Below are 57671 nucleotides of genomic sequence, written 5' to 3' on the forward strand. Positions count from 1 at the left end.
GACCTTAACTATTGCTGTGAGCTATGGCGGGATGTGGGATATTGCAAATGCAGCAAAACAAGTTGCTGAAGCGGTTTCCCGTGGTGAATTTGGTGCTGATCAAATAAATGTTGATTTGTTCGAAAAATATGTCAGTCTAAACGATCTGCCAGCTGTGGACTTATTGATCCGTACAGGTGGAGATTATCGCATATCTAATTTCTTGTTATGGCAAGCAGCATATGCTGAACTGTATTTTACTGATACTTTATGGCCAGAATTTACAGTACAAGAATTCGATCATGCATTGAATGTTTTTTCAGGGCGTGAGCGTCGTTTTGGCAAAACATCTGAACAAATTCAGCAAGAGAAAATAGAGAACTTATAATGTTAGAGCGGATTGTTACCGCATTGGTACTTGTCGCAGTTGTTTTAGGCTGTATGTTTGCTACGCAATCACATTATCCAATGTTGGTTCTTATGATTGTAGCAGCAGGGGTTGCGGGGTATGAATGGTATAAATTAATGCCCCATGAAACTGTAAATGCTGTAAAGCCAAAAGCTTGGTGCTACGGTCTGCTTGTTGCATTCGTTTCGGGCGTTGCTCTATTTTTCCATGATATTGCATTACTTTTGTGGTCAGCTTCAATTTTGACTTGGCTTGTAAGCGTTTATTGGGTCAAATCTTTTCCTGAATTTGATGGGTGGTATAACGCTACTCTATATGTAATTGGCATTATTTTAGTTTGTGCTGCGGTAACTTCAATTTTTGTTGTTTGGCAAAGTTCGCCATGGTGGTTAATGTATCTGTTCTTACTCGTGTGGGGTGCAGATAGTGGTGCTTACTTTGTTGGTCGTAAATTTGGTAAAAGAAAATTAGCTCCAACCGTTAGTCCGAACAAATCAGTAGAAGGCTTGTATGGTGGTATTGTCACGACCATACTGGTAATGTTGGTTGTGCAATATCAGTATCTAAATTTAACTTTAATTCAGCAAATTCTGTTTCTTATCTTGTCACTGATTACAGTATTCGGTTCAGTGTTGGGTGATTTATTTGAGTCAATGATTAAACGTCGTGCTGGTATTAAAGATTCTGGACGTGTACTACCTGGTCATGGTGGTGTTTTAGATCGTATTGATTCTTTACTTGCTGCAGCCCCGATCTTTGCAACGGGAATGTATATATTAAAACTTATTGGTGTAGATTTATAAATGACACAATCTGTTTGCATATTGGGTGTAACCGGTTCCATTGGGCAAAGTACCTTAAAAATTTTAAATCAACATCCTGATAAGTATTCAGTATTTGCAATTTCAGCTCATAGTCGAATTTCTGAATTGGTTGACATATGTAAACAATTCCAACCAAAAGTTGTAGTTGTTCCAAAGCAAAAAGTTGACGAATTAGCAGCTTTATTTGTAAAGAGTGAATTACAAAATATTGAAATTTTGACTGATCAGGAAGGACTGGTAAGTATCGCATCTCATCCAGATGTTGATGTAGTTATGGCTGCAATTGTTGGAGCAGCTGGTTTATTACCAACATTAGCGGCTGTAAAAGCTGGTAAACGCGTATTGCTTGCTAATAAAGAAGCTTTGGTCATGTCTGGTGAAATCATGATGCAAGCAGCACTTGATCATCAGGCATTATTATTACCGGTAGATTCAGAACACAACGCTATTTTTCAGTCATTACCTCATAATTATTTAGAGGCTGAAAGAAATGGACAACCGCAACAGGGCGTATCAAGAATCTTATTGACCGCTTCAGGTGGACCATTTTTAAACCATTCGTTAGAACAGTTAGAAAAAGTTACTCCTGCGCAGGCTTGTAAGCATCCCAACTGGTCTATGGGACAGAAAATCTCAGTTGACTCAGCTACTCTTATGAATAAAGGGTTAGAGTTGATCGAGGCGTGTCATTTGTTTTCAATATCTGAACATTTTGTTACAGTTGTTGTTCATCCACAAAGTATTATTCATTCTATGGTGCAATATGTTGACGGTTCAACATTGGCTCAAATGGGTAATCCAGACATGTGTACACCGATTGCCCATGCATTAGCATGGCCAGAACGTTTACAGACTAATGTTCCTGCTTTAGATTTATTTGAGTATTCTCAGCTTAATTTTCAAGCACCGGATATCCAGAAATTTCCAGCACTGGATTTAGCCCGTCAGGCAATGCGTTCAGGAGGGCTGGCACCTACTATTTTAAATGCTGCAAATGAGGTTGCCGTTGCTGCATTTTTAAACCAACAGATTGGATTTACAAATATCCCACAAGTGGTAGAGCATACTTTGCAAAAATTGGAAAACTCAGTTGCTGATAATATCGAGTCTATTTTGAATAAAGATGAAGTAGCACGACATGTAGCACAGCAGTATATATCAAGTATAGGAGGCTGAAATGAGCGCATTATTTATGATTGCAGCAGCAGCTCTCTTGCTCGGTCCATTAATTGCAATTCATGAGTTCGGTCACTATTGGGTGGCACGAAAACTTGGTGTTAAGGTTCTAGTTTATTCTATTGGTTTTGGTCCGACATTACTTAAATGGACCTCAAAAAAATCTGGAATTAAGTACCAACTTTCAGCTTTGCCTCTAGGCGGTTATGTAAAAATGCTCGATGAGCGCGAAGGTAATGTTGCAGAGCAAGATTTACCTTATGCATTTAACCGTCAAAAACCATGGAAGCGTATAGCAATTGTTGCGGCTGGGCCTTTAATTAACTTGATTTTTGCTGTTTTACTTTTTTGGATTTTATTTTTACCAGCACAGGAACAACTAAATACAAGAGTGGGTAAGGTTGTACCCAACTCGCCAGCTGCTACAGCTCAACTACAAGTAGGTGACAAGATTATTGCTGTTGATGGAAAGGAAACGCAAACTTGGGAAAAACTTAACTTTGCTTTGATTGATCGTGTAGGTGAAACTGGTAGCTTGAATATCGATGTAGATCGTGCAGGTACTGAGAAAAATATTGTTTTACCCATTAAAGATTTTTTAAAAAACCAAAATGAATCAGCTTTAGATGTATTAGGCTTTTCACCTTATCGTCCTGTTATTCCCGCTGTTGTAACTGAGTTGACTGCAGATGGAGCAGCAATTCGACAAGGAATAAAAGTCGGTGATCGTATTGTATCCATTAATGGTCAAGCGATGAAAGACTGGTTTGATGTTGTGGAAGTTGTGCAACATTCACCAGAAAAATTGCTCAGTATTGATGTGTTGCGTAATGGTCAACTCGTTCATTTGCAAGTCATGCCTCAAGGAAAGCGTGACAATATGGGGCAAGTGAGTGGGGTTTTAGGCGTAAAAAGCGATGCAGGAAAAATTACAATTCCTGACGAATATAAGCAAACAATTCAATATACTCCATTACAAGCTTTCCAGATGTCGCTAGATAAGACTGGCCAAATCTCCAGCATGATATTGAGTTCGATAGTAAAAATGGTTAAGGGTTTAATTGGCTTAGAGAATCTTTCTGGACCAATTACAATCGCGAAGGTAGCGGGACAAAGTGCAGAAATGGGATGGCAGACTTTTATCTCATTTATGGCTTTAATGAGTGTAAGTCTTGGAATTTTAAATTTATTGCCAATTCCAATGCTTGATGGTGGACACCTCGTTTATTACATTATTGAAGCTATTCGTGGGAAGCCTGTTTCTGAACAAATACAAATGTTTGGTGTAAAAATTGGTATGGTACTGCTCGGTAGTATGATGCTTTTAGCTTTATTTAACGATTTTATGCGTTTGTAAACGTATATGGATTTATAACTTACTGGAAAAACTGGCATGCGGCACACACATTTTTTAATGCCTTTGGCACTTGTTAGCGCTATGGCAGCGGTACAACAAGCATATGCAGCTGATGATTTCGTTGTTCGAGATATTCGTATAGATGGTTTGGTCCGTCTTACTCCTGCAAATGTTTCTACCATGTTGCCAATCAACAGTGGCGATCGCGTTAATGAACCGATGATCGCAGAAGCAATTCGAACATTGTATGCCACTGGACTTTTTGACGATATTAAAGCATCAAGAGATAACGATACTTTAGTTTTTAATGTCGTAGAGCGCCCAATTATTTCAAAGCTTGAATTTAAGGGTAATAAACTTATTCCTAAAGAGGCTTTAGAGCAAGGCCTCAAAAAAATGGGCATTGCTGAAGGCGAAGTTTTTAAGAAGTCAGCTTTACAAACAATTGAAACTGAATTAGAGCAGCAATATACTCAGCAAGGCCGTTATGATGCTGATGTAACTGTTGATACTATAGCTCGCCCAAATAACCGTGTTGAACTTAAATTAAATTTTAATGAAGGTACGGCAGCTAAAGTTTTTAATATCAATATTATTGGTAATACTGTTTTTAAAGACAGTGAAATTAAACAAGCTTTCGCAGTTAAGGAAAGTGGTTGGGCTTCAGTTGTAACTCGTAATGACCGTTATGCTAGAGAGAAAATGGCAGCGAGCCTTGAAGCTTTGCGCGCGATGTATCTGAATAAAGGTTATATCAATTTTCATATCAATAACTCACAGCTCAATATTAGTGAAGATAAAAAGAATATCTTTATTGAAGTTGCTGTTGAGGAAGGTAGCCAGTTCAAATTTGGTCAAACCAAGTTTTTAGGTGACGCACTTTATAAACCTGAAGAACTGCAAGCTTTGAAAATTTATAAAGATGGCGATACCTATTCTCAAGAAAAAGTAAATGCTGTTAAGCAATTGTTATTGCGTAAATATGGTAATGCTGGTTATTACTTTGCAGATGTAAATGTCGTTCCGCAAATTAATAATGAAACGGGTGTTGTTGACTTGAACTATTATGTAAACCCAGGTCAGCAAGTAACCGTACGTCGTATTAACTTTACAGGTAATAGTAAAACTGCCGATGAAGTATTGCGTCGTGAAATGCGTCAAATGGAAGGCGCTTTAGCGAGTAATGAAAAAATTGATTTGTCCAAGGTTCGTTTAGAGCGTACTGGATTCTTCAAAACAGTTGATATTAAACCGGCTCGTATTCCAAATTCACCAGATCAGGTGGATTTAAACGTAAATGTTGAAGAGCAACACTCGGGAACTACAACATTAGCGGTAGGTTACTCACAAAGTGGTGGTATCACATTCCAGGCAGGTTTGAGTCAAACTAACTTTATGGGAACGGGTAATCGTGTTTCGATCGATTTATCTCGCTCTGAAACTCAAGACTACTATAACTTAAGTGTTACTGACCCTTACTTCACTATTGATGGTGTAAGCCGCGGTTATAATGTTTATTACCGTAAAACAAAGTTAAATGATGACTATAACGTTAATAATTACGTTACCGATAGTTTCGGTGGTAGTTTAAGTTTTGGTTACCCAATTGATGAAAACCAAAGCCTAAGTGCCTCTTTAGGTATTGATAATACTAAAGTAACGACTGGTCCTTATGTCTCTACTTATGTGCGTGATTATTTGTTAGCAAATGGTGGTAAAGCAACAAGTAAGGGTTCATATTGTCCAACCTTAAATGGTGAGTCGCAGTATGATACTGAGAAGGGGGAATGTAAGGTCCCAGAAGAACAATATGATAATGCGTTTGATGGTGAGTTCTTTACATATAACTTAAATTTAGGTTGGTCATACAATACTTTAAACCGTCCTATTTTCCCTACTTCAGGTATGTCACATCGTGTAGGTCTTGAAATTGGTTTGCCAGGTAGTGATGTTGACTATCAAAAAGCAACTTATGATGCACAGGCATTTTGGCCAATTAGTAATACTGGTTTCGTATTGCGTGGTTACGGTAAACTTGGCTATGGTAATGATTTACCATTCTATAAAAACTTCTATGCAGGTGGTTATGGTTCTGTTCGGGGTTATGATAACAGTACCTTGGGTCCTAAGTATGCAAGTGTAAACTTACAAGAAACCAAGCAAAATGACGGTTCTCCAGAAGAGGTTGGGGGTAATGCTTTAGTACAATTTGGTACTGAATTAGCTTTACCGTTACCTTTCAAAGGGGACTGGACTCGCCAAGTACGACCAGTCATTTTTGCTGAAGGTGGTCAAGTATTTGATACTAAGTGTGATGTTGGCTCTTATTCTATGATTATGAATGGGCAGCAAATAGCAGATGCTAAAAAATACTGTGAAGATAACTACGGTTTTGATTTAGGTAATATGCGTTATAGCGTAGGTGTTGGTTTTACATGGATCACTATGATTGGGCCATTATCTCTTAGCTATGCATTCCCGTTAAATGATAAGCCTGGTGACGAAACTAAAGAGATTCAGTTTGAAATCGGTCGTACTTTCTAAGTACGACTTGACTAAACAATGAAATAAGGACACAAATTAAGATGAAAAAATTAAATATATTAATGTTAGGGTTAGGCCTTACAATTTCTGCTATGACTAATGCTGCTGGTTATGGTGTTATTGATCTTGCTAAAGTTGTTGAAAGTAGTACTTATTTAAAACAACAAAATGCAAGTTTAAATCAATCTGTTAAACCAACAACAACTCGTCTTGAGCAGTTGGGTAAAGAGTTAGAAGGCCTTCAGCGTCAAGCCCAAACTCAAGGGCAAAAAATGAAAGAAGATGATATTAAGAAGCTTCAAACTCAATATCAGTCAAAATTAAATGAATTTAATTCGACTCAACAAGGTTTGCAGTCTAAAGTTCAAACTAGTTTGCAAGGAATGAACTCAACTTTTGAGACTCGTGTGAAGCAAGCAGCTGAACAATTACGAAAAGAAAATAATCTTGACTTCATTTTGAATAAAAATTCGACCGTTGCCTATGACGCTAAATATGATTTAACTGATAAAATGATACAAAAGGTTAATTCAATGAAATAAATTAATGAAAGTGCAACATTATCGTTTAGATGAACTAGCTCACCTAGTTAATGGTGAGTTAGTCGGTGCGGGTAGTCTTCAATTTATAAATCTGGCAAGTTTAGAAAATGCTGAACCTTCTCATATTACTTTCGTAAATGGCGAAAAGTATATCGATCAAGCAAAGACTAGCCGTGCGGGTGCGTACATTGTTACAAGCTCTATTAAAGAACAGCTTACTGATAAACAAAATTTTATTATTGTTGATAATCCATATTTGGCTTTTGCCATCCTTACCCATGCTTTTGATAAAAAGATCACATCAATAGGTATTGAAAGTACTGCTCAAATTCATCCTTCTGCAATTATTTCTGAAAAAGCATATATTGGCCATTACGTTGTAATTGGTGAAAATTGTGTAGTAGGTGAGAACACGATTATTCAGTCTCATACTCGTCTGGATGATAATGTAGAAATTGGCAAGGATTGTTTTATCGATTCTCATGTCACTATTACTGGCGGTTCTAAATTACTTGATCGTGTTCGAGTTCATGCAAGTACTGTGATTGGTAGTGAAGGCTTTGGATTTGCACCATATCAAGGTAAATGGCATCGTATCGCACAATTAGGTTCAGTTATTATTGGTAATGATGTCCGTATTGGATCAAATTGTAGTATTGATCGAGGGGCACTAGATAATACGATTTTGGAAGATGGGGTAATTATTGATAATCTTGTGCAAATCGCACATAACGTTCATATTGGTTCCAATACAGCTATTGCTGCTAAATGTGGAATTGCTGGAAGCACTAAAATTGGCAAAAACTGTATTCTTGCAGGAGCCTGTGGTGTGTCTGGTCACCTTTCAATCACTGATAATGTGACTTTAACTGGAATGTCAATGGTCACAAAAAATATTTCTGAAGCTGGTACCTATTCTTCAGGAATTGGATTATTTGAAAATAGTCATTGGAAAAAGACAATTGTACGCTTGCGACAATTAGCAGATGTGCCATTGACCCAAATCACTAAACGACTTGATCATATACAAGCTCAAATAGAGTCTCTTGAATCAACTTTTAATTTGCGTAAATAGAATATTATGACCGAGTCAACTACACCTAAATTTGCCATCCCTGAATTACCAATGCAGATTCAAACGATTCGTCAATATTTGCCGCATCGTTATCCTTTCTTATTGGTTGATCGTGTGACTGAAGTTACTGACAATAGTATTGTTGGTTATAAAAATGTTTCTATCAATGAAGAGTTCCTACAAGGACATTTCCCAGAATATCCAATTATGCCGGGTGTTCTAATTGTAGAAGCATTAGCTCAAGTTTCGGGCGTTCTAGGTTTTATTATGAACAATGAGACGCCAAAACCAGGTTCTTTATTCCTCTTTGCTGGTGCAGAAAAGGTAAGATTTAAAAAACAAGTAGTTGCTGGCGACCAACTTGTATTAAAATCTGAATTAGTAATGCAAAAACGCGGTATCTACAAATATAACTGTACGGCTACCGTTGACGGTATTGTAGCAACAACCGCTGAAATTATGATTTCACACCAAAAAACAGAGCAGGCATGAGCAATCACGATTTAATTCATTCTACGGCCATTATTGATCCATCTGCAGTGATTGCCCCGGATGTCCAGATAGGACCTTATTGTATTATTGGTCCAAATGTGACAATTGGCGCTGGTACTAAATTACATTCACATGTTGTAGTTGGTGGTTTTACCAAAATTGGTCAAAATAATGAGATTTTCCAGTTTGCAAGTGTTGGTGAAATTTGCCAAGACTTGAAATATCAAGGTGAAGAAACTTGGTTAGAGATTGGAGATCATAATTTAATTCGTGAGCATTGCAGTTTACATAGAGGAACTGTACAAGATAATGCTTTAACTAAAATAGGTAGTCATAACTTATTGATGGTTAATACGCATATTGCACATGACTGTATTGTTGGTGATCATAATATTTTCGCAAATAATGTTGGTGTTGCTGGACACGTCCATATTGGTGATCATGTCATTATTGGTGGTAATTCGGGAATTCATCAATTCTGTAAAATCGATTCTTACAGTATGGTTGGTGGAGCATCTTTAATTTTAAAAGATGTGCCAGCGTATGTTATGGCATCTGGTAATCCAGCACATGCGTTTGGTATTAATATAGAAGGTATGCGCCGAAAGGGTTGGTCTAAGGATACAATTCAAGGCCTTAGAGAAGCTTATAAATTGATTTTTAAATCAGGCCTGACTTCTGTTCAAGCTGTTGAGCAGATTAAAAATGATATTCTTCCGAATGTTCCAGAAGCTCAATTATTAATTGACTCTGTTGAGCAATCAGAACGTGGTATTGTGCGTTAAGCCGAGATATTCAAAAAAAGACACCGCAATCTGCGGTGTCTTTTTTTCTTAAAAACTTTTATTTGTTAAAAAATTTGGCTTCTTCAGATTTTGGATACTGACTTAAAATTTTAGCTTTATATTGGTTTGCTGATACAGTGTTTTTATCAACATCTTTGGCAATACTGTAGAGTTGATAAAGCGCGCGAGGAGCTTTACTAGAATTTGGGTATTGCGTAGCGACTACATTATAGTTCTTTTTAGCTTCATTATAATTTACCGGATCAGTTGCTAAATTAAACTCGGCTAACCAAAAATAGGCATTGCCTGTATAAACGCTATTAGGATGATTTTTGATAAAGTTTTGCATTGGAGCAATCGCTTTTTTCGCTCCACCTTGTTTGTAGGCATCTAAAGCGACAGTATAAGCTGCTTTTTCAAGTTCTACAGGGTTCGATTGATTTTGCGTAGCAGGCGATGAAGCTGGTTGTGTTACTTGCGTTTGTGAAGGGGAAGTAACTTGACTTGCAGCAGTTGTAGTAGTACTAGCTGCTTTATTGTCGGTAGGAGGAGCTTCTGAGCTTCCGGTAGCTGTAGCATCACTATTTGCTGTATTGTCTGGTGCTGCACTTTCTGGATCTACTTTTTGATTTAGTAATTCCAAACGCTGGTCTAAATCAGTATAGCGATTAGATAAATCTTTTTTCAGTTGTTCAATATCATTCGATTGTTCTTCTAACTGTCCGCGTAAGGTACGTATATCATTTTCTAATTGTTGGTTTTTTTGCATCAATTCCCAATTTAAATTACTAGGGACTGAAGCGTTATTCGATGAAGTGTTAGTTGAACTACCACCACTTTGACTTAAACCGCGCGATTCAATTGGAATATTGGCATAGAGAGAAGTAGTGCTCATTAAGGCAATAAATAATAAAGAATGCTTCATCAATCGCATGAGTATAGGTCCATAATTTTATGTAAAAGCTAACTTGAGAAGGGAATATGTAAACTATTCACATTAGCTATCTAAGGTTTTAATTGATCATTGCAATTAAAACAGCTAACAATATAAATGCAAGAATAGTTTACAATCTTCAAGCATATTTTATTCAAAATAAGTATCAAGAAAGAATATAAGATAAGAGATTCTAGGAATTTATATGTTTTTGACGATGAATTAATCAATTGAAACATAAACTTGCTTAAAATTGAGAAGAAGGCTTGCAACTCTTTTAAAAATCTCTATACTCTGTTTTGCAATGGTAGCCCCGCTGGTGGCTTCGCAATTGTACTCTGTGAACCCCGCCAGGACCGGAAGGTAGCAACGGTAGCAGATCTATGATGTGCCGAAGTTTTGCTAGTGGGGTTGCCACCATCTTCTAATCCGATCTCCGTTGGATTGCCTTCATAATTACATCTAAATCAAATCCTCTATATTGTAAAAACCTCATCTGTTTTGCTTTAAGTTTAGGATCTTTTTCTACTTCTTCACCAAACTTTTTCACTTTAAGTTGATAAGCCTGTTCCACCCAATCAATATTATGAATTTCATCTGCAATTAAATCATTTTCGATTTGTTTAGTTTTTAAAGCTTGTTTGATGCGTTTTGGCCCTTTGCCTTTACGAATTTGGCTAGCCAATGTTAGTTCTGCAACGCGTTGGTCACTTTGATAATTTTGCTCAGATAACTCTTCAACAAGTTGCTTAACCTCTTCAGGGTTTTGTGCATAACGATTCAATTTCTCGATAAGTTCTGCTTTCGAATAATCTCGACGAGTCAATAACGCAAAAGCATATGAGCGCAAACGTTGACCTGTTAGCAAAGCGCGTTGTTGGGGCTGTTCTTCTGTTCTTTTGAACATATTTAATATTTCCTCGTAAAAAACGCCCCGAAGGGCGTTTTAAGACTTATAAGCGGTAATTAAGACTCTAATAGAAGATCTTCTTCTTCATCTTCCACTTGTACAGCACCATTAGTACCCGTAGTTAGCAGTTGTTCACGGATAATCTTTTCAATTTCTCCAGCCATTTGAGGGTTCTCTTCAAAGTGGCGGATAACATTGTTTTTACCTTGGCCAATTTTATTGCCTTGATATGAATACCAAGCGCCCGCTTTTTGCACGATATCTTGTTGTACAGCTAAATCTACAAGTTCGCCAAGCTGGTTTGTACCTTTACCATATAGGATTTGGAAAATAGCTTCTTTGAAAGGAGGAGCCATTTTGTTTTTAACAACTTTAACTCGAGTTTCAGAGCCGATGATTTCATCACCTTCTTTGACTTGACCAATACGGCGGATATCTAAACGTACAGAAGCATAGAACTTCAATGCGTTACCACCAGTCGTAGTCTCAGGGCTACCAAACATTACACCAATTTTCATACGGATCTGGTTAATGAAAATAACCATACAGTTCGAGCGTTTAGCGTTACCCGTAATTTTACGTAATGCCTGACTCATTAAGCGAGCTTGTAAGCCCATGTGAGAGTCACCCATTTCGCCTTCAATTTCTGCTTTAGGAGTAAGAGCAGCAACTGAGTCGACAACGATTAAATCAATTGCACCAGAACGAACTAGCATGTCTGCAATCTCAAGTGCTTGTTCACCGTTATCAGGTTGCGATACAAGTAGATTATCAATGTCCACGCCCAGCTTACGTGCATATTGTGGATCTAATGCGTGTTCTGCATCGATAAATGCACAAGTACCACCAGCTTTTTGACATTGTGCAATCGCTTGGAGAGTCATTGTGGTTTTACCAGAAGATTCTGGACCATAAATCTCAACGATACGACCTTTCGGTAAACCGCCAATCCCCAATGCAATATCTAAAGTCAAAGAACCTGTAGATACAGCTTCAACTGCTTGAACAGTGTTATCACCGAGACGCATCACCGTATTTTTGCCAAATTGCTTCTCAATTTGACTTAGCGCGGCTTGTAATGCTTTGCTTTTATTCTCATCCATCTCAAAAACCTCAATACTCTAAGTTCATCACGTTTAACCCAAGTGGATGCATTGAATCTCAACTTGTTTCACAGGGCTAATAGTGACAGATTTTTTCTATAGCTTCTATGTGTTGTCTGTGTGTGTGCGACACAACTCGACGTTTTTATTCATCACCATACGACCAGTGTTGATCATTGTCCTGTTTAAACCGATTAATCTGTCTACGATCCTTTTTACTCGGTCTATGATCAGGTCGAGCAAGATTATGCAATTTTCGTTGGGATGCAATCAACTCCCGTCTAGCAATACTTACTTCTGTTTCTTCATAAAGTTGCTGGGCAACTGGTGCTGGACCACGTGTGTTCGAAAGCGCTTTTACGACAACGGTTTTTTTATCAAAACCTTGTTGAATAATAAGTTCCATTCCAACACGAATTTCTTTGGAAACTTTTACACGCTCATTATTGTGATGTACTTTACCTCCTTCGATTGCTGCTTTAGCAATTGAACGAGTTTTAAAAAAACGAGCAGCCCATAACCATTTGTCGATACGCATGGTCTCTACAGCATCGTTTTCAAGCGATTTTGACATCATTATCCTTTCTATCAATTTGATTCAATATAGACAGCAATTCTGTAAGTCGATCTAGTGCTTTATATTCTAAATCTTCATGCTTTCTTACATCCTTTAGACTTGAGGGCTGCAAGATAGTAAACAAGTGCTTGATACCAAATTTTTCAGCTGTTTTTAGTACAGGAGCTGTATCATCAATAAAAATGGTTGCTTCTGGGTCGAAAGGGTGTAATTTTTGGAGCTCTTGCCAAAAATGAATATCTTCTTTTGCATAACCAATTTGTTCACTCGATACGATTACGTCAAAGAAGTGTTCAATTGCAACATTATCGAGCTTTAACCGTAAGCTTGCACGATCGGCATTTGTAACTAACCAACAACTATATCCTTGCTTTTTCAGTTCCTGCAGAAGCTCAATACAACCAAACCGAGCTTGAATTTTTGTCTGAAATTCTTGCTGTAATTTGAGTACATCAACGCCTACAGTTTTGGTCCAATAAGTTGATGAATACCAAACAAGTGTATGTTTATGTGATTGATAAAACTGATATAGTGTTTTTTGGCTTTGGTCGAGTGGAAGTTGATGTATCTCTGCATGTCGCTTGGGAAGACATTCATTCCAGATGAAATCATCAAAAGCGAGATCTAATAGCGTACCATCCATGTCAAACATTACGATTTTAGACATATCTAAATATCTCCAAAATCATTTAAAGCAAATTTTTTAAGACACATCTACCATATATCCTTTTTAAAATCATTAATTAAAGAAACTTCGAGATATAAAATTAATTTAAAACTCCACCCATTAATTCTTTCAAAAGGTGTTTTGATTAATGTGATGGGTAGGGAGGATAAATGATTTGAAAATTATAGCGTGTAATTTTGCAAAACAGGAAACAATAATAAGTGCTTTTTAGTGGATAACTTTTACTGTGTTTGAAGTAAAAATAGACAGGCAAAGTTTATAATTAAGAAATCTTAAAAGGCTATCTATATTTATGGTTAATTTTGCTTACATAGGATACGTATTGACATACATTTTATAAATTGAAGGATACTTGTTTAAAGATATATTTAAAATTAACCCTAATAAGAATTTAGAGAAAGCAATGAAAATTGGATTTATTGGCGGAGCCAATGACGGTATTGTAATCAATGCTGCTGATGGCCTTGATACCTATAAGCTTGAATGGCATTACAAAGCAGAAAAGCATTGTGAATCACAGCCAACATTAGGTCTTAATGGGCCTGAGTATGATTACTACAACCTCTTAATACTAAGAAAAAATAAAGAGGCTAAACTCTTTTATGTACTCACTACAATGGGAAAAGATGATATCGCAAGTAAAATCCATGAGTATTGGGATTGCTCTACATCTGTTGGCTATGATTTCGATGATTAAGAAAATTTTTATTAATAATTTAAAATTTTGACTTTAATCAAAAAATAAATGAAGAGCTCGTAATTTCATATAACACATGTGCTTTTAGTTGGTGATGGAGAGGAACCTTGGGATGATCAAAGTTTTTAACTTTGTGCATTCCAAGTCTTTCCATGACGGCTTGAGAGGGTATATTTATGTTAGCGGTAAATGAAACGATCTTATCTAAATTCAGTACATTAAAACCATAGTCTAAAGCCGCTTTTGCTCCTTCAGTTGCATAACCTTGTTTCCAGAATTCTTTTGCAAGTCGCCACCCGATTTCCACACAAGGAGAAAAGTCAAATTGTTCAGGTTGGCTATGTAAACCAATAAACCCGATAAATTGATGGGTTTCTTTTAATTCTACTGCCCAGAAGCCCCAACCATTTTCATTAATTAGAGATGAAATTTTTTGGATTAAATTAAGGCTTTCTTGGGGTGTTAATAGAGTTGGGAAAAATTGCATAACATCTTGATCCAAGCCCATTGTTATAAAAGGCTCAACATCACTTTCTTTCCATTGTCTTAAAATTAAACGTTTTGTTTCGATCATGAGATGTCTCTTTAATAAAAATAAGGGATTAAAGTGGTTTTTGCACAATCTTTTGTAAAATGATCTTGGAATTGATGCTCACTACACCTTTTATTTTATTTAAGGTATTAATGACGAAATGAGAAAAAGAACTCAAATCTTTGGTCGCAACGTGTAAAACATAATTAGATTCGCCAGTAATAATATATGCATTAATGACTTCATCAAAATTTTTGATCTGACTTAAAAAGAAGTTGTGATCATTTTCTGTGAGTTGGGCAAGCTTTATTTCGACAATTGCCTCAATTTTTATACCTAGTTTTTCATAATTAACTTTCGCTTGATATTTTTCAATTACACCATTGCTTTCTAAAATTTTAACTCGCCGATGACAAGCTGAAGCCGAAAGGTTAACGAGATCGGCCAGTTCTTGGTTACTTAACCGAGCATTATCTTGTAAATATTTTAAAATTTTAAGATCAATTGCATCTACATTCATTTTCGAATTTCATCCATGTTTTTTAATTTTAATTCGAATTTTATACGAAAATAGCAAATTTTAATCAAATATTATCGAATAAATCGAAAGAATTGGCGTGATAAAATTCAAATACAAAGGAAATGTTGAAAATAGGTGAAATAACAAATGATTACTCACGAACAATGCTGCTATTGGGATCAGGAAGATGAACTCAAAAAGTTTAAAGATGAATTTGCACTGCCAGAAAATATCATTTATTTAGACGGGAATTCTTTAGGCGCAAGACCAAAAAAATCATTAGAGGTTGCTCAGCATATTATTGCAAAAGAGTGGGGTGAGGACCTCATTAATAGTTGGAATAAAGCCGATTGGTGGGGACTACCGACTAGACTCGGAGATAAAGTCGCGCAGCTTATCGGTGCTGAAAAAGGTGAAGTGGTTATTTCAGACTCAACGACCCTAAATCTATTCAAAGTTTTATCAGCAGCGGTAAAAATTCAAGCTGAAAAATTTCCGGAACGTAAAATTATTGTTGCAGAAAAAGATGCCTTTCCAACCGATATTTATATTATTGAAGGCTTTATCGATTTGATTCATCAGGGTTATCAAGTTGAATTGATTGATGGCACCGAAGATTTATCTCGTGTTTTAGCAAAAGATGTGGCGGTTGTTGTTCTTTCTCATGTGAATTATCGGACTGGATATTTCTATGATATGGAATCTATTAATCAACAAATTCACGCTAAAGATGCTTTGATTATTTGGGATTTATGTCACTCGGTTGGTGCGGTGCCTATGGATCTTAATCAGAGCAATAGTGATTTTGCGATTGGTTGTACTTATAAATATTTAAATGGTGGCCCAGGTTCTCCAGCGTTGTTATGGGTAAATCGAAAGCATCGTGATCAGTTCTGGCAACCTCTCTCAGGCTGGTGGAGCCACAAGAAACCTTTTGATATGGCTCAGCACTATGAACCAGCTAACAGTATTCGCCGTTACTTGTGCGGAACTCAACCTATCATTTCTATGAGTCTAATCGAATGTGGTGTCGATATTTTCTTGCAAGCTGATATGCAACAAATACGCGAGAAATCACTCAAATTAACTGATTTGTTTATTCAACTTGTTCAACAAGAGTGTGCCCAGTTTGGTTTTGAGCTGATTACACCTTTAAATCATAAATATCGTGGCAGTCATGTCAGTTATAGGCATGAGTTCGGTTATGAAATTATTCAAGCTCTCATTGCTCGTGGGGTAATTGGGGATTATCGAGAGCCGGAAGTATTACGTTTTGGAATTACACCTTTATATCTAGGATTTGAAGATATTTGGAATGCCGTACAACAACTTAAGCAGATCATGCTGAATAGTGAATGGAAAAATGAGCGTTATCTGGTGCGTAGTGAAGTGACCTGATCGTTAAAGATCAATATTAGAAAATGGCTAGGAGGGCCTATGAGCAGTTTTGATGAAATACAAAATCGAGAAGCGGGTTTACATAAAAAATTATCTGCAAAACAGATGGGAATGATTGCAATTGGTGGAGCGATTGGTACAGGGCTGTTCATGGGAAGCAAGTTCGCAATTAGCTTTGCTGGCCCAGCCGTCATTGTGAGCTATGCCATTGGAGGCTTAATCGCATTTGCTATTATGGCTTGTTTGGCTGAGATGACGGTTCAGCATCCTACGTCAGGCTCATTTGGGGCATATGCTGAGCATTATGTAAGTCCGCTTGCTGGGTTTTTAGTCCGTTATTGTTATTGGGCATGTATTGTATTAGCTGTTGGTACAGAAATTACAGCGGTGGCTGACTATATGAAACTATGGTTTCCTCATGTAGGTTCTTGGGTCTGGATTGCGTTTTTTTCGCTGACGTTACTTGTGGTTAATGCATATAGTGTTAAAGCTTTTGGATTGGTTGAATATTGGTTTTCGACCATAAAAGTCTTTGCAATTATTGTATTTATTCTTTTAGCAATTGGTATTTTGACTCAAGGTCATGGAGGAACAGCTCAGGTTGTCTCTAATCTAACTGATCATGGGGGCTTTTTTCCTCATGGTTTTAGTGGAGTCTGGATTGGAGTAATCATTTCAATATTTAGTTATTTAAGTATTGAAATGATCGCTGTTGCAGCAGGTGAGGCTAAAGATCCAGAAAGAGCTGTTAAGAAAGCTTTTAAAAGTACGGCAATTCGCTTAGTCCTATTTTATTTGCTGTCTTTATTTCTCATTGTGGCCCTTGTTCCTTGGACAACTTTAATTGGAGCCGACGCGACCAGCCCTTTTGTGATGGTGATGAAAATTGTAGGGATTCCATATGCAGGCAGTATTTTAAATTTTATTGTAATTGTCGCGGCCTTATCAGCCATGAATAGTATGTTGTATATCTCAACACGTATGCTATTTAGCTTGTCACGAGCAGGAGATGCACCAAAACTATTTGGCCGTATTAGTCATAATGGCGTACCAATTAACGCGTTGCTATTGTCAGCAGTGGGTATTGGGATCGCGAGTATTGTTTATACGATTAACCCAGCTTCTGCTTTCCCGATCATGATTGCTTTATCTATGTTTGGTGCATTGTTCACTTGGGGCAGTATTTTCGTTACCCATATGTTTTTTAGAAGGAATATGGCGAGGAAAGGACAGAAATTAAAATTTAAGGTTCCAGCGAGTCAGTTAATCTCCCTTTTAGGATTAATCGCAATTTTAAGTATTACGATCACAACGTGGTTTAAAAATGAATTCAAGTCAACTTTACAGTTTGGAGTCCCATTAGTTGTTGTTCTTACATTTTTCTATTATTTAAAACGTTCATCAGCCAAGCTTGCTTTAAATAATCATGAAGAATCTTTGAAGTGAGAGACCTATGCGACTATATGATAATTCTAGAACTGTAGCGAATGAACATGAAATATTGGCAGAATTTAAAAGAACAAGCTTGTTGAGCTATCAAAAATTTACCCATATTGCAGATATCCAATATGGTACGCACTCACGGTCAACTTTAGATTTTTTCCCATTAGAGCAAGCCAAAAAGACTGTTATTTTTATTCATGGTGGTTATTGGCAATGGTGTGATAAATCAGATTTTGCATTCCTCGTACCGTATGTTCTAGCCAAGGGTGCACAGTGTATTCTTTTAGAATATGATCTAGCGCCACAAAGCAAAATTTCAGATATTGCTTCTCAAATTAATCAAGCTCTCGATTTTATTCGAGAGCAAGACTGGAAAACTAATGAGGTAGTTTTGGTTGGGCATTCGGCAGGGGCGCATCTGGCTGCTTTGTCATTAGGCCATCCACTCATATCTGAGATGGTTTTGTTAAGTGGAATTTATGATCTTGAGCCTATACAAAGTACACATTTAAATCATGCTCTCAATCTTTCAAGCGAAGATATCTTAAAATACAGCCCTGTTCATCAGTCAAAACGAATTACTACTCCATGTTCAATTTTCTGTGGTGAACTCGAACTTGACGAGTTGAAATGGCAAAGCCAAAATTTTTTTGAAATGAAGAAAAGGCAAGATCAGGATTTTGTTTCTTTCAAGCTTATTCCTAAAATTAACCATTATTCTATTTTAAATCATTACTTTAATAATATTTTAATTTAAGTGTTTGAAATGAAATGTAATTGAGTAAAGTAAAACAGATTAAACTTATTAGAAGATAAAATGTGAGATAAATCACAACTCAACCTAATTTTTATAAAAATTAAGTATCCTTATTGACCTGACTATAGAACTTAATTAGATTAAAAAGATAGTGCTTTCTCACTAAGCGGCAAAATGTTTAGCTGTTGTTTAGTTGAGTTTCAAGTCCGTAGCTTCCCAAGATGCGGACTTTTTTATTTGATTTTTAAAAACAATAAGATAAATCGAATTTTGTTCTTGGATATGGCGGTAATATCTATTTAATGATTAATATGAGTTAATCACATAGCCCTCTGCCAAATAAGAAACAAACTAGTATTTGCTTTTCATTATTTAACTGGAATTATCATTTAATTAATGGATTATATAAAATATATTTTACCAAACTAACAAAGTGTGAGATTACACTCGGAACTTCATGAATTTGTCATATAGGTGGGATAAATTTAAAACAGAAAAATAAAAGAGAGAAGGCTATAGCACATAATTTAATAATATATAGCAACTTTAAGTAAGTGGTTTAGTCGGCTCTTATGAGTTGGCTTTTTTTATTTTTAAAGGAGTGTTAATGAAAGTACAGTATTTTGAAGGAGGAATGTATAAACATATGTGTCCTGCTTGCGGATATCTTCATTATATTCCTGTACATTATCCTTTCTCTAACGGCAACCAATGGTTTTTTAATGGTAACTTGGAAAAACCGACATTTGATCCCATCATAAGTATAAATGAATATTGTAATTACTTTATTAAAGATGGCTTTATCGAATATAGCGTTAATTGTAGGCATCATTTAGCTGCTTGTAAGGTTGAGCTGCCAGAACTAAAATTAAAAAACTATAGAATATATTGATTTTGGTATTTATTAATTATAACCATTTAAAAAACAGAATATTTATTAATTAACAAATATTTGTGCAATATATCTTTACATATTTGATACTGAACACATATAGTTTAAAAAATTGTAAATCTCTTTTAGTTGAAGGCTATATTATAATTTGCAAGAATTTTCATAACTTACTGTTTTATATTTTTATTTATGGATATCTGGAAATTTTTAAAAAGCTTTAATACAACTGGAACATACCTCATTATTTCTACATTTATATTATTTTTAATGATTATATTTTACATTATACATCCTACCTAAACTAAATTATAAATAAAGTAAGATAATTATTTATTCTAAAATGTTTAATGTATTGGTTTATTTGAATTGGTTCTCAATTTTAAATGAAAAAAGATAATAGCATTGTATAGGTCCAAGTTTTATGAAAACATGATGTGGTTATAATATATGGAGAATATAATAAAAATTCCTTTCTAAAGATGTTAATCCCTAAATATAAAGACTGTACTGATCATAACAATGATGTCTAAAGTAAAAAATATGGAGATTTTCTATGAAGTTTTGCCAAGTTTCGACTTTTCTTTTAGCAATAGCGCTGAGTCATTTAACCTATGCTGCACCTGCTACAACAAATTCTGTATTAGGCTCATCTGAAGCAAAAGGAATTATTAAAAATCAATATATTATTATTCTTAATAAGGATGTGGATTCTTCTAAAGAGTTTGCACAAGGTATTGCTAAACAACATGGTGGGAAGGTATTACAGACCTATGATACTGTACTTAAGGGATTTGCAATTTATTTACCCAATGTTGCCGATCCTGCTTTTGTTGAAGCAATGAAAAAAAATCCGAAAGTCGTTTCTGTTGAAAATGATACAATCATGAAAATTGATGCCACTACACAAAGTAACCCAGATTGGGGACTAGATCGTATTGACCAAAGAAACTTACCTCTAGATTCAGCCTATTCGTACTTACAAACAGGTTCAGGCACAACCGCTTATATTGTTGATACAGGAATATTGTCTACACATCAACAGTTCTCTGGACGGGTATTAAGTGGCTATACCGCGATATCTGATGGAAACGGCACAAGTGACTGTCATGGTCATGGTACACATGTGGCAGGAACAGTTGGTGGCAGTACCTATGGGGTTGCCAAGAATGTAAGCTTAGTACCCATTCGGATTTTAGGATGTGATGGTTCTGGTGCTTCGAGTAATGTGATTGCGGGGTTAGATTGGATATTAAAAAATGGTAAAAAGCCAGCTGTGGTGAATATGTCTTTAGGCGGTGATGCGAACACATCCTTAGATAGCGCAGTAGAAAACTTATTTAATAACGGTTATGTGATTGTTGTCGCTGCAGGAAACTCGAATACAGATGCTTGTAGTACTTCTCCTGCCAGAGTAAGTAAGGCGATTACTGTTGCCGCTACAGATAGTACAGATGCTCGAGCTAGTTATTCTAATTATGGAAGTTGTGTTGATATTTTTGCGCCTGGAAGCCAGATTAACTCTTCTTGGATTGGGAGTAATACAGCAACTAAAGTTTTAAATGGAACTTCAATGGCTACTCCACATGTTGTTGGAGTCGTAGCTGAAATGTTGCAAAGTACACCTACAGCAACACCTCAGACAATCTCGAACAATCTTTTAAACCAAGCAAGTAATAATGTGGTAAAAAATCCTTCAGGTAGCCCAAATCGGTTGCTATATAAATCTGCGCAGTAAAAGTAGTTATTTAAATTAGAAAAGGTCCCGAAGGACCTTTTTTAGATTTTTGCATGAGTACCGTATTTATCAATCATGATTGAGCTGGCTTCATTTAAACCGCGAACCGTTACCTGAATACCGTTCTTTTGAAATTTATTCACAACTGAATCTAACATGGCAACTGAGGTCACATCCCAAATATGAGAATGGGTGAGATCAATAATGACTTCTTTAATTTTTTCTTTAAAGTTAAAACCTTGCATAAATTTTTCAGATGAACTGAAAAATATTTGGCCTCTTAATTCATATAAACGAGCTTGATCTTCGAATGAAGTTTCAATACGAATATCATTTTCAAGTTTATTTGCTAAGAAAAGTGCTGAAAGTAATACCCCAGTTAATACACCTAACGCTAAGTTATGGGTAGCAACCACTACAATAACGGTAGCGATCATAACGACATTACTACTTTTAGGATTATTTTTAAACTGAGTCAGAGAGCTCCACTCAAAAGTACTGATAGATACCATAATCATGACTGCAACCAAAGCAGCCATAGGAATCACTTTTAACCAATCACTTAAAAACACAACTAGAATAAGTAAGAATATACCTGCGCAAAAAGTGGATAAACGTGTACGACCACCAGATTTTACATTAATCATTGATTGACCAATCATGGCACAACCAGCCATGCCGCCCATAAAACCTGAAGCAATATTTGCGATACCTTGACCTTTACATTCTTGAAATTTATCACTAGATGTATCTGTCATTTCATCAACGATTGTTGCAGTCATCATTGATTCAAGTAAGCCAACCGCGGCAAGGGCTAAAGAATATGGAAGAATAATAAGGAGGGTTTCTAAATTAAAAGGAATATTCGGAATCAGAAATATCGGCAAAGTGTCTGGTAATGAACCCATATCACCAACCGTGCGAACATCAAACCCTAAAAAAATAGCGAGTAATGTGACCACTACAATACAAATAAGAGGTGAGGGAAAGAACTTTCCAATTTTTGGAATATAGGGGAAAAGGTAAATAATTCCTAAACCTATTGCTACTAATAAGTAGGCATGCCACGTCACACTTACCAATTCTGGTAATTGAGCCATAAAGATGAGTATCGCGAGGGCATTAACAAATCCAATAACCACCGATTTAGAAACAAAACGCATGAGTTTAGCGAGTTTGAAATATCCTGCCAAAATCTGTATAACGCCAGTTAATACTGTTGCTGCAAATAAGTATTGAAGACCATGATCCTTTACAAGCGTTGTCATAACCAAAGCCATTGCGCCTGTAGCCGCCGAAATCATAGCGGGACGACCGCCTACGAAAGAAATAATAACGGCAATACAAAAGGATGCATATAAACCGACTTTGGGGTCTACACCCGCAATAATTGAAAATGCAATTGCTTCTGGAATTAAAGCAAGACCCACAACAAGACCGGAAAGAATATCTGCGCGGACATTAGAGAACCATTGTTCTCGGACATTCGATAACATGAGAAATAGCCTAAGTTCTAAATTTTGAAAGGCTAGTGATGTGATATACCAACACAAACGACTACACCACATCACTAAACAGTGATGAGTTATTTACAAGGGATAGGGGTAAATAAACTTAAGGTGGCGTAAGTATCATAGGTATAGAGAGTTTGAGGCATTTAAAAGTGCCCGAAGAATAGCATAAGTTTTAGAGGTGGATCAGGAAATTTGAACAACACTTATAAGTGATATTTTGCTCCCCAAATGATGTTATAAACATCAATATATGGAGTATTTTATGGCACGTAGACCAAGAAGAAATCATTCAAATGATTTTAAAGCTAAGGTAGCACTTGCTGCGATTAAAGCAGAAAAAACACTTGCTGAATTGAGTGCTGAATTTGATGTTCATCAAAACCAAATTATCGACTGGAAAAATCAACTGATTTCAGCTTCCTCGCAAGCTTTCGATCAATCAAAAGCTCCAACAGAACCACCCATCGATCTAAAAAAACTACATGCAAAAATCGGTGAGCAGGCATTAGAAATTGATTTTTTAGAAGGTGTGTTGAAGAAACTGGGCCGCTTCAACCACAAAAGTTAATCGATGACTCACTTCAGATTTCAGTATCTAAGCAAGCTCAGCTGCTGAAAGTCTCCCGTGGTTGTTATTACTATCGCCCAAAACCTGTGAGTGCATCAGATCTGAAGCTGATGCGGTGTATGGATGAGTTACATATGCAATACCCTTTTGCAGGTAGCCGTATGATGCGTGATTTGTTGAATCGTCAAGGACATCATATAGGACGACGTCATACACGTACTTTAATGAAGAAAATGGGCATTAATGCGTTATATTGCAAACCAAATTTAAGCCAGGCTAATCAAGCTCACCGCAAATATCCATATCTGCTCAAAGGATTGGCTATTCAGCGCAGTAATCAAGTGTGGTCTACGGATATAACGTATATCCCTATGGCAAAAGGCTTTGTTTATTTATGTGCTGTGATTGATTGGCATAGCCGCAAGGTACTTGCGCATAGAGTATCGATTAGTATGGAGGTTACATTTTGCATAGAAACATTAAATGAAGCTATTGAAAAATATGGTCGACCTGAAATATTTAATACAGACCAAGGCAGTCAGTTTACCAGTGATGCATTTATTGATGTATTGAAATCAAATGACATCCAAATCAGCATGGATGGTAAAGGTCGATGGGTTGATAATGTGATGGTTGAACGATTATGGCGGAGCGTTAAATATGAAGAGGTGTATCTCAAAGCCTACAGCAATGTTTTGGATGCGAAGAAGCAATTAAACGCATATTTTGAATTTTATAATTTGAAACGACCTCATTCGAGTCTGGACAAAATGACTCCAGATGAGTTTTACTATGACCAGCTACCACAACAAAATAAGGTAGCTTAACTAGAGCAGAGTATCACTTATAAATAAGCTTTTAGTTGTTCAAACATGTGGGACCACCTCTTTTTAAGGCTGACTAACCTAAGTCGACTAAACCGATTTAATTATAATTTTTCATTTCAGCTTTTGGCATTGAGGCAAATTCATTCGCAGGCATATCTAAGAAAAAATCTTTGGCTTCAGAATGAGTACAGTTGAGCCAATCATTTCTAAGATTATCAGGTATCACAATAACCGAACGTTTTTCATCATCAGGTTTGTGAAATTGTTTCATGAAAGGGTGATGATCAGCATTAATTGTTAATAGCGACATTGACCTAATTTTCTGTCCATCAATAAGTGTTTCCTCAAAGATCGCAGCAAGGGTAAAAGGTTGCCCATCTTGCCGGAAAATACCATACCAATGTGCTTTTCCATTGACATATTTAGGTTCATAAATGGCTTCAACAGGAATAAGCGCAAATTGATCATTTAACCAAGCATGTTTAAAAGAGCGCTTTTGTTGTACTGTTTCTGTTCTGGCATTATACGTTGCATATTTGAATGCAATTTCTTTGGCATAAGGGGGAAGCATTCCAAATTTAGCTTTTCTCCACTCAAGCTCATTTTCATTCGATAAAATGAGTGGGCAATCATCACTTGGGAAAATATCCATCTTATATTCAAAAGTGGGTTCAAATAACTCTAATTGATTAGCATGTATTTTCTTAATAGGTTTAAAGTTTGCACACATAAGACACCTTCGTTGTAAAAATAGCTCTCAATTACAGCTTCTAACTTTTAGTCTTTAGTGATGTATATTTTTATAATTAGAATTGTCTCTTTGAGTATTAATTTTTAACTATCAATTACTTCGTTAATAAATATTTATTTAACTCATGGACATTTCAAAAAAGTTTCAGATATAAAATTAATAGAATAGATAAATCGTATAGTTAAGTTGCTCATCTTAAAGAGAGTTTATTCAGTTTTAATAGCTACTTTTATGCAACAGAGCCTTTCAGAAATTTAGATTTTAATAGATTCGTTATTCATCATAATACAAATCATATAGAGAACTCGTACAAACCCTTTATTAGAGGTTTAAAAATTCTCGGAAAATTTTGACAATTTATAAGGTGGACACATGAATAAACATTTATTGGCTAAAATTGCTTTATTAAGCGCTGTTCAGCTAGTTACACTCTCAGCATTTGCTGATGTTCCTCTAACTCCATCTCAATTTGCTAAAGCGAAATCAGAGAACTTTGACAAGAAAGTTATTCTATCTAATCTAAATAAGCCGCATGCTTTGTTATGGGGACCAGATAATCAAATTTGGTTAACTGAGCGAGCAACAGGTAAGATTCTAAGAGTTAATCCAGAGTCGGGTAGTGTAAAAACAGTTTTTCAGGTACCAGAGATTGTCAATGATGCTGATGGGCAGAATGGTTTATTAGGTTTTGCCTTCCATCCTGATTTTAAAAATAATCCTTATATCTATATTTCAGGTACATTTAAAAATCCGAAATCTACAGATAAAGAATTACCGAACCAAACGATTATTCGTCGTTATACCTATAATAAATCAACAGATACGCTCGAGAAGCCAGTCGATTTATTAGCAGGATTACCTTCATCAAAAGACCATCAGTCAGGTCGTCTTGTCATTGGGCCAGATCAAAAGATTTATTATACGATTGGTGACCAAGGGCGTAACCAGCTTGCTTATTTGTTCTTGCCAAATCAAGCACAACATACGCCAACTCAACAAGAACTGAATGGTAAAGACTATCACACCTATATGGGTAAAGTACTACGCTTAAATCTTGATGGAAGTATTCCAAAGGATAATCCAAGTTTTAACGGGGTGGTTAGCCATATTTATACACTTGGACATCGTAATCCGCAGGGCTTAGCATTCACTCCAAATGGTAAATTATTGCAGTCTGAACAAGGCCCAAACTCTGACGATGAAATTAACCTCATTGTCAAAGGTGGCAATTATGGTTGGCCGAATGTAGCAGGTTATAAAGATGATAGTGGCTATGCTTATGCAAATTATTCAGCAGCAGCCAATAAGTCAATTAAGGATTTAGCTCAAAATGGAGTAAAAGTAGCCGCAGGGGTCCCTGTGACGAAAGAATCTGAATGGACTGGTAAAAACTTTGTCCCACCATTAAAAACTTTATATACCGTTCAAGATACCTACAACTATAACGATCCAACTTGTGGAGAGATGACCTACATTTGCTGGCCAACAGTTGCACCGTCATCTGCCTATGTCTATAAGGGCGGTAAAAAAGCAATTACTGGTTGGGAAAATACATTATTGGTTCCATCTTTAAAACGTGGTGTCATTTTCCGTATTAAGTTAGATCCAACTTATAGCACTACTTATGATGACGCTGTACCGATGTTTAAGAGCAACAACCGTTATCGTGATGTGATTGCAAGTCCAGATGGGAATGTCTTATATGTATTAACTGATACTGCCGGAAATGTCCAAAAAGATGATGGCTCAGTAACAAATACATTAGAAAACCCAGGATCTCTCATTAAGTTCACCTATAAGGCTAAGTAATACAGTGATGTGTGCTGAGAAAACAGGAGGTTTTAACTTGGTAAACTATAGACACTCATCAGGAGTTTACCATGAGCAAGAAACAGAAGACTTACACCGCAGAATTTAAAGTTGAAGCAATAAAATTGATTGAAGCCAATCAAGGCAATGTATCGGAAACAGCCAGACAACTTGGCATTTCAATGCAAACTCTTTCAAATTGGAATAATAAAGCAAAGACTGGCACCTTAGCAGGCACTAAACAATATTCACCTGATCTAAATGCCTTACTCGAAGAAAATAAAAAGCTCAAACAACAGCTCAAAACAGCTGAAATGGAACGTGAATTTCTAAAAAAGGCAGCAGCGTACTTTGCGAAAGAAAGTCAGTAAGGTACGCCTATATGAAACAGCAAAGATATTTATTCCCGATTAGCTTTATGGCTAGATTACTTCACGTTTCAGTGTCACGATTTTATGATTGGCTAAAACGAGGCATGAATAAAAGATTGGTTCAGCGAAATCAACAGACAATTTTGGTCAAAATAGCTCATGAGGAAACTAAACAAAGCTATGGCTATATTCGATTAACTAAGCATTTACAAGCGCAAGGTATCAAAATCAGTACGTATGCTGTACGTCAAATAAAAAAGCTCAACCAGCTGTATTGTAAGCGTCATAAGCGTTTCAAAAGAACTACGAAGAGTGATCATAATCGAGCGATCTACGCAAATTTACTAGAGCAACAGTTTTCAATGACTAAGCCCAATCTTGCATGGTCAAGCGATATTACATACATTTGGACTGCTGAAGGTTGGTTATACTTGGCAGCAGTAAAAGACCTGTACACGAAACAAGTGGTTGGCTATAGCTTAAATGAGCGTATGACCGCACAACTTGTTTGCAATGCACTGACTATGGCGATTCGTAATCAAAAACCAACGAAAGGCTTAATTATTCATTCGGACAGAGGCAGCCAATATTGCAGCCATGAATATCGAAAGATACTGGAAAAATGTGATTTTCAAGGTTCAATGAGCAAACGTGGGGACTGTTACGATAATGCACCGATTGAAAGTTTCTGGGGCATACTCAAGAATGAATTAGTGCATCATTGCAACTATAAAACCAGAGATGAAGCTAAAGCAGATATTACAGAATACATTGTGTTATTTTATAATCAGCGAAGAATTCAAAAGAGTTTGGATTTTAAAACGCCAAATCAAATAGCAGAGAACTTTTATCGGTTAGCTGCCTAGCATATCCCAAGTGAAAGTCTCCTGCTAATTCAGCACATATCAGAGTGTATTAAAAAACCGATCTATAAAGATCGGTTTTTTTAGTTTTAGAAAACTATTCAGTTACGACTAATACCGGTAAATGAATTTCTCCTAAAAGGGCTTGAGTCACACTTCCTAAGAAGAACTTTTTAAACCCTTTTCGCCCATGTGAGCCAATCACTAATAAATCTGCTTTTAGCTCATTAGCTGCTTTAATAATTTCTGTGTGGATTGTTTGACCCTCAACAATTTTTGTTTCAACAGAAATTCCATGTTGGCTAAATTGTTCTTTAGCTTGGTCTAAAATGCTCTGAATCGATGCTCTAGCTTTATTAAAATAATCCTGTGCTAATTCTGTACTATCAATGAATTCTACAGAAATGAAAGGATCTATGGTAAGTGCATATACTAGAGTCACTTTACTGCCAAAGGCCTTAGCAATTGCTGTTGCATGATTAACGGCAATAAGTGAAGTAGGAGAACCATCGACTGGAACCAAGATATGGTGATAACTCATATATTGCTCCTTATTGTCTTGTGACAATGTATGGTGCGGAAACACCGAAATTATTATCTTTATGCTTATATTATGAACAGTTTTTAAAAAATTATTGTTTATTTTTAGTATGAATAAAAACTAAAAGGTTCATTAAACATCTTATTTTCAAAGATTGTAATGACTTTCTAAGTAAGGCTGATTTTGTTTAAGTATGGAAATAACCTGAGTAGCATCTATAGCAGATTCAAACAAGAACCCCTGGCCTATGCTGTAACCAAATTGTCGAAGTAGTTCTTCTTGTTCAGGAGTTTCAATTCCTTCAGCGATAAGCCCGAGTGATAAATTTGGAGCGAGTAAACCAATTGCTTGGACAATCGCATAAATTGATGGGTCATGTTGCATCTTTTGGATAAAGCTACAATCTACTTTTAAACTGTCAATCGGGTAATCGCGAATATGGGTTAGCGATGAGAAACCTGTCCCAAAGTCGTCAAGTGCAATACGTACCCCATGCTGTTTTAATTTATTAAGTGCACGGATCACATATTCCGAGCCTCGGTCGCCTAGCATGTGCTCAGTGACTTCCACTTCAATATAATGCGTCGGTATTTGAAATTGATTAACCTTTTTCAAAAGTCTCTCAGCATAATTATCTCTTAAGAACTCAACTGGTGCAGCATTTAGTGAAACAGGGAGTGGGGTAATACCAAGATTTATCCATTTAGCGATATCACGTAAAACTTGGTGTTGCATCGTTTCACCGATCTTACTCGCTAAATTATAATCTTTAAAAGCTTCCGCAATTTGTGCTGGGTAGCCTCTTTGAGCTGAGGTTGTATGCCATCTTAATAAAGCTTCAAATCCCACTACACGATGGGTATTTAGGTCTACTTTAGGTTGATAATAGGGTTGGATGGTATGATGGCGAATCAGCTGACGAGCTAAATTAAGCTGAGAAGCGACAGTTTCAGTCATTTGCATCATGCATGGATCATACATGCGAATACCACCACGACCACGCGCTTTTAAATCATGCAATGCCATATCGGCACAACTGAGCAAACCTGACTGGTCTACGGCATCTTGCGGGTAAATTGCGCAGCCAATGCTCATCCCACCATTTAAGACATTACCTAAATAGGTAATCGGCTGATTTAACTGTTGAAGTAAAATGGCTGCTAACTCTCGGACATCATTTTCAGAATTAAGGTTATTAATAATAACCGCAAATTCGTCTCCGCCTAGTCGCGCGACAACGCACTTTTCATCATCTACACAATGACTAAAGCGTTTGGAGAGAACTTTTAATAGATGATCGCCTGCGCTATGCCCTAAAGTATCGTTAATATGTTTAAAGTGGTCGAGGTCAATTAAAAGTAACCCTACACTTGTTTGAGTGTCTTTTGAATATGAGAGAGTACGCTTAAGTTGAAATTTAAATGAACGCCGATTATATAATCCGGTCAGTTCATCTCTCTCACTCATATTCCTAAGCTGGTTTTCTGCCAAATGTTGTTGAGTAACATTACGTGAGACACAAAGGATTTGTCCAATTTCACCATTTTCCCGATGAATCGGGGTAAGCATATTATCCCAATACTCAGGATCCTGATCTGGCAAACAGCTCATTCCTGCAAATCTAGCAACTTTACCTTGAAGAGCTTTTTTCAAAGCGACTCGACCGCGTTTACGAATGTGCGGTGGTAATAGTTCGAGCCATTTCATTCCAAATTCTGTTTCATCAACAGGTAGACCTAAAGCGAGGCACCCTGATTTGTTCATGTGAGAAAGTGTGCCGTCTACATTTAAAACTTTAATGCAATCTACACTGATATCTAACATCTGATTTTGTATTTCAATGTTCTTTTGCAAGTTTTGTTGTTCTTGAATATCGTGATCTATATCTAAAAAGCTAACATACCATTCGCTAGTTTGTGAGGAGCTGCGATACTTAGATGCTTGAATCGATAGTTTGCACCATCTATATTGATTTCCAGCTCGTAAAAGTCGACATTTTAATTCGATTCTTTTTTGTAGGCGAATTGCTTCGAGCCATCTGTTTTTGACTTCATCTAAATCGGTAGGATAAATAAAATCTAGCCATTGCGCTGGCAATGGAGAAAAAGTATCCAACCAATATTCTGTACACTCTATATTGCAATATAATATCAAGCCATTTTCATCACTCACCCAAGTTGGGAGTGGAATTTGCTCAACAATAAAATGCTTTTGGGTGTTGTTCGACATTGAAGTCATAACATGCCTAGAAAGATTGTGTTGATTAATCTATTTATTAGCCATTATTGTAATCTTTCTGTAGTAAGCAAAACAGCAAATAATAAATTTTATGTGTATTTTTTTTGAACTAAAATTGAGTTATTAAAACTAATATATACTAAAGATTTAATTTATGTTTTTGTTATTTATTAATTTTTATTTATCTTTCTTTAAAAAATATTTATGCTTATTTTTGTAAAAAACTTATTAAAACAGCAGCTTATAATTATGCATATATATTTGTCATATTAAAAATAAAACTAAGAAAGTAGAAGGAGTAAAGATAAAAAATAAAGAATTTGATAAATCAAATTTTATTCATAATATAAACAAAGAAGCTCTCAAAAGAGGTTAATTAAATACAATAATCGCTATTAAGTTTACAAAAGTAATATAAAATAATAGCTTGTATTATCGTAAAATTCTTTTTGTCAAAAAGGATATATATTTCCTTTTTGTGCATTTTATAGCCTACATTTTCCCCAAGATGTAGGTTTTTTTTATGCATAATTTTTATAGATTTTAATTATAAAAATAAAAAAAGCCAAAATGGCTTTTTATACAGTTTCTGGCTTGTTCAACTGTTGTTGTATGTACAGATTCATATAGTACTGTTCGATATAATCATCAGCATAGTTGTTTGCTAAGGTTTTTGTTGCCACTTGCTCATGTTTTAAATAGCAGTTTGATTCAAGGTCTTTTTCAAGTACCCACCAGCTACGGTTAATACGACGTACCTGAAATTTGTCACTTTTGTATTTTCTTTTAGCCATTTTCCGAAATTTGCTATTCAGTTATTGAAAGAGAATTTCTACTGGAGTTAAGAGCTCAAGTCAACAGATAGAAGGTTAATTGATTATTTTATGTGGGATGCCATTTCTCTCAATATTAAAGTAGAGACATTAAAATAGTTAAGCTCTCATAATGAGAGCTTAACTATTGGGTATAAATAGATTCTTATTTCATCTTAGCGAGAAAAGAGGTGGATCAGGAAATTTGAACAACACTTATAAGTGATATTTTGCTCCCCAAATGATGTTATAAACATCAATATATGGAGTATTTTATGGCACGTAGACCAAGAAGAAATCATTCAAATGATTTTAAAGCTAAGGTAGCACTTGCTGCGATTAAAGCAGAAAAAACACTTGCTGAATTGAGTGCTGAATTTGATGTTCATCAAAACCAAATTATCGACTGGAAAAATCAACTGATTTCAGCTTCCTCGCAAGCTTTCGATCAATCAAAAGCTCCAACAGAACCACCCATCGATCTAAAAAAACTACATGCAAAAATCGGTGAGCAGGCATTAGAAATTGATTTTTTAGAAGGTGTGTTGAAGAAACTGGGCCGCTTCAACCACAAAAGTTAATCGATGACTCACTTCAGATTTCAGTATCTAAGCAAGCTCAGCTGCTGAAAGTCTCCCGTGGTTGTTATTACTATCGCCCAAAACCTGTGAGTGCATCAGATCTGAAGCTGATGCGGTGTATGGATGAGTTACATATGCAATACCCTTTTGCAGGTAGCCGTATGATGCGTGATTTGTTGAATCGTCAAGGACATCATATAGGACGACGTCATACACGTACTTTAATGAAGAAAATGGGCATTAATGCGTTATATTGCAAACCAAATTTAAGCCAGGCTAATCAAGCTCACCGCAAATATCCATATCTGCTCAAAGGATTGGCTATTCAGCGCAGTAATCAAGTGTGGTCTACGGATATAACGTATATCCCTATGGCAAAAGGCTTTGTTTATTTATGTGCTGTGATTGATTGGCATAGCCGCAAGGTACTTGCGCATAGAGTATCGATTAGTATGGAGGTTACATTTTGCATAGAAACATTAAATGAAGCTATTGAAAAATATGGTCGACCTGAAATATTTAATACAGACCAAGGCAGTCAGTTTACCAGTGATGCATTTATTGATGTATTGAAATCAAATGACATCCAAATCAGCATGGATGGTAAAGGTCGATGGGTTGATAATGTGATGGTTGAACGATTATGGCGGAGCGTTAAATATGAAGAGGTGTATCTCAAAGCCTACAGCAATGTTTTGGATGCGAAGAAGCAATTAAACGCATATTTTGAATTTTATAATTTGAAACGACCTCATTCGAGTCTGGACAAAATGACTCCAGATGAGTTTTACTATGACCAGCTACCACAACAAAATAAGGTAGCTTAACTAGAGCAGAGTATCACTTATAAATAAGCTTTTAGTTGTTCAAACATGTGGGACCACCTCTAAAGGTTTTTTAAAAGTAATTTTAAACTTTCCATCATTTTTTCTAGCTGTAAGGGAGTAATACCTTCAAAAGACTGCTCAAGTACTACACTTGTAAGATCATTGATCTTGTTGATCATTTCAGTCCCTTTTTCTGTAAGTACTACACGAGTGATACGACCATCAGTTTGGCAAGAGTAAGTTTCAACCAAACCTTCATCTTTCAAACGATAAACAATTTTTGTGGTAGTCGACATTTTTGAAATAATCATATCTGAGAGTTCAGAAACACTTGCATGGGGCTTGCTGCTTAAAGCCAACATGATGCGTCGACGTGAGTTATCTAAACCATATTTTTTTAAAGCATTATCAATGTTTTGTACATATTGAGCATGTACTTGAGTAATCCAATAATATGGAAAATCTTCAAGAGTAAAAGATTCTGTTGTAGGTAAAAAACGCGCATACTTCTTTGTCATTGACTTTTCCCCATACCTTGGTGGATCGCATTCCTGGTGAACTATCTTTAATAGTTGAAAAATATAGTTTCATCAAGCAAGTTATAGCAGGACTTTACTTGATGAGCAAAAGTTATATAGCTTCATTTAACAATGACATGGTTTAATTGTCCTTAACTTTATAAAGCGTTCCTATAACTTTACGAACTTTAAATACTCTTCAGCTATAATCAAAGATTATTAAAGGTAAAAACTGTTTAACAAAGCCGTACCTGAAACTCTTTGAGTGGATATGTAAGATTGCATCTAAGCTTGCTTGATCGTTAATTGAACGATATTGCTTGCAAGGGCATCGTAGAAAAAAAATTATGATTTGAACGTGGCATTGAACGAGAAAGTTTTTGTCTCTAAAGTCATAACTATGAAAAATCAAGATATTTAAATAAAAAATATTTATATATATCATGACATTATATTGTTTTGGTGTGAGAGAAATTTACCATACATTTAACATGAAACATCTATTATTTAGTAAAATAAAATTAGATTTCTATATTAAATATCTGATTTTTATTAATAAATTTCAAACATTATTTTAAATACTAAGCTTTTGAAATAGAGGTATTTTTGTCTTTAAATTATAATTTCAATAAATTTTATCCATTAAATTTCAAAAGAGCCAATCTAACCGTAATACTCGCAGAAGAAGTGCCAACACAGATTATGGCAAGAGCTATTCAGATTAAATGATTTAAGTCTCAGAGAAAGAAAATTAAATATTAAATAGTTTTCAGTTTAAATTTTTATGAGATCAGGCACATATAATTTATAAAAAAAGGGAGAATTTATATTCTCCCTTTTTAATTATGAAACAGTCACAGCTTTTTCTTCTATTTTTTTCTTAACAATGGCATAGCTTATCCCTGTAACGATACTACCAGCAGCAATTGCAGCAAGATATAACCAAGCATGATTAATCGCATTGGGAATTAAAAGTACAAATACACCGCCGTGAGGAGTAACCAACTCACAATGGAATAGGGCAACGAGTGCTCCAGTCACAGCTCCACCTAAAATACAAGTTGGAATAACACGCATTGGGTCTTTAGCTGCAAAGGGAATAGCACCCTCAGAAATAAAACATAAACCTAATACGAAAGCTGCTTTTCCGGCATCTTTCTCTCCAGTACTAAATTTATTCCTAGCAATGAAAGTTGCAATAGCCATACCAATAGCAGGGACCATGCCGCCTGCCATCGTGGCTGCCATAGGCATATAAGTATTTGTTGTCAGCAGTCCAACAGTAAAAGCGTAGGCTGCTTTATTGATTGGACCACCCAAATCAATACACATCATGCTTGCTAATATAATGCCCATTAACACGGCATTTGTTGTACCCATATTGTTTAGGAAGTCTTTCATTAGCTCAAAAATATGTGCTACTGGCTGACCCACCACGTAGAACATAATCAGACCAACAAATAAAGTACCTAATAGCGGAATAATTAAAATAGGTTTAAGTGCTTCTAAACTTGTAGGAAGTTTGAGTTTTTTTGCAATAAAAAGCGCGATATAGCCAGCAAGAAAACCTGAGACAATACCTCCTAAAAAACCTGCTTGTAACTGAGAAGCAAGTAGGCCGCCAATTAAACCAGGTGCGAGGCCAGGACGATCAGCAATCGAGTAGGCGATATAACCAGATAACATTGGAACCATAAGCATAAATGCAGCGGCACCAATTTGTTTTAATATAGCCGGTAAGCTGCCTGCTTGTTCAGCTGCATTAAGGCCAAAGCATAAAGACAGAGCAATTAAAAGACCTCCCGCCACCACCATAGGTAACATATAAGAGACACCCGTTAAGAGATGTTTATATACGCCAACTTTTTCGGTTTTATCTTTGTTTTCTGTAGAAGTTTGTTGCTTACCTTGTTCTAAAACTTGCGCATTGCTGATTGCCTCAGCAAAAGCTTTATCTGTTTGCTTTAGAGCAAAACCTGTACTACATCTATAAACACGTTTACCTACAAAACGGTCTGTATTAACTTCAATGTCAGTCGCAAGAATGACGATGTCCGCATCAGCAATAGCTTGAGGTGATAAGATATTTTTTGCGCCAACGGAACCTTGAGTTTCTACTTCAATCTCATAACCGAGCTTTTCTGCGCCTTGCTGTAAAGCTTCGGCTGCCATAAAAGTATGCGCGACACCCGTAGGACACGCAGTGATCGCAACAAATTTTTTAGCTGTAGTTGCTGATAAGCTATTATCATTTTGCCAGTCTTGAGCAGATTTAAAATGATCTAAAGCAGTTTGAAGAGCTGAATCAGTATCACTTTTGATCTCTTCAATGTTAATGAAAGATAAAGGGTGTGTACCAAAAATATTAAGATTTTTCGGGCGTTGTCCAACAACGATAACTTGGTCAAAGCTTTCATTCACCTCGAATTCATCAAGTGAAATAATACTATTTTGATAACCCCGTTGGGACGCGACTTGTGCAAGCTTACGAGCTAAAATCAAAGCATTGACTTGCTGTTGCGGACTATTAATAACAAATAATAAACGTTTAGTAGTTGGCATCAGATTCACTCAATGAATTGATTATAGTTTGGGCTTTTAATTGGTTTAGCTTTTCAGCATTAGGAATACGAAAGCCTATTTGTGTTACTGCGTGGCTTGCAATTGCGGTAGCAGTTTTTAATGTTTCCTCGGCAGAGAAGCCACCCAATAAGCCATGAATCATCCCTGCTAAAAGAGAGTCACCCGCACCAACTGTACTTTTAACTATCACTTTAGGTGCTGTGGCATGAAGTGGGTGAGTGTCATTTAACCAGTTTACACCGTCTTCACCCATCGAAATAACGACATGTTCAATTTTAGCTAAGTTTGCAAAAAGTTTTTTTTGTTCAGCATAGGTTGTAGCAGGAAGCTGATAACTTTCTACTAACTCATCTGTATTTGGTTTAATCATCCAAGGTTGACATTCAATTGCAGCCACCAACGCTTTACCACTTGTATCAAGTGCAACTTTTTTTCCTTGCTGTTGAATGAGCTTAATAAGTTGTTGTAACTCATCAACACTAAAACCTTGTGGTAGGCTTCCAGCAATAGCAACCACATCTACCTGAGGCAAAATCATCTCGATTTTTTGAAAGAGGTTTTTCTTATCTAGTTCAGATATGAAAAAACCTTTTCCATTCAAATCAGTCATACGTCCCGAATGTTCAGCAATTTTTATATTTTGGCGAGTTTCACCTTCAATATAAATAAATTCAGGCTGAAATTGAGCTTCTTTAAAATGATCATCGAAAATCTGTCTGTTTGTTGCTCCTAGAAAACCAGAAACAATAACCTCATGTCCCAAATCTTTTAAAACTTGTGCAATATTTAAACCTTTGCCTGCCGCGTGTATTTCTACAGATTCTTGACGGTTTACTTGACCTATCTGTAACTCTTTGAGTTGTATAGTCACATCAATTGCAGGATTTAAAGTAATTGTTAAAACTTTAGCCATTACCATTCCTAATCTTTACATTTCTTGTTCGGATAACTGACGTACAGCAGTAGCGCTATCACATTCAAGTGCACGCTTTGCAAGCACTTGAGCTTGACTGTAGTTAAGTGTACGAATTTGGGCTTTAACCAAAGGAATACTATTCGGTGACATACTAAGCTCATCCACTCCTAAGCCCATCAGAATAGGTACAGCTTTTGGATCGGCTGCGAGTTCACCACATATACCAACCCATTTACCATACTTATGTGCAGCTTTTACAGTTTGATCAATCAATTGCAAAATACTTGGGTGTAGTCCATCAGCTTCAGCTGAAAGGATAGGGTGTCCACGGTCAATGGCTAATGTATATTGAGTTAAATCATTTGTTCCGATACTGAAAAAGTCCACTTCTTTCGCGAGAATAGGTGCAAGTAAAGCAGCAGAAGGAACTTCAATCATGATACCAACTTGTAAGTTGGTGCATGGATGTACAGCTTTAACTTCATCAAGAATAGCTTTTGCAGCACGCCATTCTTCCACACGGCCAATCATTGGAAACATGATTCGTAAAGGACGATCATCTGCAGCTTTAAGCAAAGCAATAAGTTGTTGACGCAACAGCTCTGGCTGTCTTAGCGTTAAACGGATACCTCTTAGACCTAAAAATGGATTTTCTTCTTCAGCAATTGGAAGGTAAGGGAGTGGTTTGTCACCACCTACATCTAGCGTACGTACTACGAGAGGGCGGCCCGCTAGAGCATCTAAAACAATACGATAATCTGCTTCTTGGGTAGCTTCACTCGGAGCGCTACTATGCGCCATAAAAACAAGCTCAGTCCTGAGTAGGCCAATTGCTTCAGCACCATATTCAACCGCATGGGCTGTTGCTTGAACTTTTCCTAAATTGGCAGCAATTTCGATTTGATGTTGATCTAGAGTAATCGCAGGTTCTTGGCTGTGACGTTCAGCTTCTTCACGAATTTTTTTCTGAAGCTCTCGCTCTTGTTTTGCTTGTTCGATTTGTTGAGCATTAGGATTTAAGATAAAAGCTCCGGTGTCTCCATTAATTAAAAGAGAACTTTTTTGCTCAATATCTAGTACTTGATCACCAGCGCCAACAATTGCAGGGATACCTAGAGCACGAGCAACAATAGCACTATGAGCGCTTGCACCACCTACGGCGGTCAAAATACCTGCTACACGATCTTTATTAAGGCGGGCTACATCACTTGGTCCCACGTCATACATGATCAATATATAAGGTTCTTTAGGTTCTTCGATGATGACCTCACCGCAGAGTTGAGCCAAAACGCGATCACCAATATCACGTAAGTCTGTAGCACGCTCAGCTAATAATCGATCTGGTAAAGCTGCTTGCTCTTTGGCTGCTGCTTCAATATGCTCATGCCAGGCAGCAGGAGCAGAAAGATTTAGGTTAATCTTTTGATAAACACCATTAATAAGATCTGGGTCATCAAGCATTTCCAAATGTGCTTGGAAGATTTGCTTAATTTCAGCCACTTCAGATTTTGCAATAACTTGGTGAATATTGTTTTTAACTGCGTGAAGTGCAATATCAAGTTTTTCTTTTTCTGCTTTGACACTTAAGCCCATGCGTTCATATTGGTAAACCTTAGGTTTAATTACATGTACAGGGCCAAAAGCTAAACCGCTTGAAGCAGCAATTCCTGTATTTTTGCTAAGTGGTTTTGAATGGCTTGGGATTTCACTAGATTGCTCTACTTTGATGTCTGAAGATTTTATAGGTTCAACTTCTTCACCTAAGCCTTGTTGTACTGCCAGAATAACTTTATCTAAAGCTTCAACTGCATCCGTTTCTGGTTCAGCAATGAAACGTAAAGTTTGGCCGCGTTTACAACCTAAAGCTAAGAGACGTGTCAAACTTTTAGCTGAAACAAAATTGCCTTCATCTACTGCGACTTGGATATCACCTTGAAAACTTTTTGTTAGGTTTACTAAATGAGTTGCTGGTCGAGCATGTAATCCATGTGCATTAGCGAGTACAACAGAACGGTGGGGCCAATCGGGAATAACATCTGCACCAATGATTTTAGCAATTTCATTTGGTGCTTGTGTTTGGTCTAATTGTGCAACTTGCTCTGGATTAAACAGAATATCAATCAGTCGATTAAATCTCTGGCTATCTAATTGTTCATTGGCAGCTATACAAACTAGCGTATTTAACTTTTTTTCACCTAGCTCTAAAGCATGGCGAGGCTTTACGATACTGATTGCTGGTTGTTGAACAAACTTACTACTTGAAATAGACCAGATTTGATCTTGTAGTTGAATAACTTGATCAGGGTCAAGTGAACTTAGAAAGCCGCACTTTACGAAATTGTGCTTTTTTAGAATCTGAGATGCTGACCAAAATAAATCTTCAATATCTTGAGATTCAATTTCAGTTTGAATTAAATTCTCATGCAAAGTTAAAGATAATGGTTGAGCTTGTAAGATTTCAATAATTTGTTCAGGTTGTTTAGCATTTTTTACCTGTTCACTTACATCATGCATTAAAGCTCGAGTTAATATTTGTAGAACTTGTAAATGTTCATCAGATTTTGCTGCAATAACAACAGCTAAATAAATTCTGTTTTCACCATCCCATATAATTCCTTCTGGAAAGTGAGCTAAACGGATACCTGTTTCTAGAATAAATTCGCGAGATTGGGGTGTACCGTGGGGAATAGCAATGCCTTGACCTAAATAGGTGGCACTTTGTTGTTCGCGATTAATGAGTCCTGTAATGTAGTCAGGTGTAACTAACCCATCTTTTACCAATATATCTACTAGACACTGTAATGCATGCTTTTTATCAACAGCATGTTGATTCATATGAATATATCGAGGCTCTAGTGCTAGCATACTTATCCTTGAACAATTTCTTTGGTTTAGCTAAACAGAAAAAAAGAAGCTGTTAGTATTAAAAAAAGGTTAGTTTAACCGTTTTTAAACAACAGCTTCGTATAAATAACGATAGCAGAACTTTAAAGCTATATCGACGTATTTACGTAAATAATGCTTGTTTTTAATACAAAGGAATAGGTGATTAATATATTTTGTTTTCTTATGATAATTATTAGGTTAATAAACTAACTTTATAAAAGAAGTGGGTATTAATATTAAAAAAAACCTCTATACCGGATTACGGGTATAGAGGCAAAAGTAAAAGATCAATAGATTAGTGTTGGATTTCCTGTTCTAAAAGTGACCATAAGTTTTGATGTGATTTTTTAAACATTAGCATGTGCCCAATTGATTTATGCCCAAGTTTCATGGGATTTAGCTCTAGCATTTTTGTGGGCGCATTAGGATAAAGTTTTAATAAATCTTCAACGTTACGCTCGGTTGCAATTTCATCGTCACTTGCCCAAATTGAAGTAATAGGGCAGATAATTTCACTATGAAAATCATGATGGACTGTTTTACCTATAGCATTTTTCACATAGCCAGGATGGCTGCAAAATTCTCGCCACTGTTGGGCGACTTTTTTAGGTAAGTTTTCTCCCATTCCAATAAATTGAGTAGCACCATAACCTTTAAAAGCACTAGAAATTGGAAAGATGACATTGAACATTACCGGTGCTAAAAACTTGGTTTTACCTTTAAGACCTTTTACATGGCCAGTGGAACCTGCGACCGCGATAACTTTTGCTACTTTATGAAAATTAGGAACAATTCCTAATAGCTGCCCACCAGCACTGTGGCCAAGAAGGGTAACTTGTTCTGCTTTAGTTTTTTCTAATAACGTATCAATTGCACAAGGAATATCGAGAACTCCCCAATCATTAATACTTGCTGTACTTTGCTTCAAAGACCCGTGTAAAGAGCCTCCAATTCCACGGAAATCAAAGCTTAATACGTCATATCCTTGTTCGCTTAACCATGTAGCAAAAGAATGATAGAAGTTTTTAGTAATACCTGTTGCTGGACAGATCAATACGGGATTTGCTGATTTTGGGGATTGAGCTGGATAAAAATGTGCAGCAAGTTGATAACCATCTTTACAGGTCATCCAAAATGATTCAAAAGTGTTATCCATAATATTTCGTAGTGATTGGTTTATTGATGTCTTTAATTTACACGAGTTCTGAAATGAAACTTGGTTAAAATGTGACTATAAAGTCAATATTTATGTTATATAGCTCATTAAATTTGAATAAAACAAATAATTGGAAAAAATATGGATTTACCGAAAGCTGTACAGCTCGCAATTGTATTTAGTGGTATATTTTTATGGATAGGGATGTTGACTGGGGTATGGAAATATTGGCAAATACGCCGTTCAGAATTAAGTCGTGCTCATTATTATGTGGATATCGCTCATCGAAGTAGTTTGTTATATGCAGCTGCTAGCCTAATTTTAGCTGTATTAAGCTATTTTACTGTTTTAAATGAAAATATTACTTTATGGTGTGTATTCGCAAATATTCTATTTTTTAGTTTTTCAATTCTGGTTTATATCATACATGGCTATTTACAGGACACAACAAATCAATTCAAACGTCCTCACAAGCTAGGTCGTTTTAGCTTACCTTCATGGATGATGACTTTAATGATGGTGGGATTAATTTTGACTGAATTAGTAGCTACAGCGATTTTAGTTATCGGAACAATTTTTTTATTTTTGGATGTATAAAAATGGATGATTGCTCATCCATTTTTTAAGTATTCGAGTTTTGTTGACTAAGACGTCTTTTAGCTAGTTTTCGCATCTTATGGTCGACAAAGGCCCACACACAAAATATGAAAGAAACAACCATCGCATACATAAAGTATTCGGGTTTCAGATTTCCTTTAATCATACCTTGAAACAGTAAAGTCAGCATAAGAGCAAGCGGTGTTACTCCATAAACAACTGAATCTTTGCTGTTCAGAGTGTTAATGAAGACTTGTTTGTTGAAATGTAATGATAACATCTCCATCCCTCCTTGTGGTTGCGCTAAAACCGAATGTTTTAGTCAAGAATAAGTTTAATGTTGTACTTCTATTTTTAATTCAATTCAATAGTGAATAGAAAATTTTTTGAACAGTTTTATAAAAAACTCTATGTTTATAAATGGTTAAGGTATTAAAAAAGTAAATATTAAATATTTTTGTATAAAATACTTAATATTTTAGAAAAGAGAAAATATTTTAATGAAAAGTGTAATAATTTCTCTTTTCTATCATTTCAGGTTAGCTGTTTTGTTTTTTTAAAAATATATCAATCGCATGTTGAGCAATTTCTGCATCTTCAAAAGATTGGACACCAGAAACGCCAATGGCCCCTAAAATTTGTCCGTCATAAATAATGGGTTTTCCACCTTCTAACATTCCTTGAGCACTAGGCATACTTAAAAAACCTAAGCGTCCACTTTGCAGAAGTTCTTCGTAAAATTTTGAAGGTCTACCTGATATTGAAGAGCATTTTGCTTTTTCTAAACATAAATGTGAGGATAAAGGTGAAGCACCATCTAAACGCTTCATCAACAGTAGAGAACTTGTTTCATCAACAATAGCGATACTGACTTTAAAGTTGTGTTCAATTGCATATTTTTGAGCTTCTTCCATTAAAAACTCTGCATCTGCTTGTGTTAGGTAATATTTACTTTTCATTGTTGCTCTTCTTTCCTAGTAAGCTAAAAATTATTTTAGTGTAATTTTACAGTAAAAACTGATTATATCTATAGTTGATTTGTCATTGAAAGTAGTGTGGAAATAAAATGCCGGTTGGGTAAACTCAGCATTTTATTCAATATATAAAATCATGTTTGGGTAAAACTCGATTTCAAAAAAGACACTAGATTAAATGTTTTTAAATTTAACTTTGTCGATAATTACGGTAATTGCTAGAACAACTAAAGATGGGATCAACCAAGCTAAGTTTTGTTCATTTAAAGGTAAATGTTGAAGAAAATTAGGTAAATAATCACCAAAACCAGCAACTTTAATACCGTCAATAATACCGAAAATTAAAGCAATACTTGTTACTGAACCGACAATAAAAGAGGGTTTGTGCCAAAATTTCCAAAAGAAGCTCAGCATAATCACAACAATGGCTGGTGGATAAATTGCACTTAAAACAGGTACTGATACGGCAATAAGTTTGGTTAATCCAAGATTAGAAATAATGAAAGAGAAACCAACTAAAATGAATACTAAAAGTTTGTAAGGTAATTTAGTTAACTGAGCAAAATACTCACCGCAAGCACAAGTTAAGCCAATCGCTGTCACCATACATGCTAAGAAAATGAGGCCAGTTAAGAATAATGAACCCATATTGCCAAAAGCATGTTGAACATATGCATGTAAAATTACTGCACCATTTGCTGCATTTGGTGCTACTTCATGACTACCTACACCTAATTTGAATAAGCTTAAATAGACTAAAGTAAGACCTGCACCAGAAATAAGACTGGCAATAATCGCATACTTAGTGACTAATTTTTTATCGGTAACACCACGCGAATAAATCGCTTGAATAATTACGATACCGAATACTAATGCGCCTAAAGTATCCATAGTGAGATAACCGTTTACGAAACCTTCCGAAACTGGAGATTCAACGTAATGGTTGATTGGAGCAGGGACGTAACCCGCTGGGATCATAACTGCTGCAATACCTAAAATTGCTAAAGCAATAATTTTTAGGGGAGCAAGCACATGACCAACAGTATCTAATAACTTGTTTGGATAAAGTGAAACTACAGTTACAAATGAAAAATAAATTGCGCTGTAAATTAAAAGGCTACTACTTGATGTTCCAAAATAAGATGAAAAACCAATTTCATAAGAAACAGTAGCTGTACGTGGAGTAGCAAATAAAGGGCCTACTGATAAATAACAAACAACGGTTAAAATCAGACTTGCTACTCGGCCGAGAGGAGAGCTAATAATTTCAATGGAACCCTGCATACGAGAGAGTGCCATGATGGTAATTACGGGTAGACCAACTGCAGTAATCAAAAAGCCTATAGCGGCTAGCCATACATGATCACCGGCTTGTTGAGCGACAATGGGAGGAAAGATAATATTGCCAGCCCCAATAAAAAGAGCAAAGGTCATAAAACCTAGGGCAATAATATCTCCAGTACGAAGATGTTGCATAAATTAAAATTAATAAAAAAGAAGGAATTTTAGAGCAAAAGAGATCATGATCAAGCGGTATTTTATGTGAAAAAGATTTTTTTCAGAGCATAAAAACCTTTAATAGATATTAAAAATATCAACTGGTTAAGGTATGTATTTGAAAAACCATTGAAAGAAATTAGGAAATCATTTTTTGTCTCTGACTTTTTAAAGAAATTATGCAAAAATAAAAGTATGAATTTCTATTATGAATGTTGAATATTTGGGCATTTAATGCTTCCAGCCTATCCTATATCCGTTCTAGAATATTCTAAATTAACTTACATTTTTGTAGGCGTGGTAAAAGCAGTGCCTACGAGGATAAAACTGAATGAGAGCTTCTACTGTTACAATAAAAACTGAACAAGATCTGGAAAAGTTAAGAATTTCTGGACGCTTGGCTGCACAAGTTTTAGAAATGATAGGGGCATATATTAAACCGGGTGTATCTACTGAATATTTAGATAACCTGTGTAATGACTATATTGTAAATACTTTAAAAGTTATTCCTGCGAATGTGGGATATCATGGTTTTACTAAAACAATATGTACATCAGTAAATGAAGTAGTTTGCCATGGAATTCCGTCACCGAATAAGATTTTAAAAGATGGCGATATTATTAATATTGATGTCGCAATTATTAAAGATGGCTATTTTGGTGATACGAGCCGCATGTATTTTGTAGGTGATGTAAACCCGCAAGCAAAAAAACTTGTTGATACAACTTATGAAGCGATGGTTGCTGGGATTCATGCTGTTAAGCCAGGAGCTACACTAGGCGATATTGGTTATGCTATTCAGTCAGTTGCTCATCGAGAAGGGTATAGCATTGTTCGAGAATATTGTGGTCATGGGATTGGTAAGGTTTATCATGAACAACCTAATGTTTTACATTATGGACAGCGCGGCCAAGGCTTAGTATTAAAAAAAGGTATGGTCTTTACGATTGAACCGATGATTAATGCGGGTAGACCACAGGTTAAAGAATTAAATGACGGATGGACAGTTATTACTCAAGATCTTTCGTTATCTGCGCAATGGGAACATATGGTTGCTGTAACTGACACTGGCTTTGAACTCTTAACACCTTGGCCTGAAGGTGTAGGAAACTATCCTGTAATTTAAAAATAAAAAAAGTTCGATAATTATCGAACTTTTTTTAAATTCATTTTAATGCTCAGAAAGATGTTCTACCAAATAATCAATAAATACTCGTACAGCAGGTAATAACCCTCGGCGTGATGGATATACAGCATGTAATATACCGTGAGGAGCTTTCCATTCCGGTAAAATTTGTACAAGCTGTCCAGATTTTAGAAAATCTTCTGCTGCGCTCTCTGGTAGTAAAGCGATCCCACAGTTTTGACTCGCTAATTGCGCCAACATATGGATATTTGTACCCATTACGATAGGGCTGACTTTGATTTTCTTTTGCTGATTGTCTGGACCATGCAAAAGGAATTGTTGATCAAGATGCTCTTCTGACAAACTTAAAATGCGATGCTCACTAAGTTGTTCTGGATTTTTTATATCTCCAAATTCATTTAGATATGCTTGACTTGCAAATAGACTCTGTTCAATAAGTGCAAACTGTCTAAGAACTAAACTTGGATCATCATCTAGTTTTGAGCGAACACGTAAAGCAATATCAATTCCTTCATTAATGACATCTACTCGACGATTGCTGACCATAAGTTGCAAACGAATTTCTGGATATTTTTTTAAGAAAGCAGGCAAAATTTTAGGCAGTTGATTTTGAGCAATATCAACAGGAACACTAACCTTTACAACACCTCTAGGTTGAATGCTTAAATGATCAACCAAATCATGAGCAGCCTGTGCAGCATTCATCATGACTTGAGCATGTCTATAAATATCCATCCCAATATCTGTAACAGCAAAATGACGAGAGCTGCGTTGAATCAGGCGAACGCCTAAGTTTTCTTCTAGGCTATATACACGACGACTTAGTTTTGATTTTGGTATATCCGTTACACGCTCAGCGGCACTAAAACCACCATGCTCAACGACGAGAGCAAAACAATAAAAATCATCAAGATCAGTGAGCATTAAAATATCCTATTTCTGCAACAACCATGATTTTACATTATTAATTTTGCAACGATAATTCTTAAACTAAATTTTTTGTAATTAAAACATATACTAAGATATTTCCTTTAACTGAGAATTTGAAATTATATTGTCATTACAATGTAATTTTATTGTATGTTTTTTGATGAGTGGTTCTAGCCTTTTCTAGAACTTTCAATTAATTTCTTTTACACTACAATTTTCTATTCTTTTCAAATCTAATGCACTATCAATTAATTGAACTTAACGATACTTCTGCGAATATTGAATGTCCATTTTGCAAACAAGCAATAATTGACTGGGCGCAAGAACAATATATTCAGCCATGTGAACATACTTTATTTATTGCTATGGATTTGGGGTTTGAATTTATTGCTGATCGATTTGAAGAGTGTATGGATCAAAATGTGGATGAGTTGCACGAAGATCCGAATATGAATATTTTTGAAGCTCTCACGACAACAACTTATGAAAATCTAATTATTTTAAAATCTGATTTAGGTGTGGAAAATTTATTTCGCTATGTCGGGGTAAGTGATCGTTGAAATTGAGAGTATAAAAAAGCCAATCTATTGATTGGCTTTTTTATTATTTACGCTTCTGGCGCTGCGCTGTATTGTTCAACTAATGGTTTTAATTCGCCATTTTGGAACATTTCAAGCATGATATCGCTACCACCAATAAGTTCGCCATTTACCCAAAGTTGCGGGAATGTAGGCCAGTTCGCAATTTTTGGTAATGTTGCACGAATATCAGGGTTTTCCAAAATATTTACATATGCAAATGGACGACCAATTTGACTGAGCGCCTCTACAGCACGTGCAGAGAAACCACATTGTGGAAACTGTGGAGTGCCTTTCATGTAAAGTAAAACGGGATGCTTCGCAATTTGATCGCGGATTAACGCTTCAGTATCACGTGCTTGTTCAGTCATAAAGAGATCCTCAACTAATCTAGCAGCATTATAGGGGGTGTTTACATCGCTTTGCAAACCACCTGATTACTTAAAGTTGCATTGAATATTCAATATTTTATTGTATAAACCGAAGCGATAACAAAAAGCGGACGAAATTTTAGATAAATGAGTGATGAGACTTTTCATCAGAGCCAGTTTTTGCTTATATAAACCCTTCTTAAAACCTCATACAGACAGAGTTCGTTATGAATGATATTACCCTAGCTCCAATACAACCTGATCAACCATCACATTTAATGGCTACTTATGGTCGCCAAGCGATCAGTTTTGTACGAGGCCGAGGGGCATATCTATATACCGAAGATGGCACAGAGTATTTAGATGCTTTAACCGGTATTGCTGTATGTGGTTTAGGTCATGCGCATCCAGTCATTGCAGAAGCAATTGCTGAACAGGCTGCAACACTTGTGCATACGAGTAACTTATTTGAGATTTCTTGGCAAACGGCAGCTGCTCAGAAGCTTGCTGAAGTTTCAGGGATGGAAGAGATCTTCTTTTCAAACAGTGGTGCAGAGTCAAATGAAGGCGCCATTAAAATTGCTCGTAAATTTGGTACTCAACAAGGTGTAAGCTCCCCAAAGATAATTGTGGCAGAGCAATCATTTCATGGTCGTACCTTAGCAACACTTTCAGCTACCGGTAATAAGAAAGTACAAGATGGTTTTGCTCCTTTAACCAATGATTTTATTCGTGTGCCATTTGGTGATGTAGAAGCAATTCAAGAAGCTGCTTTGCAGCACCCAGATATTGTTGCGATTTTGATTGAACCTATTCAAGGTGAGGGTGGTATTAATACAGCACCTCAAGGCTTTAGCTATCTTGAAGAAGTCCGCACCATATGTAATCAACATAACTGGCTAATGATGCTAGATGAAATTCAAACAGGTAACGGCCGTACCGGTAAGTATTTTGCTTATCAGCATACAAACATTGTGCCTGATGTTTTGACGACTGCGAAAGGACTTGGTAATGGCTTTCCAGTAGGCGCGGTAATGACCCAAGGTAAAGCTGTTGGCTTATTAGGGCCTGGTAGCCATGGGTCTACTTATGGTGGCACAGTGCTAGGTTCTCGTGTGGTTTATACAGTAATTGATACAATCCAAAAAGAGAATGCTGTAGAAAACGCGGCAGTTGTTGGTGGTTATATTGTTGATCAATTACGTGCGCAATTGGCACATAAAGATGTGCAAGTACGTGGCTTTGGTATGATGATTGGTATTCAATTGCCTAGAGACTGCGCTGAGCTCGTTGCAATAGCTCGAGATCAACATAAGCTTATTATTAATGTTACAGCTGGTTCAGTAGTACGTTTATTGCCACCAATTAACATGACTCAAGCACAGGCTGATGACTTGCTAGAGCGTTTAGTTGCTTTAATTAATAACTATCTTTAAGTTTTTACATCAATAAAAAATGGGCATATAAATGCCCATTTTTTATATGAAATAATTAACCAGAGATATACTGCTTTAATTGTTCAATGAGATTTTTCTGATCTTCCATCGCAGCTTTTACTAAGTCGCCAATAGAAATAAATCCAACTAGTTTTTCATTGTCTAATACAGGTAAGTGGCGTAAGTGACGATCTGTCATAAGCTGTAAGCACTCTTCAACTGTATTGTTTAGGCTTACTGTAAGCACTTTAGATGTCATAATTTCAGCAACGGTAGTGCTATATGATGAACGTTCCATAAGCGTTACTTTTCGTGTGTAGTCACGTTCAGACAAAATTCCGACAACTTTTTCACCCTCAGCTACGACGAGCGCACCAATTCCTTTATCCGCCATAATCTTAATTGCTTCAAGGACAGTGGCTTCTGGAGAAATTGTAAAAATATCTTGCTCTGCTTTGTTCTTGATTACTTGTGCAACGATTGTCATTTCTTCTGTCCTGTGTTTTATCATTTTGTTTTAAATTAGCTTGATTTTATAAAAATGCAAAGACTGGATAGTCATTAAATACAAGTTTCACACTCAAGCGTTCAAAAAGCATTCTAATAGAGATTAAGAACCTAAAGAAAAGTTTACGCTCCTTGCCAATTCGGATGTTTGAAAAAGAAATGCTGCATTTGCTGAGTAGATAACTTTAATTTTCTATGAGATGAATTAAACAAAGCAGGAGTGACGTTGAGTCGAGTTAAAGTTGGTAATAAAGACTCATGGAAATCTTTAGGTGTAATTCTTCTTGGTTTGTAATGTGGCCAATGCTCTTTTGCGTAGCGATGTGCCTGTAAGCCATTAAGCCAAAAAGGAAAAATAAAGTCTTCCTGATCTGATTTAATTGCCCATCCTTGATGAAATAATCCCCAAAGAACCCCGCAATACATCATGGTTCTTAAAATATAAATCTTAATCATCAAGTCTCTTGAAACCGGTTGTAGATTACTTAAACTTTTCATTGTGAATTTAAAGGTTCTAACTTGTCTTGCTTATTATAAAAAAATCAGATGACATTTCAGTTTAAACAGGTATCAAATCGTAAACAAATATTCCAGCTGTGAAATTCATATCCTTTACTTCAAGTGGCTAAAGTTTTAGATAAATTGCTAGTTTTACTTATTTCCAGACGTAAAAAAACGCCACCTAAGTGACGTTTCTTTATGCTTGCATTGTGGCTAACTTTTGCCAATATTGTGCTTTAAGTGAGTCACGTTCAACACGGAAACCTTGATAATACAATTCAGCTAAAAACAGAGCAGCTTTACCGTGCCCAGCGCGAGCAACTTCTTCTAACTGTGCAACTGCATCCTGAAAATTCATTTGAGAGTGAATTGTGTTTACTGCAGTTGCGTACACATGTTCTAAATCATGATGAGAGATACGTTGAATCATAGAAAACTCCTTATTGTAATTATGATTACTTTTTCTAAAGGCCGCTGCCTTTAAATTAATTTAACTTAGAATTATTAAACTAATATTACAAATTAATGGATTTGTCAACTATTGGTGCATACCAGTTAATTCACTATTAGGATACATGATTAAACATTATTCACAAATAATTTTGAGTAAAATCAATATGAGAATAAAAGACAAGGAGAATAAAATATGACAAATACTATCGATGGCTTTGTTTTTGATACTCCACCTAGAGAGGAACAAATCATAGAACTAGCCCATTATCATCGTAAACTATTAGATGAAGCGATCTTTCATCAAGAGATCCATTTAGGGGATTATTGTCTTGCTCAGCGCAAAAGAGTATTTGACTTTGCACGGCATTTGGAACCTGCACAAAAAAACTGGTTTTATCAAGTTTATGATGGTGAACTGAGAAAAATTGCCGACGAAGACGAATTGCATCCAGCCGATGCTGAAGAAGGGTTAAGTATTTTTGCGATGTTTTTAGTCTTGGTGATTATTGCAGCAATTTTATACTTTTCCGTCATTCGTTCACTAATAAGCTAAGTATTATGATCCAGTAAGGTACGATTCTTGGCCTTACTGGATGTTTGATCTTGTGCATATGAGTATTGAACCCTACACTACACTAATTCGAGGTAGGTCATGCTCATATTCAAACAAAATTTTCTTAAATTAAAATCTGAGTTAAAAGTTGATCAATGTTTTAACCTATTTGTGGTTATTGTCATTGGCTGTATTTTTGTGCTGTCATATTTAGCATTACTTCGGCCTATTAGTCAGGAACAATATCAACGAATTATACAACTCTCTCATCAAGCCACTTATCCTAAAACTCAGGATATGGCTGAGCTGCTAATAGCTCAATCAGAAATTCATAGAGCAGAGTATTTAAAGTTAATGCATGCATATCAATTTGAAGGTGCTCATATTAGACAATATCCAGCACTTGCTCAGGAAGATACTCAGTAAATGGGTTAATCAGGCTAAATCTTGGTTTCCAAAGCTTTTTGAGCACTATTGTGGCAGGCAAAATTTTGAATTTATGCTAAACTTTATCTTTTTAAACGCGCTGCTTTTCAAGGAATCCGCATGGAGCAACAATCGAATATGCAAAATAAATTCTTGATAGATGCTGAGATCGGTGATGACGATGTCACATTACCTAATTTACCTGCTATCGATGTTCCCATCGTTGAATCTCCTGCTAAATCACAAGAAAATATTGAAGTAGCCAAAGACGAAGTGGCTTCTACAGGAACAGCGGCTGAACAACCAAAAACTGGTTTTTTTGGCCGGATGAAAGAAGGCTTAACCAAAACTCGTCGTAATTTCGCTGATGGTATGGTCAATATCTTGATTGGCGGAAAGGAAATTGACGATGAGTTACTTGAAGAAGTCGAAGAGCAATTATTGGTTGCAGACATTGGTGTTGAAGCAACTAAAACCATCATTACCAATTTAACAGAGCGTACAGCTCGTGGTGATTTGATCTATTCCCACTCTTTATATAAAGCGTTACAAGAAGAGTTAGTTGCTTTGTTGGCTCCACGTGTTAAGCCATTACATATTGACCCTAATAAATCACCTTATGTGATTTTGATGGTCGGGGTAAATGGAGTGGGTAAAACTACAACAATTGGTAAGTTGGCGAAACGTTTACAAGGTGAAGGTAAAAAAGTGATGTTGGCTGCTGGTGATACATTCCGCGCCGCAGCAACTGAGCAATTACAGATCTGGGGTGAACGTAACGATATTTCTGTAGTAGCGCAAGGTCATGGAGCTGATAGTGCTTCTGTTATTTTTGATGCCTTTGAAAGTGCTCGTGCTAAAGGAATTGACGTATTAATTGCGGATACGGCAGGTCGTTTACATAATAAGAGTAACTTGATGGAAGAACTCAAAAAAGTTAAACGTGTTATGCAAAAAATTGATGCAACTGCACCGCACGAAATTATGTTGGTGGTAGATGCAGGAACAGGTCAAAACGCGATTAACCAAGTACAAGAGTTTGATCAAGCTGTAGGTTTAACGGGTATTACCATTACCAAGTTGGATGGAACTGCGAAAGGCGGTGTACTCTTTAATATTGCAAGTCGCACCCATGTGCCAATCCGTTTTATTGGTGTAGGTGAAAAAATAGATGATTTAAGACCATTCTCGGCTAAATCTTTTGTTGCTGCACTGTTTGAAACTGATAAGTAAATTGGTTGGTAACCTTAAAAAGCTTCACTAAATCGTGAAGCTTTTTTTATATGTATATCTTTTTTTATTGTTGCGAAAATAAAACGAACTGTCATATTTTTAATGCTGATTATGAAAAATGACTTTAATACACTGTATTCATTCCCAAACAACGGCCCTTGGTCAAATCAATAGGTAGGAAATAACAAAATGTCTACTTTCTTAGATAAAATTAAAAACCGTCGTACAATTTATGCAATTGGTAAAAACGTTGCATTAGATCGCACTAAAATTGAAGAAACTATCCGTGAAGCAGTTAAACATAGTCCTTCAGCTTTTAACTCACAATCTTCACGTGTAGTGACACTATACGGTGAATCTCATGCTAAATTCTGGAATTTAGTTCGTGAAGCGTTGCGTAAAATTGTTCCTGCAGAAGCTTTTGCTGGTACAAATGCAAAAATTGATAGCTTTGTAGCTGGTGTTGGTACGGTTTTATTTTATGAAGACCAAGCTGTTGTTAAAAGCTTACAAGAGCAATTCGAATTATATGCAGACAACTTCCCAGTATGGTCTGAACACTCAAGTGCGATTGCTCAATTTGCAACTTGGACTGCACTTTCAGAGCTTGGTTTAGGTGCATCTTTACAGCACTATAACCCAATTGTCGATGCAGACGCAGCTGAAGCATTTGATGTTCCTGCAACTTGGAAATTACGTGCTCAATTAGTATTTGGTTCGGTTGAAGCACCAGCAGGTGAAAAAGCATTTATTAATGATGCTGATCGTTTCAAAACTTTCAATTAATTTAATTGAAATTAAAAAAAGCACCTATTTTAGGTGCTTTTTTTTTATGTTTTTAGAATGAATAGGAGGAATACATAAAACGAAAATTTATGAAATTCAAATGCATATTTCAAAATAATAAATCAAGAAATTAGTCGATAACTGCTTTGTCATAAAATAGTCACAATCATATTGCATATTGCTCATGATTTAATAGCTTATCAAACACAGAGAAAGAGACAGATGACTTTAAGATTAGGTGTTGCTGCAATTGGTTTATTACTCAGCGGTTCGGTATTTTCAGCAGTTACAATTACAGCACCAGAGGAAATTGTAATCCTTGCGGTGAATGGTCAGGAAGTCAACTCTGGGTTATTTCGTTCATCTAAAAATAATTATAAAGTCGATGCTGGTGAAACAAGCTTAAGTGTGCGCTATCAAGAATACTTTGAACATTTAAGCGGGGAGCATGACATTGTTAAATCTGGAGTAGTCACAATTCAAACTCCAGTACTCAAAGATGGGCAAACTTATAAGCTCAGAATGGTAGATGCACCAAAGCAATTTGAACAAGCAAAGAAATATGCTGAGCAACCAACTGTGGCTTTGTACAGCGCAAATAATGAATTGATCGTACAACAAACTGGTGCAAACAATGAGGCAAAACCATGGTTTGCAACTGGCTTATTAGGTAAAGTCACTGACTTTACGACTAAATCATCTAAATCGCAGCCTGAGGCAGTTTATGCCTCTGCTAAACCTACTTCTGTTCAGGCGGCTGTACCAGTTCCAACATCTATGCCTGTAACAGGTGTAGCCCAAACGAATGATCAACGTTTAGTTGAAACCTGGCAGAAAGCTTCTAAAGCTGAGCGTCAAAAATTTATGGCGTGGTTAGCTGAACAATCAAATTAATTTATTGCTATTTAAAATAAAGCCGATTTAATATCGGCTTTATTTTTAGAATTTTTATAAATAGCCTAAGTATATTTTATGAATAATTTAAATTTCCGTTCAGCTCAATTTCCTGATATTCCACAACTCGTAGTTTTAATTAATAAGTCCTATCGAGAACAACAAGATAGAAGTTGGACAACAGAACTTGATTGGGTAGAAGGACAGCGTATTACAGAGTTTCAATTAGAAGCACAACTACAACTTAGGAATTCAACATTATTGATAGCGGAAACTTCTGCTTCCAAGCTTATTGCTTGTATTGGGCTTACATTTGAAAATAATCAGGTTGAGATTGGAACATTTTGTACTGATCCTCAAGTTCAAAATATGAGAGTGGGTCGATCTGTTTTAGAATATGCAGAGCAATATGCATTGAAAGAAGATCCCCATTTGACCAGCGCCGTAATGTATGTGCTAGATGTCCGTTCTGAATTGATCGCTTATTATGAAAGACGTGGATATGTGAAAACGGGTAATGAACAGCCATATCCGGTTGAAGCAAATGTAGGGGTGCCAAAAGTATCTATTAAGTTGGTGGAAATAAAAAAAGACCTCAGATGAGGTCTTTTTAATTTAGGTTAGAAACCAGATGTAATAACCTAAAAGCATGAGAGGCCAAGCCACCCACGGGCTAAATAGCCATTTCCATAACCAGAAGTTGGGTACGAAACCCACTCCATAAATAAAACCACCAGAAATACCAATCATCACCAGCATAAGTTGGCTATGATTGTAGTGTCCGTTAGCATCAAGCATGAGTGAAGGGTAAACTAACAAAATTGCAGCAAGCGGCAATGCCAACAGAAAAGAAAGGGCCATTGCAAATGCTTGAGCTTTTCGATGATTTGATGCTGTCATTGCTTTTGCCATCATTTATTCCTCATCTAAATCTTGATGATGTTCGATATAAAGCGCGCTGAGTACACCCGCAAAACATGCCATCAAAATGCCTAGGATCCATGCGAAATACCACATAGTTTTCTCCTTAATACAAGCTATGCGAGTTTGACTCGATATGTTTGTTAGTGATGACTCCCCACATTTTGTAATAAGACCAAGTGGTATAGATCAAAATAAGAGGAACAAAAATGCAGGCAGCAACCGTCATAACGCCTAAAGTAAGGTGACTTGATACAGCATCCCACATTGTCAAGCTAGAGTTAGGATTGATACTAGATGGAAGTAGGAATGGGAATAGGGCAAAACCAGCAGTTAAAATTGCTCCTACAATCATTAAACTTGTACCAGTAAAACTTAAGCCTGCTTTTACTTTTGAAGAAGCAAAAATTGCAATGATTGCGCCTAATATGGCAAGAACAGGGGCAATTTTAGTCACTGGATAGGTGCTGTAATTGTTCATCCAACCAGGATTGCTATTGGTAACCACTTCTTTAGCTAAAGGGTTAAGCGCAGTATTTGGGTCTATAGCAACAGCATAGCTATAACCAGGAACTTGCCCGAAATAGAGCCACGCTCCAATCGCAAGGAAACAAATTAAAAATATAATTGCCATAATTTGAGTAGCTTTGGCAGAGCGTTGTTTTAAAGCTTCATCTGTGCGCAACATGAGCCATGCACCACCATGTGCACAAAGCATAGATAAACTCACAACACCACAAACTAGGGCAAATGGGTTCAGAAGAGCAAAAAAGCTGCCTGTATATTCAGAGCGTAAAGTGCTATCTAAACTAAAAGGAATACCTAAAAACAAATTACCGAAGGCCACACCAAATACAAGCGCTGGAACAGCACCACCGATGCACAGACCCCAGTCCCAAGAGTTACGCCATTTGGTGTTTTCAAGTTTAGAGCGATAATCGAACCCTACAGGTCTTAAGAAAAGTGCAAATAGAACTAACAAGAGTGCCCAGTACATGCCTGAGAAAGCGACTGAGTAAACCATTGGCCACGCAGCAAATAGTGCACCCCCTGCCGTAATAAACCAGACCTGATTACCATCCCAGTGTGGGGCAATCGTGTTTATTGCAGCACGGCGCTCGCTATCAGTTTTTCCAACGAAAGGCATGAGAGCCATGGACCCCATGTCAAAGCCATCGGTAAGAGCAAAGCCAATGAGTAGCACACCAACTAACACCCACCAAATGATTTTCAATAATTCATATTCAATCATGATAAGGCCTCCCCATTAACAGCTGCTTTCGGTTCTTGCTTTTCAAAATGATATTTGCCAGTGTGTAGAGAGCTTGGTCCTAAGCGAGCAAATTTGATCATTAAATACATTTCAATAATCAAAAGAGCGGTGTAGAACGCTGCTAGTGCAATAATCGAACCCCATACGTCACCAGTACTTAAACTAGAAGTAGAGAGATGGGTTGGTAGAATTTCACCAATAGACCATGGTTGACGACCGCCTTCAGCTACATACCAACCAGTTTGTGCAGCAATCCAAGGAAGCGGCAGTGCAAACAATGCATATTTAAGTAACCAAGGTTTGTTTTCAGCATTTCTTTTTGCTACAGCCCAAGTCGCTAAAATGAAAAGTAATAGCATTAGGAAACCAGAGGCAACCATTGCGCGGAAAGAGAAAAATAGCGCTGTAACATTTGGAACAGTATCTTTTACTGCAGCTTTAATATTTTGCTCGCTTGCATCAACTACATTGGGTGCATATTTCTTAAGAAGTAGGCCATAACCTAAATCTTTTTGATTTTTTTCAAAAGAGGCTAATAACTCTGGTGAGCGATCACCTGCACGTAATTTTTCAAGTTCGGCATAGGCAAGCATACCGTTGCGAATACGAACTTCATGCTGTTGCATGAGATCTTTAAGACCAGTAACTTCTTTGGTTGTTGAACGAGTTGCAATTAAACCTAATGCATATGGAATTTTAACTGCGTAATCTGTCCGCATCTCTTCATGGTTTGGTACACCAAACAAAGTAAACGGAGCAGGAGCAGGGTGAGTATCCCATTCGGCTTCGATCGCTGCGAGTTTGGTTTTTTGAACATCACCGAGCTCATAACCAGATTCATCACCTAACAGAATCACTGAAAGTGTAGATGCAAGACCGAAAATGGCAGCAATTGCAAATGAGCGACGGGCGAAAGGAAGGTCACGTTTTTTAAGTAAGTAATAGCTTGAAATGGCAAGTACAAAAATTGCACCAGTTACATAACCCGCAGAAACGGTATGTACGAATTTCACCTGAGCTACAGGGTTAAAGATCAGCGCACCGAAATCAACTAACTCCATACGCATCGTTTCAAAGTTAAATGCAGCACCTACTGGGTTTTGCATCCAACCATTCGCCACTAAAATCCAAAGCGCTGACATGTTAGACCCGAGAGCGACTAACCATGTTACACCTAGATGCTGAACCTTACTTAAACGATCCCATCCGAAGAAGAATAAACCAATAAATGTAGACTCAAGAAAGAATGCCATAAGGCCTTCAATTGCTAATGGAGCACCAAAAATATCACCTACATAGTGTGAGTAATAAGCCCAGTTTGTTCCAAATTGGAACTCCATGGTTAAACCAGTTGTTACCCCTAAAGCAAAGTTAATACCAAATAATTTTCCCCAAAATTTAGTCATATCCTTGTAAATTTCTTTACCGGAAATGACATAAGTGGTTTCCATGATGGCAAGGATA

58 protein-coding genes and 1 other RNA gene (2 of these 59 running past the window's edge) are annotated in these 57671 nt (G+C 36.4%); 30 read left to right on the forward strand and 29 right to left on the reverse strand.

The genetic code is table 11. From position 1 onward, the window contains the following. The 9 genes in view from uppS to lpxA are tightly spaced (at most 41 nt apart) and all read left to right on the forward strand, a layout consistent with a single transcriptional unit that may run on beyond the window. Window positions 1-367, forward strand: the 3' portion of a protein-coding gene (gene uppS / locus H7R46_RS07510) for a polyprenyl diphosphate synthase (RefSeq protein WP_002115643.1). Its footprint begins 386 nt before the window's first position; only the last 367 of its 753 coding nucleotides appear in the window; the start codon falls outside the window, past its left edge; its stop codon occupies window positions 365-367. Further along, window positions 367-1191 carry a phosphatidate cytidylyltransferase gene (locus H7R46_RS07515; protein WP_002115701.1) on the forward strand — a complete coding sequence of 275 codons (825 nt, stop codon included), beginning with the start codon at window positions 367-369 and terminating at the stop codon, window positions 1189-1191. The genes uppS and H7R46_RS07515 overlap by 1 nt, the downstream gene beginning before the upstream one ends. Continuing rightward, on the forward strand, window positions 1192-2388 hold the full coding sequence (gene ispC / locus H7R46_RS07520) for a 1-deoxy-D-xylulose-5-phosphate reductoisomerase (protein WP_005068901.1): 1197 nt from the start codon (window positions 1192-1194) through the stop codon (window positions 2386-2388). A 1-nt stretch (window position 2389) separates the two neighbouring features. After that, a complete protein-coding gene (gene rseP, locus H7R46_RS07525; RefSeq protein ID WP_002115589.1) occupies window positions 2390-3745 on the forward strand; it encodes an RIP metalloprotease RseP in 1356 nt (451 codons plus the stop codon). A 36-nt stretch (window positions 3746-3781) separates the two neighbouring features. Then, window positions 3782-6289, forward strand: coding sequence for an outer membrane protein assembly factor BamA (gene bamA / locus H7R46_RS07530; RefSeq protein WP_005068904.1), 2508 nt, complete (start codon window positions 3782-3784; stop codon window positions 6287-6289). Window positions 6290-6330: 41 nt separating this feature from the next. Beyond that, window positions 6331-6831, forward strand: coding sequence for an OmpH family outer membrane protein (locus H7R46_RS07535; RefSeq protein ID WP_002115728.1), 501 nt, complete (start codon window positions 6331-6333; stop codon window positions 6829-6831). Between the two features lie 4 nt (window positions 6832-6835). Next, on the forward strand, window positions 6836-7906 hold the full coding sequence (gene lpxD / locus H7R46_RS07540; RefSeq protein ID WP_002115634.1) for a UDP-3-O-(3-hydroxymyristoyl)glucosamine N-acyltransferase: 1071 nt from the start codon (window positions 6836-6838) through the stop codon (window positions 7904-7906). 6 nt (window positions 7907-7912) lie between these two features. Continuing rightward, complete coding sequence (gene fabZ, locus H7R46_RS07545) at window positions 7913-8398, forward strand: 3-hydroxyacyl-ACP dehydratase FabZ (RefSeq protein ID WP_002115603.1); 486 nt, start codon at window positions 7913-7915, stop codon at window positions 8396-8398. Continuing rightward, a complete protein-coding gene (gene lpxA, locus H7R46_RS07550; RefSeq protein WP_005068909.1) occupies window positions 8395-9183 on the forward strand; it encodes an acyl-ACP--UDP-N-acetylglucosamine O-acyltransferase in 789 nt (262 codons plus the stop codon). Before fabZ ends, lpxA begins: the two co-directional genes overlap by 4 nt. 58 nt (window positions 9184-9241) lie before the next feature. Here the strand turns inward: lpxA and H7R46_RS07555 are convergent, their stop codons facing one another. Beyond that, window positions 9242-10117, reverse strand: coding sequence for a YbgF trimerization domain-containing protein (locus H7R46_RS07555; protein ID WP_005068911.1), 876 nt, complete (start codon window positions 10115-10117; stop codon window positions 9242-9244). Between the two features lie 314 nt (window positions 10118-10431). On the opposite strand from H7R46_RS07555, the gene ffs reads away from it, so the two are divergent. Then, an RNA gene (ffs, locus tag H7R46_RS07560) (signal recognition particle sRNA small type) lies at window positions 10432-10528 on the forward strand. A gap of 13 nt (window positions 10529-10541) precedes the next feature. Here the strand turns inward: ffs and H7R46_RS07565 are convergent. From H7R46_RS07565 to H7R46_RS07580, 4 genes are all read right to left on the reverse strand, one after another. Continuing rightward, on the reverse strand, window positions 10542-11024 hold the full coding sequence (locus tag H7R46_RS07565; protein ID WP_005068912.1) for a regulatory protein RecX: 483 nt from the start codon (window positions 11022-11024) through the stop codon (window positions 10542-10544). A gap of 59 nt (window positions 11025-11083) precedes the next feature. Continuing rightward, a complete protein-coding gene (gene recA / locus H7R46_RS07570; RefSeq protein ID WP_002115680.1) occupies window positions 11084-12130 on the reverse strand; it encodes a recombinase RecA in 1047 nt (348 codons plus the stop codon). Between the two features lie 145 nt (window positions 12131-12275). After that, on the reverse strand, window positions 12276-12704 hold the full coding sequence (locus tag H7R46_RS07575; RefSeq protein WP_005068915.1) for an RNA-binding S4 domain-containing protein: 429 nt from the start codon (window positions 12702-12704) through the stop codon (window positions 12276-12278). Next, the gene (locus tag H7R46_RS07580; RefSeq protein ID WP_005068918.1) at window positions 12688-13374 is read right to left on the reverse strand and encodes an HAD-IA family hydrolase; all 687 of its coding nucleotides are present in this window, start codon (window positions 13372-13374) and stop codon (window positions 12688-12690) included. The genes H7R46_RS07575 and H7R46_RS07580 overlap by 17 nt, the downstream gene beginning before the upstream one ends. 424 nt (window positions 13375-13798) lie before the next feature. Here H7R46_RS07580 and H7R46_RS07585 point away from each other — a divergent pair, with 424 nt between their 5' ends. Then, on the forward strand, window positions 13799-14092 hold the full coding sequence (locus H7R46_RS07585) for a hypothetical protein (RefSeq protein WP_005068921.1): 294 nt from the start codon (window positions 13799-13801) through the stop codon (window positions 14090-14092). A gap of 37 nt (window positions 14093-14129) precedes the next feature. On the opposite strand, the gene H7R46_RS07590 is transcribed toward H7R46_RS07585, so the two are convergent. Then, on the reverse strand, window positions 14130-14666 hold the full coding sequence (locus H7R46_RS07590; protein WP_005068924.1) for a GNAT family N-acetyltransferase: 537 nt from the start codon (window positions 14664-14666) through the stop codon (window positions 14130-14132). A 28-nt stretch (window positions 14667-14694) separates the two neighbouring features. Then, window positions 14695-15144: an Lrp/AsnC family transcriptional regulator GigD gene (gene gigD / locus H7R46_RS07595; protein WP_004791887.1), complete on the reverse strand. Its 450-nt coding sequence runs from the start codon at window positions 15142-15144 to the stop codon at window positions 14695-14697. A 147-nt stretch (window positions 15145-15291) separates the two neighbouring features. Between gigD and kynU the strand changes: the two genes are divergently transcribed. From kynU to H7R46_RS07620, 5 genes are all read left to right on the forward strand, one after another. Then, on the forward strand, window positions 15292-16542 hold the full coding sequence (gene kynU / locus H7R46_RS07600) for a kynureninase (protein WP_086260934.1): 1251 nt from the start codon (window positions 15292-15294) through the stop codon (window positions 16540-16542). 39 nt (window positions 16543-16581) lie between these two features. Continuing rightward, window positions 16582-17988 (forward strand): amino acid permease, encoded by a 1407-nt coding sequence (locus H7R46_RS07605; RefSeq protein ID WP_005068930.1) that lies wholly within the window; start codon window positions 16582-16584, stop codon window positions 17986-17988. Between the two features lie 7 nt (window positions 17989-17995). After that, the gene (locus H7R46_RS07610) at window positions 17996-18742 is read left to right on the forward strand and encodes an alpha/beta hydrolase (protein ID WP_005068932.1); all 747 of its coding nucleotides are present in this window, start codon (window positions 17996-17998) and stop codon (window positions 18740-18742) included. Window positions 18743-19349: 607 nt separating this feature from the next. Next, entirely contained in the window at window positions 19350-19634 is a 285-nt protein-coding gene (locus H7R46_RS07615) for a DUF6527 family protein (RefSeq protein ID WP_005068934.1), read from the forward strand. Window positions 19635-20187: 553 nt separating this feature from the next. Beyond that, entirely contained in the window at window positions 20188-21369 is a 1182-nt protein-coding gene (locus H7R46_RS07620) for a S8 family peptidase (protein ID WP_005068936.1), read from the forward strand. Window positions 21370-21410: 41 nt separating this feature from the next. On the opposite strand, the gene H7R46_RS07625 is transcribed toward H7R46_RS07620, so the two are convergent. Next, complete coding sequence (locus H7R46_RS07625; RefSeq protein ID WP_005068938.1) at window positions 21411-22865, reverse strand: SulP family inorganic anion transporter; 1455 nt, start codon at window positions 22863-22865, stop codon at window positions 21411-21413. A 268-nt stretch (window positions 22866-23133) separates the two neighbouring features. Here H7R46_RS07625 and H7R46_RS07630 point away from each other — a divergent pair. Further along, a protein-coding gene (locus H7R46_RS07630; protein ID WP_085944219.1) for an IS3 family transposase occupies window positions 23134-24278 on the forward strand; the annotation gives its coding sequence in 2 pieces (ribosomal slippage) (window positions 23134-23398 and window positions 23398-24278; 1146 coding nt in all). Between the two features lie 97 nt (window positions 24279-24375). Here the strand turns inward: H7R46_RS07630 and H7R46_RS07635 are convergent. Further along, the gene (locus H7R46_RS07635; protein WP_005068940.1) at window positions 24376-25008 is read right to left on the reverse strand and encodes an SOS response-associated peptidase family protein; all 633 of its coding nucleotides are present in this window, start codon (window positions 25006-25008) and stop codon (window positions 24376-24378) included. Between the two features lie 393 nt (window positions 25009-25401). Between H7R46_RS07635 and H7R46_RS07640 the strand changes: the two genes are divergently transcribed. Together H7R46_RS07640 and H7R46_RS07645 are read left to right on the forward strand one after the other, a co-directional pair. Continuing rightward, complete coding sequence (locus H7R46_RS07640; RefSeq protein WP_002121021.1) at window positions 25402-26838, forward strand: glucose/sorbosone family PQQ-dependent dehydrogenase; 1437 nt, start codon at window positions 25402-25404, stop codon at window positions 26836-26838. A 71-nt stretch (window positions 26839-26909) separates the two neighbouring features. Next, a protein-coding gene (locus tag H7R46_RS07645; RefSeq protein WP_085947548.1) for an IS3-like element ISAba21 family transposase occupies window positions 26910-28075 on the forward strand; the annotation gives its coding sequence in 2 pieces (ribosomal slippage) (window positions 26910-27168 and window positions 27168-28075; 1167 coding nt in all). 94 nt (window positions 28076-28169) lie between these two features. Here H7R46_RS07645 and H7R46_RS07650 read toward each other — a convergent pair. The 3 genes from H7R46_RS07650 to H7R46_RS07660 all read right to left on the reverse strand — a co-directional run bounded on the left by H7R46_RS07650 (window position 28170) and on the right by H7R46_RS07660 (window position 31645). Further along, window positions 28170-28613: a universal stress protein gene (locus H7R46_RS07650; protein ID WP_002120966.1), complete on the reverse strand. Its 444-nt coding sequence runs from the start codon at window positions 28611-28613 to the stop codon at window positions 28170-28172. 147 nt (window positions 28614-28760) lie between these two features. Next, on the reverse strand, window positions 28761-30851 hold the full coding sequence (locus H7R46_RS07655; RefSeq protein ID WP_005068948.1) for a putative bifunctional diguanylate cyclase/phosphodiesterase: 2091 nt from the start codon (window positions 30849-30851) through the stop codon (window positions 28761-28763). Between the two features lie 578 nt (window positions 30852-31429). Continuing rightward, the gene (locus H7R46_RS07660) at window positions 31430-31645 is read right to left on the reverse strand and encodes a hypothetical protein (RefSeq protein WP_002120955.1); all 216 of its coding nucleotides are present in this window, start codon (window positions 31643-31645) and stop codon (window positions 31430-31432) included. A gap of 281 nt (window positions 31646-31926) precedes the next feature. On the opposite strand from H7R46_RS07660, the gene H7R46_RS07665 reads away from it, so the two are divergent. Continuing rightward, window positions 31927-33071 (forward strand): IS3 family transposase gene (locus H7R46_RS07665; RefSeq protein WP_085944219.1). Its coding sequence is split into 2 segments (ribosomal slippage): window positions 31927-32191 and window positions 32191-33071, totalling 1146 coding nucleotides; the frame shifts between segments, so codons are not numbered across the junction. Between the two features lie 59 nt (window positions 33072-33130). Here H7R46_RS07665 and H7R46_RS07670 read toward each other — a convergent pair. The 5 genes from H7R46_RS07670 to H7R46_RS07690 all read right to left on the reverse strand — a co-directional run bounded on the left by H7R46_RS07670 (window position 33131) and on the right by H7R46_RS07690 (window position 41130). Continuing rightward, on the reverse strand, window positions 33131-33589 hold the full coding sequence (locus H7R46_RS07670) for a MarR family winged helix-turn-helix transcriptional regulator (protein WP_182924251.1): 459 nt from the start codon (window positions 33587-33589) through the stop codon (window positions 33131-33133). An 843-nt stretch (window positions 33590-34432) separates the two neighbouring features. Further along, window positions 34433-36151 (reverse strand): fructose-specific PTS transporter subunit EIIC, encoded by a 1719-nt coding sequence (locus H7R46_RS07675; protein WP_005068953.1) that lies wholly within the window; start codon window positions 36149-36151, stop codon window positions 34433-34435. After that, entirely contained in the window at window positions 36138-37085 is a 948-nt protein-coding gene (pfkB, locus tag H7R46_RS07680; protein WP_005068955.1) for a 1-phosphofructokinase, read from the reverse strand. The genes H7R46_RS07675 and pfkB overlap by 14 nt, the downstream gene beginning before the upstream one ends. 15 nt (window positions 37086-37100) lie before the next feature. Continuing rightward, complete coding sequence (gene ptsP, locus H7R46_RS07685) at window positions 37101-39953, reverse strand: phosphoenolpyruvate--protein phosphotransferase (RefSeq protein WP_086260935.1); 2853 nt, start codon at window positions 39951-39953, stop codon at window positions 37101-37103. 316 nt (window positions 39954-40269) lie between these two features. Continuing rightward, window positions 40270-41130 carry an alpha/beta fold hydrolase gene (locus H7R46_RS07690; protein ID WP_005068960.1) on the reverse strand — a complete coding sequence of 287 codons (861 nt, stop codon included), beginning with the start codon at window positions 41128-41130 and terminating at the stop codon, window positions 40270-40272. 141 nt (window positions 41131-41271) lie between these two features. Here H7R46_RS07690 and H7R46_RS07695 point away from each other — a divergent pair, with 141 nt between their 5' ends. Continuing rightward, window positions 41272-41727, forward strand: a complete 456-nt coding sequence (locus tag H7R46_RS07695) for a hypothetical protein (RefSeq protein ID WP_005068962.1) — start codon at window positions 41272-41274, stop codon at window positions 41725-41727. Window positions 41728-41752: 25 nt separating this feature from the next. On the opposite strand, the gene H7R46_RS07700 is transcribed toward H7R46_RS07695, so the two are convergent. The 3 genes from H7R46_RS07700 to brnQ form a co-directional block, all read right to left on the reverse strand. Beyond that, entirely contained in the window at window positions 41753-42007 is a 255-nt protein-coding gene (locus H7R46_RS07700) for a hypothetical protein (RefSeq protein ID WP_005068965.1), read from the reverse strand. 259 nt (window positions 42008-42266) lie between these two features. Next, window positions 42267-42686 carry a GlcG/HbpS family heme-binding protein gene (locus H7R46_RS07705; RefSeq protein WP_002120910.1) on the reverse strand — a complete coding sequence of 140 codons (420 nt, stop codon included), beginning with the start codon at window positions 42684-42686 and terminating at the stop codon, window positions 42267-42269. Window positions 42687-42875: 189 nt separating this feature from the next. Next, window positions 42876-44177: a branched-chain amino acid transport system II carrier protein gene (gene brnQ / locus H7R46_RS07710; protein WP_002120935.1), complete on the reverse strand. Its 1302-nt coding sequence runs from the start codon at window positions 44175-44177 to the stop codon at window positions 42876-42878. Between the two features lie 352 nt (window positions 44178-44529). Between brnQ and map the strand changes: the two genes are divergently transcribed. Continuing rightward, window positions 44530-45324, forward strand: coding sequence for a type I methionyl aminopeptidase (map, locus tag H7R46_RS07715; RefSeq protein ID WP_002121088.1), 795 nt, complete (start codon window positions 44530-44532; stop codon window positions 45322-45324). Between the two features lie 45 nt (window positions 45325-45369). Here map and H7R46_RS07720 read toward each other — a convergent pair whose 3' ends face one another. Beyond that, the gene (locus tag H7R46_RS07720; RefSeq protein WP_002120927.1) at window positions 45370-46269 is read right to left on the reverse strand and encodes a LysR family transcriptional regulator; all 900 of its coding nucleotides are present in this window, start codon (window positions 46267-46269) and stop codon (window positions 45370-45372) included. 242 nt (window positions 46270-46511) lie between these two features. Between H7R46_RS07720 and H7R46_RS07725 the strand changes: the two genes are divergently transcribed. Then, window positions 46512-46835 (forward strand): hypothetical protein, encoded by a 324-nt coding sequence (locus H7R46_RS07725; protein WP_005068972.1) that lies wholly within the window; start codon window positions 46512-46514, stop codon window positions 46833-46835. Between the two features lie 47 nt (window positions 46836-46882). Here the strand turns inward: H7R46_RS07725 and grxD are convergent, their stop codons facing one another. Then, window positions 46883-47224: a Grx4 family monothiol glutaredoxin gene (grxD, locus tag H7R46_RS07730; RefSeq protein ID WP_002120913.1), complete on the reverse strand. Its 342-nt coding sequence runs from the start codon at window positions 47222-47224 to the stop codon at window positions 46883-46885. Between the two features lie 227 nt (window positions 47225-47451). Here grxD and H7R46_RS07735 point away from each other — a divergent pair, with 227 nt between their 5' ends. Then, window positions 47452-48660, forward strand: a complete 1209-nt coding sequence (locus H7R46_RS07735; RefSeq protein WP_005068973.1) for an aspartate aminotransferase family protein — start codon at window positions 47452-47454, stop codon at window positions 48658-48660. Window positions 48661-48715: 55 nt separating this feature from the next. Here H7R46_RS07735 and H7R46_RS07740 read toward each other — a convergent pair whose 3' ends face one another. The 3 genes from H7R46_RS07740 to H7R46_RS07750 all read right to left on the reverse strand — a co-directional run bounded on the left by H7R46_RS07740 (window position 48716) and on the right by H7R46_RS07750 (window position 50098). After that, a complete protein-coding gene (locus H7R46_RS07740; RefSeq protein WP_002121094.1) occupies window positions 48716-49147 on the reverse strand; it encodes a CBS domain-containing protein in 432 nt (143 codons plus the stop codon). A 143-nt stretch (window positions 49148-49290) separates the two neighbouring features. Beyond that, a complete protein-coding gene (locus H7R46_RS07745; protein ID WP_005802084.1) occupies window positions 49291-49665 on the reverse strand; it encodes a DUF2750 domain-containing protein in 375 nt (124 codons plus the stop codon). A 199-nt stretch (window positions 49666-49864) separates the two neighbouring features. Continuing rightward, window positions 49865-50098: a hypothetical protein gene (locus H7R46_RS07750; protein ID WP_002121063.1), complete on the reverse strand. Its 234-nt coding sequence runs from the start codon at window positions 50096-50098 to the stop codon at window positions 49865-49867. A gap of 216 nt (window positions 50099-50314) precedes the next feature. On the opposite strand from H7R46_RS07750, the gene H7R46_RS07755 reads away from it, so the two are divergent. From H7R46_RS07755 to H7R46_RS07780, 6 genes are all read left to right on the forward strand, one after another. Beyond that, entirely contained in the window at window positions 50315-50674 is a 360-nt protein-coding gene (locus tag H7R46_RS07755; RefSeq protein ID WP_002120892.1) for a hypothetical protein, read from the forward strand. A 99-nt stretch (window positions 50675-50773) separates the two neighbouring features. Next, window positions 50774-51100, forward strand: a complete 327-nt coding sequence (locus H7R46_RS07760) for a hypothetical protein (protein WP_005068977.1) — start codon at window positions 50774-50776, stop codon at window positions 51098-51100. Between the two features lie 120 nt (window positions 51101-51220). Further along, on the forward strand, window positions 51221-52333 hold the full coding sequence (gene ftsY, locus H7R46_RS07765) for a signal recognition particle-docking protein FtsY (RefSeq protein WP_005068978.1): 1113 nt from the start codon (window positions 51221-51223) through the stop codon (window positions 52331-52333). 189 nt (window positions 52334-52522) lie between these two features. Continuing rightward, a complete protein-coding gene (locus H7R46_RS07770) occupies window positions 52523-53119 on the forward strand; it encodes a nitroreductase family protein (protein WP_002121011.1) in 597 nt (198 codons plus the stop codon). Window positions 53120-53341: 222 nt separating this feature from the next. After that, window positions 53342-54013 carry a DUF2057 domain-containing protein gene (locus H7R46_RS07775; RefSeq protein WP_005068980.1) on the forward strand — a complete coding sequence of 224 codons (672 nt, stop codon included), beginning with the start codon at window positions 53342-53344 and terminating at the stop codon, window positions 54011-54013. A gap of 78 nt (window positions 54014-54091) precedes the next feature. Further along, on the forward strand, window positions 54092-54616 hold the full coding sequence (locus H7R46_RS07780) for a GNAT family N-acetyltransferase (RefSeq protein WP_005068982.1): 525 nt from the start codon (window positions 54092-54094) through the stop codon (window positions 54614-54616). 12 nt (window positions 54617-54628) lie between these two features. On the opposite strand, the gene H7R46_RS07785 is transcribed toward H7R46_RS07780, so the two are convergent. The 4 genes in view from H7R46_RS07785 to H7R46_RS07800 are tightly spaced (at most 10 nt apart) and all read right to left on the reverse strand, a layout consistent with a single transcriptional unit that may run on beyond the window. After that, entirely contained in the window at window positions 54629-54928 is a 300-nt protein-coding gene (locus tag H7R46_RS07785) for a cyd operon YbgE family protein (protein ID WP_004791954.1), read from the reverse strand. Continuing rightward, the gene (gene cydX, locus H7R46_RS07790; RefSeq protein WP_002120988.1) at window positions 54929-55030 is read right to left on the reverse strand and encodes a cytochrome bd-I oxidase subunit CydX; all 102 of its coding nucleotides are present in this window, start codon (window positions 55028-55030) and stop codon (window positions 54929-54931) included. A gap of 10 nt (window positions 55031-55040) precedes the next feature. Next, window positions 55041-56186, reverse strand: coding sequence for a cytochrome d ubiquinol oxidase subunit II (gene cydB, locus H7R46_RS07795; protein ID WP_005068984.1), 1146 nt, complete (start codon window positions 56184-56186; stop codon window positions 55041-55043). Next, window positions 56183-57671: the 3' portion of a cytochrome ubiquinol oxidase subunit I gene (locus tag H7R46_RS07800; protein WP_005068987.1), read on the reverse strand. It continues 98 nt past the right edge of the window; only the last 1489 of its 1587 coding nucleotides appear in the window; its start codon lies beyond the right edge, outside the window; it ends in the stop codon at window positions 56183-56185. Before H7R46_RS07800 ends, cydB begins: the two co-directional genes overlap by 4 nt.

It is taken from the genome of Acinetobacter sp. BEC1-S18-ESBL-01 (assembly GCF_014169935.1).
GTDB lineage: Bacteria > Pseudomonadota > Gammaproteobacteria > Pseudomonadales > Moraxellaceae > Acinetobacter > Acinetobacter pittii.

Coding starts and splice junctions, on each gene's coding strand:
- ptsP (WP_086260935.1), bottom strand. CDS start 39,953: ATGCTAGCACTAGAGCCTCGATATATTCATATGAATCAACATGCTGTT.
- gigD (WP_004791887.1), bottom strand. CDS start 15,144: ATGAATGTAGATGCAATTGATCTTAAAATTTTAAAATATTTACAAGAT.
- H7R46_RS07780 (WP_005068982.1), top strand. CDS start 54,092: ATGAATAATTTAAATTTCCGTTCAGCTCAATTTCCTGATATTCCACAA.
- grxD (WP_002120913.1), bottom strand. CDS start 47,224: ATGACTGAACAAGCACGTGATACTGAAGCGTTAATCCGCGATCAAATT.
- lpxD (WP_002115634.1), top strand. CDS start 6,836: ATGAAAGTGCAACATTATCGTTTAGATGAACTAGCTCACCTAGTTAAT.
- pfkB (WP_005068955.1), bottom strand. CDS start 37,085: ATGGCTAAAGTTTTAACAATTACTTTAAATCCTGCAATTGATGTGACT.
- H7R46_RS07615 (WP_005068934.1), top strand. CDS start 19,350: ATGAAAGTACAGTATTTTGAAGGAGGAATGTATAAACATATGTGTCCT.
- map (WP_002121088.1), top strand. CDS start 44,530: ATGAGAGCTTCTACTGTTACAATAAAAACTGAACAAGATCTGGAAAAG.
- lpxA (WP_005068909.1), top strand. CDS start 8,395: ATGAGCAATCACGATTTAATTCATTCTACGGCCATTATTGATCCATCT.
- H7R46_RS07660 (WP_002120955.1), bottom strand. CDS start 31,645: ATGGCTAAAAGAAAATACAAAAGTGACAAATTTCAGGTACGTCGTATT.
- ispC (WP_005068901.1), top strand. CDS start 1,192: ATGACACAATCTGTTTGCATATTGGGTGTAACCGGTTCCATTGGGCAA.
- H7R46_RS07535 (WP_002115728.1), top strand. CDS start 6,331: ATGAAAAAATTAAATATATTAATGTTAGGGTTAGGCCTTACAATTTCT.
- ftsY (WP_005068978.1), top strand. CDS start 51,221: ATGGAGCAACAATCGAATATGCAAAATAAATTCTTGATAGATGCTGAG.
- H7R46_RS07695 (WP_005068962.1), top strand. CDS start 41,272: ATGGATTTACCGAAAGCTGTACAGCTCGCAATTGTATTTAGTGGTATA.
- H7R46_RS07515 (WP_002115701.1), top strand. CDS start 367: ATGTTAGAGCGGATTGTTACCGCATTGGTACTTGTCGCAGTTGTTTTA.
- H7R46_RS07555 (WP_005068911.1), bottom strand. CDS start 10,117: ATGCGATTGATGAAGCATTCTTTATTATTTATTGCCTTAATGAGCACT.
- H7R46_RS07650 (WP_002120966.1), bottom strand. CDS start 28,613: ATGAGTTATCACCATATCTTGGTTCCAGTCGATGGTTCTCCTACTTCA.
- H7R46_RS07785 (WP_004791954.1), bottom strand. CDS start 54,928: ATGATGGCAAAAGCAATGACAGCATCAAATCATCGAAAAGCTCAAGCA.
- H7R46_RS07590 (WP_005068924.1), bottom strand. CDS start 14,666: ATGATCGAAACAAAACGTTTAATTTTAAGACAATGGAAAGAAAGTGAT.
- H7R46_RS07775 (WP_005068980.1), top strand. CDS start 53,342: ATGACTTTAAGATTAGGTGTTGCTGCAATTGGTTTATTACTCAGCGGT.
- H7R46_RS07690 (WP_005068960.1), bottom strand. CDS start 41,130: ATGGATAACACTTTTGAATCATTTTGGATGACCTGTAAAGATGGTTAT.
- brnQ (WP_002120935.1), bottom strand. CDS start 44,177: ATGCAACATCTTCGTACTGGAGATATTATTGCCCTAGGTTTTATGACC.
- recA (WP_002115680.1), bottom strand. CDS start 12,130: ATGGATGAGAATAAAAGCAAAGCATTACAAGCCGCGCTAAGTCAAATT.
- H7R46_RS07735 (WP_005068973.1), top strand. CDS start 47,452: ATGAATGATATTACCCTAGCTCCAATACAACCTGATCAACCATCACAT.
- H7R46_RS07585 (WP_005068921.1), top strand. CDS start 13,799: ATGAAAATTGGATTTATTGGCGGAGCCAATGACGGTATTGTAATCAAT.
- H7R46_RS07670 (WP_182924251.1), bottom strand. CDS start 33,589: ATGACAAAGAAGTATGCGCGTTTTTTACCTACAACAGAATCTTTTACT.
- H7R46_RS07740 (WP_002121094.1), bottom strand. CDS start 49,147: ATGACAATCGTTGCACAAGTAATCAAGAACAAAGCAGAGCAAGATATT.
- H7R46_RS07605 (WP_005068930.1), top strand. CDS start 16,582: ATGAGCAGTTTTGATGAAATACAAAATCGAGAAGCGGGTTTACATAAA.
- cydB (WP_005068984.1), bottom strand. CDS start 56,186: ATGATTGAATATGAATTATTGAAAATCATTTGGTGGGTGTTAGTTGGT.
- H7R46_RS07620 (WP_005068936.1), top strand. CDS start 20,188: ATGAAGTTTTGCCAAGTTTCGACTTTTCTTTTAGCAATAGCGCTGAGT.
- cydX (WP_002120988.1), bottom strand. CDS start 55,030: ATGTGGTATTTCGCATGGATCCTAGGCATTTTGATGGCATGTTTTGCG.
- H7R46_RS07720 (WP_002120927.1), bottom strand. CDS start 46,269: ATGCTCACTGATCTTGATGATTTTTATTGTTTTGCTCTCGTCGTTGAG.
- H7R46_RS07675 (WP_005068953.1), bottom strand. CDS start 36,151: ATGCCAACTACTAAACGTTTATTATTTGTTATTAATAGTCCGCAACAG.
- H7R46_RS07760 (WP_005068977.1), top strand. CDS start 50,774: ATGCTCATATTCAAACAAAATTTTCTTAAATTAAAATCTGAGTTAAAA.
- H7R46_RS07750 (WP_002121063.1), bottom strand. CDS start 50,098: ATGATTCAACGTATCTCTCATCATGATTTAGAACATGTGTACGCAACT.
- H7R46_RS07745 (WP_005802084.1), bottom strand. CDS start 49,665: ATGAAAAGTTTAAGTAATCTACAACCGGTTTCAAGAGACTTGATGATT.
- H7R46_RS07705 (WP_002120910.1), bottom strand. CDS start 42,686: ATGAAAAGTAAATATTACCTAACACAAGCAGATGCAGAGTTTTTAATG.
- H7R46_RS07700 (WP_005068965.1), bottom strand. CDS start 42,007: ATGTTATCATTACATTTCAACAAACAAGTCTTCATTAACACTCTGAAC.
- rseP (WP_002115589.1), top strand. CDS start 2,390: ATGAGCGCATTATTTATGATTGCAGCAGCAGCTCTCTTGCTCGGTCCA.
- H7R46_RS07565 (WP_005068912.1), bottom strand. CDS start 11,024: ATGTTCAAAAGAACAGAAGAACAGCCCCAACAACGCGCTTTGCTAACA.
- H7R46_RS07725 (WP_005068972.1), top strand. CDS start 46,512: ATGCACTATCAATTAATTGAACTTAACGATACTTCTGCGAATATTGAA.
- fabZ (WP_002115603.1), top strand. CDS start 7,913: ATGACCGAGTCAACTACACCTAAATTTGCCATCCCTGAATTACCAATG.
- H7R46_RS07655 (WP_005068948.1), bottom strand. CDS start 30,851: ATGACTTCAATGTCGAACAACACCCAAAAGCATTTTATTGTTGAGCAA.
- bamA (WP_005068904.1), top strand. CDS start 3,782: ATGCGGCACACACATTTTTTAATGCCTTTGGCACTTGTTAGCGCTATG.
- H7R46_RS07635 (WP_005068940.1), bottom strand. CDS start 25,008: ATGTGTGCAAACTTTAAACCTATTAAGAAAATACATGCTAATCAATTA.
- H7R46_RS07610 (WP_005068932.1), top strand. CDS start 17,996: ATGCGACTATATGATAATTCTAGAACTGTAGCGAATGAACATGAAATA.
- H7R46_RS07755 (WP_002120892.1), top strand. CDS start 50,315: ATGACAAATACTATCGATGGCTTTGTTTTTGATACTCCACCTAGAGAG.
- H7R46_RS07575 (WP_005068915.1), bottom strand. CDS start 12,704: ATGTCAAAATCGCTTGAAAACGATGCTGTAGAGACCATGCGTATCGAC.
- H7R46_RS07640 (WP_002121021.1), top strand. CDS start 25,402: ATGAATAAACATTTATTGGCTAAAATTGCTTTATTAAGCGCTGTTCAG.
- H7R46_RS07770 (WP_002121011.1), top strand. CDS start 52,523: ATGTCTACTTTCTTAGATAAAATTAAAAACCGTCGTACAATTTATGCA.
- H7R46_RS07625 (WP_005068938.1), bottom strand. CDS start 22,865: ATGTTATCGAATGTCCGAGAACAATGGTTCTCTAATGTCCGCGCAGAT.
- kynU (WP_086260934.1), top strand. CDS start 15,292: ATGATTACTCACGAACAATGCTGCTATTGGGATCAGGAAGATGAACTC.
- H7R46_RS07580 (WP_005068918.1), bottom strand. CDS start 13,374: ATGTCTAAAATCGTAATGTTTGACATGGATGGTACGCTATTAGATCTC.